The organism is Burkholderia sp. AU45274 (assembly GCF_030482505.1).
In the GTDB taxonomy this organism is placed as follows: Bacteria; Pseudomonadota; Gammaproteobacteria; order Burkholderiales; family Burkholderiaceae; genus Burkholderia.
Map to the genome: position 1 here is coordinate 795,144 of NZ_JAUJQE010000001.1, position 56,226 is coordinate 851,369.

A 56,226-nucleotide genomic window follows, 5' to 3' on the forward strand; every position below is an offset into this window, starting at 1 on the left:
CCACCGACGCATCGATGCCCTTCGACGCGAGCGCGGCGAGCGAGCTCGCGGCGTCGAGATTGATCACGCGCAGGTCGCGTTCGCCGAGGCCGTTCTTCGCGAGCGCGTTGTCGGCTACGAGCTGCAGGTTCGTGCCGCGGAAGATCGACACGCGGCGATCCTTCAGGTCCTTGATCGAGCGGATGGGGGAGTCGGGCGGCACCGCGATCTTGACGCCCGAGCGCACGCTCGCGGCGAGCAGCAGGCGCGTCTTGATCCCGTTCGCCCGCGCGAGCACGGCGGGCAGGTCGCCCTGGTACGCGAAGTCGAGCGCCTTGTTGGCGATCGCCTCGTTGACGGCCGGCCCCGCGCCCTTGAAGAACAGCCATTCGACCTTGATGCCGTCGGCCGCGAACTCCTTTTCGACCAGCTGCTGCAACTGCGCGGTGGCCGCACTCGAGCCGCCGAACGTCGGCGGATCGCCGGCGCCTTGCTGGGCGACACCGATGCGGATGGTGGCGGGCTTGTCGGCGTGCGCGGCGGCGGCCGGCAACGCAATGAGGGACGCGATCAGCAGCGAGCGAAGCAGGCGCAGTGGAAGCATGAATCGATGGGTCCGGAACGTTGGGAGGAGCGACACCGGGCCTCAGCCCGTCGGCGCATTCTCGATGACGGCCCGGGGCCGGACAAGAAACGATTTGAACTATGCTTATCGCCGTTTTCCGGGTTGGTGCGCCGGGCGATTCATTCCATCCGGATGAGAACGGCATTCACATGCATCTGACATTCAATCAGGATTCCAATCAAGTCGATTGAAGCCGGAAGCGGCATCATGAAATTGCCGATTGGAAAGTCGCATTGAACACGCGGGTGGATTCGCGCGACGATCACTTGCCGAATCCGGGCCTAAAAACGGGGGCAGGTAGTCAGCGACATGCGATGCGAGTCCGTCATGCACGCCGGGACGGCAAGGCGGGCGTGGCCAGACGCGCGCATGCGGTGCGGCCCGGCATGCCGATAAATCGAATGGAAACCGGGGCGGAAATTCACGCGCTGAAATAGTCGGCATGCGCGTTCCGATCGACGAACCATTCGCTGTCATGCGAGAAAAAATGACCGTAAATGGATGGTATGGAATTCATCGTTGCACGATGAAATCCATAAATGCATCCGACGCCAAATAATTTGAATTCGCCTGAAAAATTGTCTATACCCTAGACGAATCAGCGCGGTTGCATCGTGCGGGAAGACCGCACAACGGATGCAGGCACGCAACGATCGAAGATGTCGTTGCACGCCGCGTGTTGCAGTCGTCGAGAGGATTCCGGGGGATGCGGGCGACCTCGTGCCAGGGTCGCGCGCATGCATCGCAACGGGCGAAGGCCCTGCGCAACCGCCGGAGCAACGGAGCATCTTTGCGTTCAACGGTCGGTCACCGACCCCGTTACACGGAGGTTGCCATGCTGCAATACGTCAAGTCCCTGCTGCGTGACGAACGTGGCGTCAGCTCGCTCGAATACGCCGTGCTGGCCGGCATCGTCGTGGTCGCGCTCGCGGCGGTCGGCGTGATCCTCAGCAGCACCAGCGGCGGCCTGCCGAGCTTGTTCACGACACTGATCAACAAGGTGACGAGCCTGATCTGATCCCCTGAACCCGCGCGCCACCGACGAACACCGGGATCCGCAGCGGTAGAACGTGTCCGGCCGGGGCGTGTCGACGGACGGCTCTCCCATGCTCACGCTCGTGCAGTCGGTGGCCACGGTGTTGCTGGCCTCGCTCGCCGCGCAGGATCTGCGCGACCGGCGCCTGTCCAATCGCGCGGTGCTCGCGTTCGCGACGCTGTATTTCGTCGCGGCCGTGTTCGCGCGCGACGGGCTCGCGCCGCTGGCCGGCCATGTCGCGACCGGGGCGGCGATGCTGCTGCTGTTCGGCGGCATGCGCCACGCGGGCTGGATCGGCGGAGGCGACGTCAAGCTGGCGGCGGCGGTATTCCTGTGGGCCGGCCCGGCACTGGCGTTTCCGGTGCTGATGGCCGTCGGGGCGGGCGGTGCGCTGTGCGGCGTCGCGTTGCTGGCGGCGCGGCCGTGGCGCGCAGCGCCGGTTCGCGCGGTCGCCGCGCGCGGCGTGCCGTACGGCGTCGCGCTCGCGCTCGGCGGCACGCTGGCCGTCTGGGCGTCGTTTCCATACACGGTTTCGCTTACCTAGCCGGGGGGACGCACGCCGCCATGCCCAAACCGCTGAGACTGGCCGTGCTCGTCGTTGCCGCCGGCATCGGTGCGTTCATCCTGCGCGAGCTGTACGTCGCCGCGTCGACGCCGTCGGTGCCCGCCGAAACGGATCAGGCGCGCGTGCGGGTCGCCGCCGCCGATTTGCCGGAAGGGCTGCTGCTGCGCGACAACGATCTCGCGTGGAAGCGCATGCCGCGCGCGCAGGTGCCGGCCGGCGCATTCGTCGAGTCGCAGCCGGGCGCGGACCTGAAGGGCGCGCTGCTGCGCAACCACGTCGGCGCGGGCGCACCGATTCGTGTCGAGAACGTGATACCGGCCGGCGCACCGGATTTTCTCGCGGCCGCGCTGCAGCCCGGCATGCGCGCGATCTCGGTGCCGGTCGACGACGTGTCCGGCAACGCGGGGCTGATCCAGCCGGGCGACTTCGTCGACGTGTTGCTGACGCAGCAGATCGGCGGCTCGGCGACGTCGCCCGGCACGTTCGAAGCGGAGACCGTGGTGCGGCGTGCGCGCGTGCTCGCGGTCGGCTCCGAATTCCAGCGCGCGAAGGCGCCCGCGAGCGCACCGGATGCGACCGCCCGCGCCCGCACGGTCACGCTCGAGGTCGCGCCGCGCACCGCGCAGGTCGTGCTGGTGGCGACCCGCCTCGGCTCGCTGTCGCTCGCGCTGCGCAGTTTCGCGACGAGCGACCGGCGGCAGCCGGCAGGCGGCGACGCGCAGGAGCCCGATACGCAGCCCGTGTGGGCCGGCGACGTGTCGCGCGCGGCCCGCGAGGCCGCACGCGAACCGTCCGCCAGGCCGGAGTCGGGCGCGCGGCCGGCGTGGCGGAGCAACGCGGTCGTGATCTATCGCGGTTCGTCGGTCGACGACGGATCGCGTGGCGGCGGCACCGGCACGCCGGGCCTGCCGCCGCTGCCGGCCGGGCTGCCGGCGTGGCCGGCGATGCCTGCAGTGCCTGCAATGCCTGCAATGCCCACGACGACGGGCGGCGCGAATGTCGCGGCGGAGACGACTGCGCAACCGCCGGCAATGGCGGCGCAGTGACGGATTGACGATTCGGGCCGGCCGCCCGGCGGCCGGCATTTGACGGGAACACGCATGGTGCGCATGGTTCGTTGGATCGCTATCGGGGGCCTGGCCTGCATCGTCGCGTCCGGGAGCGCGTTGGCGCAGGTCGCACGCGCGCCGGACGCGGGCGCGGCGCTGTCGATTGCGACCGGCAAGGGGGAACTGCTGTCGCTGCCTGAACCCGCGGCCGCGATGTTCGTCGCCGATCCGTCGATCGCGGACATCCAGGTGCCGTCCCCGCGCACCGTGTTCGTGTTCGGCAAGAAGGCGGGCACCACCACGCTGATCGCGCTCGGCGCGAACCATCGCCCGATCCTGCGCAAGACGGTGATCGTGCAGGTCGACACGGCGTCGCTGCAGGGCGTGCTCGACAGCCGCTTTCCGCAGCTGAAGCTGTCGGTGTCCGGCGCGCCGGGCTCGCTGATGGTGTCGGGCAAGGTGCCGAGCGCGGCCGACGCGGACGCCGTGATGCAGTCGCTCACGCCGTACCTGCACGACAAGGAAAAGATCGTGAACCGGCTCACGCTGTCGCGCCCGATCCAGGTGAACCTGCGCGTGCGGGTGACCGAGGTGAGCCGCAACATCACGCAGCAGCTCGGCATCAACTGGAGCTCGCTGGGCGGCGCCGGCAACTTCGTCGGCGGGCTGCTCAACGGGCGCACGCTGTTCGATCCGACGAACGGCCTGTTCAACCTGTCGCCGACGGGCGCCTTCTCGGTGCTCGGCGGGTTCCGCGCGGGGCGCTGGTCGATCGACGTGGTGCTCGACGCACTCGACCAGGAGGGCTTGATCACGATGCTCGCCGAACCGAACCTCACCGCGATGTCCGGCGAGACCGCGAGCTTTCTCGCGGGCGGCGAGATTCCCGTTCCGGTCGCGCAGACCGGCAACACCGGCGTGATCACGGTCGAGTACAAGCCGTTCGGCGTGTCGCTCGACTTCACGCCGACCGTGCTCGCCGACAACCGCATCAGCCTCAAGGTGCGCCCGGAAGTCAGTGAGGTCGATCCGAGCAACAGCGTGACGACGGGCAGCATCAAGGTGCCGGCGCTCACGGTGCGGCGCGTCGACACGACGGTCGAGCTGTCGAGCGGGCAGAGCTTCGCGATCGGCGGGCTGCTGCAGAGCCAGACGGCCGACACCGTGTCGCAGATTCCGGGGCTCGGCCGGCTGCCGATCATCGGCCGGCTGTTTTCGTCGAAGAACTTCCAGGACAACAAGACCGAGGTGGTCGTGATCGTCACGCCGTACGTCGTGCAGCCGACCGGGCCCGGCCAGCTCGAGCAGGCGATCGACACCGTCGCGCGGCCGAGCAGCGACCTGGAGTTCGCGGTGCAGCGCAACCTCGGGCTCGACCTGCTGTCGGGCGACACGCCGCGCCTCGTCGGCGCCGCGGGCTTCGTGTACTGAACCGGAGGCGCACATGCGAACCCGATCGATCGTTGCCGCACTCTTGCCGCTGGTGTGTGCGGGCTGCCTGTCGGCGCCGCCGCCGGTCAACCTGCCCGATGCGCGGTCGATCGGCTTCGACGGCGCGCACGCGGTGGCGCCCGATTGCGCGAAGCTGATGCAGCCGTCGCATCTCGTCGACGCGGGGTACGCGCGGCCCGGCGTGCCGTTCGGCTGCGCGACCTATTCGAACCTCGCGGCGATGCTCGCGCGGCCGGAGGATCTCGTCGCGCCCGTGCCGTACGGCGGCGCGGATGCGCAGACGGCCGCCGACGCGGTGCGCCGCTACGTCGAGGATCGCGTGAAGCAGCCGACGCCCGGCAAGACGCAGACGACCGGCTCGCCCAGCCATTGACCGCCCGGATGCCATCACGATGCCGCCCATGAACCTCCTCGACCGTCAGCACACCCGGCGCGCCGCGTCCGCGGGCGCGGCCGATCTCGTCGCGGTCGTCGCCGATTCGGGCAGCGAGGACGTGATACGCCGCGTCACGCAGGAGCTGGCGATCACGCGCACCCAGCTGCAGCTTGGCACCTGCGACGATGCGATCCGGCTACTGCAGCAGTACGAGCGTTCGCCGCGCCAGCTCGTCATCGACGTGTCCGATTCGGTGCTGCCGGTGTCGGACCTGATGCGGCTCGCCGACGTGTGCGACCCGTCGGTGCGCGTCATCGCGATCGGCACGCAGAACGACGTCGGGCTGTTTCGCAACCTGCTCGGCATCGGCGTGCAGGACTACATCGTCAAGCCGCTGACCGTCGAGTTGATGCGGCGTGCGCTGACCGCGACGGAATCGGTCGTGCAGGCGCGCACCGGCAAGGTCGTGAGCTTTGTCGGCGCGCGCGGCGGCGTCGGCGCGACCACGATCACGGTGAGCCTCGCGCGCTTCCTGGCGAGCGAGAAGCGCCGCCGGGTGGCCTACGTCGACCTGAACCTGCATGGCGGCGGCGCGAACTCGATGTTCGGGCTGTCCAGCAACAACGGGCTGATCGAGTTGCTGAACATGGGGCAGCGTCCCGACGACGCGTTGTTCGAGCGCATGTTCGTGACGAAGGGCGACCGGCTGCACGTGCTGTCCGCCGAGCTGGCCTACGGCGCCGACGTCACGCTGGGCGACCAGGCCGTCGCGCGCCTGGTCGACATGCTGAAGGACCGTTTCCACTACGTGCTGTTCGACGTCGGCAGCGGCGCCGGCAAGCTGCTCGAGGACGCGCTCGTGGCGTCCGATCTCGTCCACGTCGTGGTCGACCGTTCGGTGCACGCCGCGTACGAAGCCGCGCGGCTCGTGCGCTTCGTGCGGGAACTGCCCGGCGAGCGGCTGCTGTCGATGGTGCTGAACAACCCGCTCGCCCCGGTCGCGGGCCGCGTCGAGCCGGTCGATTTCGAGGCGGCGTTCGGCGGCGCGACGCTGCACGAGCTGCCGCACGAGCCGCAGACGCTCGCCGTTGCCGAGAACCTCGGCGAGCCGATCGAAGGCGCGAAGCGCAACGGCTTCCTGGACCAGATCCGGCAGCTCGCGAACGGCATCACCGGCGAGCCGATGGTCGTCGCCGAGCCATGGTATGCGCGGCTCGTCAAGTGGAGGAAGGGAACGTGACGTTCGGCACCCGCAACCGGCCGCCGGCGGATCCTGTGCCGGCCGAGCCACCGGCCGCGACGCCCGCCGTGGCGCGCGAGGCCGCGCCATCGGCCCCGGCTCCGACCGCGGCGGACACGCCTGCACCGACACCGGCCCGTACACCCGTGGCGGCCGACACCCACGAGGCGCTGATCCGGTCGAGCAAGTTCGACGCGATCCGCAGCGCGGTGTTCGCGTCGATGAACATGTCGGCGGCGCTGATGAAGACGCGCGACGAAGTGCGCGCGGGCATCGAGCAGGTGGCCGCGCACACGGTCGAGCGCGAGCGCCTGAAGATCACGGCCGGCGAGCAGGTGCTGATCGTCGATGCGATCCTGAACGACATGTTCGGCGTCGGGCCGATCGAGCCGCTGCTCGCCGACGATTCGGTCACCGACATCCTCGTCAACGGGCCCGACCAGGTCTACGTCGAGCGCGCGGGCCGGCTCGAGCTCACGTCGCTGAAGTTCCGCGACGACGCGCATGTGGCGAGCGTCGCGCAGCGGATCGCGGCGGCGGTGGGGCGCCGCGTCGACGAGAGCAGCCCGATGGTCGATGCGCGGCTCGCCGACGGCAGCCGCGTGAACGTCGTGCTGCCGCCGATCGCGATGCGCGGCCCGTCGATCTCGATCCGCAAGTTCGCGAAGCGCGACATCACGCTCGCGCGGATGGCGCAGCAGGGCAACATTTCACATCCGATGCTGCAGGTGCTCAAGGTCGCGTGCGCGTGCCGGCTGAACATCGTGATCTCGGGCGGCACCGGCTCGGGCAAGACGACGTTGCTCAACGCGCTGTCGCAGCACATCGAGCAGCACGAACGGATCGTGACGATCGAGGATGCGGCCGAGCTGCAGTTGCTGCAGCCGCACGTCGTGAGCCTCGAGACACGGCCGGAGAATACCGAGGGGCTCGGCGGGATCTCGCAGCGCGATCTCGTGCGCAACGCGCTGCGGATGCGGCCCGACCGCATCATCCTCGGCGAGATTCGTGGCCCCGAGGCGTTCGACGTGCTGCAGGCGATGAACACGGGGCACGACGGCTCGATGACGACGATCCACGCGAATTCGCCGCGCGATGCGATCAGCCGGCTCGAGAGCATGGTCATGATGGCGAACGCGAACCTGCAGCTGCTGTCGATCCGGCGCCAGATCGCGAGCGCCGTGCACCTGTTCGTGCAGATCGAGCGGATGCGCGACGGCGTGCGGCGCGTCACGCGGATCACCGAGATCGTCGGGATGGAAGGCGAGGTGGTGATCACGCAGGATCTGTTCGCGTTCCGCCAGGAAGGCGACACGACGCGCGACGCGGTGAAGGGCGTGTTCGAGGCGTCGCCGTTGCGGCCGTCATTCGCGGCGCGCGCCGCGTACTACGGCGTCGAGGATGCGCTCACCGAGGTGTTCCGGCAATGAGGGCCGCCGACCTGTTCGCGGTGGGCGCGTTCGTGATGATCCTCGCGATCGGGCTCGTGCTGTCGTCGTGGTTCGATCGCGCGAGCCGCACGCCGGCCCAGCGCATCCGCGCGCGGATGCGCCGGCTGTCGCCGTCGCTCGCCGGGCGCGACGGGCTCGCCTCCGCCACGCCCGGGGTCGCGCTGTTCAACCTCGAGCGCCGCCAGGGCCGCCTGCGCGCGTGGCTGCAGCGCCGCGTGACGCGCGTGCGCGCGGTCGGCGGCAAGGGCGGCGTGCGGATCGTCGTCGCGAGCACGATCGCCGGCGCGATCGTTGCGATCGTCGCGGTGAAGCTGATCGGGCCGCCGGGCATCCTGCGTCCGCTGATCTACGTCGGGTTGCCGTTGGTCACGATGCGCGCCAGCTACCGTGCGCTGGTCGAGCGCTTCCGGATTCGTTTTCTCGAAGCGTTCCCCGACGCGATCGACGTGATCGTGCGGGCCGTGCGCGCGGGCATTCCGGTCACGCAGGCGATCAGCATGGTCGGCGACGGCGCGGCCGAGCCGGTGCGCGCGACGTTCCGCTCGATGGGCGACAGCCTGCGCGTCGGCGCGGATCTCAAGGACGTGCTGACGCAGGCGGCCGACCGGCTGATGATCGCGGACTTCTCGTTCTTCACCGTCTACCTGCTGCTGCAACGCGAGACCGGCGGCAGCCTCGGCGAAACGCTCGACGAGCTGTCGAGCATCATCCGCACGCGTCGCGACATCCGCCTGAAGACGCGCGCGCTGACCGCCGAAGGGCGCATCACGACGAACATTATTTCGGCGGTGCCGTTCGTGATGATCGGCGCGCTGTTCCTCGTGAACCGCGATTACGTGATGCTGCTGTTCACGACGCACCCGGGACACACGATGCTGACGATCGCGGCCGGGTTGCTGACGGTCGGCCTGCTGGTGATCCGCAAGATCTCGAAACTGGATACCGCGCGATGACGATGTCGATACTGGCTGCCCGTGGCCTCGAGTTGCTGTTGTTGCTCGGCTGTGTCGCGGTGGCGCTCGCCACGCCCGGCGGCGGCACCCGCCAACGGATCGCCGCGCGCGTGCGGCAGGCTGCCGGCCAGCATCCGCCGGCATCGATGGCGGGGTGGCTGCAGCCGGGTGGCGTCCGGCTGGATCTCACGCGCCGGCTCGCGCAGCTGGGCGAACGGTTGCCGGTGCTCGACCCGATGCAGCGCGTGAAGCTCGGCCTGCAGCTGACGCGCGCGGGCTTTCGCGAGCGCCGCGCGGCGTCGGTGATGATCGGGATCAAGCTGAGCTGCGGCGTGCTGTTCGCGTGCGGCGCGATCGTGTTCAGCCCGCTGATTCCGCGCTTCGGCGAATACTTCGTGATCCGCGCGCTGGCGATGATCGCCGCCTTCGTGATCGGCGTGATCGTGCCTGAATACGTGCTCGGCGTGATGATCCGGCGGCGGCGGCGGATCATCGCCGCGTGCTTTCCCGATGCGCTGGACCTGCTGGTGATCTGCACGATGGCCGGCAACAGTCTCGCGTCGGGCATCCGGCGCGTCGCGCACGAACTGGCGCGCATCTGCCCGCCGCTCGCCGACGAGCTGACCGTATGCGCGGACGAGCTGACGCTGAGCGGCGACGTGTCCGCGACGCTCGCGCATTTCGCGATGCGTGTCGATTTCACGTCGGCGCGCTCGCTCGCGACGACGCTGACGCAGTCGCAGCGGTTCGGCACGCCGATCACGCAGGCGCTGCGCACGCTGTCGCGCACCGAGCGCACCGAGCAGATCGTCGCGCTCGAGGAACGCGCCGCGAAGCTTGCGCCGAAGATCACGCTGCCGATGATGCTGTTCATCCTGCCGACGGTCTGCCTGATCGCGGCGGGCCCGGCGGCGATTCGCCTGCTCGAGGTGTTCAGATGACACGATCCGTCATACGCGCGTTCGCGCTCGCGGCCGTGCTGCCGGTGCTGGCCGGCGGCTGCGGCGCGCCGGGCGTCCAGACGCGGCCGGTGCTGTCGCACAAGAGCGACGACCCGCAGGCCGAACTGCGCATCGCCGACAGTGCACTGGCCGGCGGCAACGTCGATCTCGCGTCGACGCTGTACGAGAAGGTGCTCGCGAAGCATCCCGATTCGCTCGCGGCGCGCCTCGGGCTCGGCGACGTCAACTACCGCGCGGGCGACCTGGAGCGCGCGCGGATTCTCTATGACGAGGCGCAGCGGCAGGCACCCGCGGAACTCGGCCCGCAGCTCGGGCTCGCGCGCGTCGCGTTGCGGCAGCGGCGCCTCGATGAAGCCGCGCAGCGCTACCGCGACCTGCTCGCCGCGCAGCCGAACCATCCGCTCGCGGCGGAGGGGCTCGGCACCGTGCTCGACCTGCAGGGGCGTCATGCGGATGCGCAGGTCGTGTATCGCGACGCACTGCGCGCGCACCCTGACGCGCAGGGGCTGCGCGTCGACCTCGGGCTGTCGCTCGTGCTGAGCAACCGGCCGCGCGAAGGCGTGAACGTGCTGCTCGACGTCGCCGGGTTGCCGTCCGCGCCGTGGCAGGCGCGCCAGAACCTCGCGTTCGCGTACGGCGTGCTCGGCAACACCGATTCGGCGAAGAAGCTGCTGTCCGCGGAGTTGCCCGCGTCGGCGGTGGCCGACAACCTGCGCTTCTACCAGGCGGTGCGCGCGCGGCTGGCGTCGCGCGGGGGTGCCGGGGTGGTCGGCGGGGCCGGTAGCCCGCCGCCGCTGTCCGGCGCGGCGCTGGAGCCGGGTGTCGTACCACCGGGTGCGGGGGCCGCAAAATGACACGCGGGGCGATGGGCGCCCGCCACGCGCGCGGCGTCGTGTCCCTCGAGTTCGTGCTGATGCTGCCGTTCCTGCTGATGGTGCTGATCGGCATCATCGACACGAGCCTGCTCCTGTGCGACAAGGCCGTCATCACGAACGCGAGCCGCGAGGCGGCGCGCGCCGGCGTCATGCTGCGCGTGCCGATGCTGACCACGACGCAGATCGCGAACATCGCGCAGACCGCGATGCAGAACAGCCTGATCACCGGCGGCGCGGCGACGACACCGGCGGTGACCGTGACGCAGGCGAACGGCACGACGTCGGGCACCGCGCTGACGGTGACGGTGACCTACACGTATTCGGGGCTCGTGCTGGGCTCCGCGTTCAGCGCGCTCACCGGCCCGGTGACGGTCTCGGCGACGTCGGTGATGCTCTATGAATGACGTGACCGCCACGCCACCCGTCGGCGCCGAACGGCAGCGCGGTTCGGTCGCGCTGTTCTTCCTGCTGTTCCTGATTCCGCTGCTGTCGTTCGGCGCGCTGGCGATCGACATCGCGTGGGTCATCACGGTGAACAACCAGTTGCAGAACGCGGCCGACGCGGCCGCGCTCGCGGGGGCCGATGCGATGATGTCGCCGAGCGGCGGCGCGGTGAACTGGTCGCAGGCCGCGCCGGCGGCGAATGGGGTGATCGCGCAGCACTCGGCGGCCGGCGCGGCGCTGTCGACCGGCACGGTGACCACCGGATACTGGAACGTGACGCGCAACCCCGCCTCCATGCAGCCGACGACCATCACGCCGGGCCAGTACGACGTGCCGGCGGTGCAGGTCACCGTGTCGCGCGCGCCCGGCGTGAACGGCGGCTCGATTCCGCTGCTGCTCGGCGGGCTGCTGGGGATCCCCGGCGCATCCGACAGCGCGACCGCCGTGGCGGTGCTGGCGGCGCCGGGCGGGGTCGGGGCCGGCGGGCTGTTTCCGGTCGCGATCGACCAGTGCGTGTACAACCTGTACTGGAACGCGTCGACCAACCAGCCGCTGATCAATCCGCTGACGGGCCAGCCGTTCGAATTCTCGATCACGAACGGCCAGGTCTACGGCCTGCTGTGCATGGGTGGGCAGTGGACGTCGTTCCAGTCGAGCGCGACCGACACGACGACGATGGGCGGCCTGATGACAACCGGCAATCCGACGACGCTCAACATCGGCGACACCATCAATCTCGCGACCGGCGTGAAGGCGACGCTCTATACGTCGGTGCCGGTCGGCGCGACGGTGGTGCTGCCGGTCGTCACGCAGACGGCGACCAGCACCTCCGTGCCGATCGTCGCGTTCGCGCCGTTCCATATCGACGTGTCGCTGGGCGGCACATACAAGTACATCCAGGGCCATTTCGTCGCCGGCGTGAAGATGACCGGCGTCGCGACCGGCGTCGGGCCGTACTACGGCATCTACGTGCCGCCGCGGCTCGCGTTCTGAGCCTCCGGGCCGGCGCGGCGCAGCAGCACGAGGAGCGCGAACAGCGTCACGACCGGGCCGATCTGCGGCCCTTGCAGCCACGGGTTCAGGTATTCGACGGCCGGCAGCAGCCACATGAGCGCGATCGCGGTCTGCTCGCCGCGCAGCCAGCCGTCCTGCCAGCCGATCGCCAGCAGGCACGCGATCGCGATGCCGAGCCAGGCGAGCTCGTAGTGCCACACGTACGGGTTCGCCGCGAGCGTGGCGACGGCCAGCACCGCCGCACGCAAGCGGACGTCGCGTGAGCGTGTCCACACGATGCAGGCGGCGGCGATCGCCAGCGCCGCGATGCACGCTTGCCCTGCATACGCGGCGCCAGGCGGCAGGCCCGCGAGGCGGAGCGCGGCGAACGGCGCCGGCGACGCGAGCCAGAACACGATGCCTTGCTCGAGGAGGAGCGTGCGCGCGAGCGCCGTGCCGGCGACGAACAGGCGAAGCGATTCGACGCCGCAGATCAGGATGCTCAATGCGGTGAACGCGGCGGTGGCGAGCGCGGCCCACGCGATCGTGCGCCAGGCGCGCGTGGCGACCAGCACGAACGGGAACAGCAGCGCCATCTGCGGCTTCGCCGACAGCAGGCCGATGCAAAGGCCGGCCCACATCGGCCGACGGTCGGCCCAGCAGACGGCCAGCGCCGCGCACGACGCGGTGAGGAACGCGTTCTGCCCGAACATCCCGGTGACGAACACGCACGGGGCGGCGAGCAGCGCGAACGCGCCGACGCGCCGCAACCCGGGGAGCGCGCCGAGCCCCGATACGCGCGCTGCGGCGAATCCGAACACGACGATGCCGAACGCGACGAACAGCGGATAGCCGATCGCATAGGGCAGCAGCGCCAGCGGCGTTACGAGCAGCAGGTTGGTGGGCGGGTACAGCCACGCGACGAGGTCTTCGCGGCGGAACTGCGGGAACAGCTCGGCCGCCAGCCGCGAGAAGGTCGGCAGATCGTACGCTTGCCACGGCGAGCCGTGCAGCATCACGTACGACGCCGACCAGAACACCGCGTAGTCGGGGCCCGGGCGCGACGGCGCGGTGGCGGGCGCGTGACGGACGACGGCGATCCAGATCGCGACGAACAGCGCGTAGCACGCGAGCGCGACCGCGCTGTACGCGACGACGCGCCGGGGTGTCAGCCATGCGCGGACGGGAGGGACCGCCGATCGTATCGCTTGTCGGGGGAGATCCATGCGTCGTGCGCGCGGTTACTTGATGGACGCTTTCCGCGCGGCGCCGTGGCCGGTCGCGGCGGGCTGCGACGTTCGGCGGCGGGCCGCGTGCGTGCGCTTGAGCGGAAACTGCAGCAGCTGTGACGCCGGATGCGCGGCGGCGTCCCGCTGCGCGTGATAGCGCCGCCGCACGAGATAGACCGGTCGCTGCTTGGATTCGTGATAGATACGGCCGAGGTATTCGCCGATCACGCCGATGCCGATCAGCTGGATGCCGCCGATGAACAGCATCACGGAGATCAGCGACGCGTAGCCGTGCACGGGGTTGCCGAACAGCAGCGTGCGCATGACGATGAAGGCGCCGTAGACGAACGACAGCGCGGCGAACGCAAGGCCGATGTAGGTCCACACGCGCAGCGGCACGGTGCTGAAGCTGGTGATGCCTTCGAGCGCGAAGTTCCAGCGGCGCCATCCGGAGAATTTGGAGCGGCCGCCGCTGCGCGGCGCGCGCGTGTATTCGATGAGCTCGATGCGATAGCCGACCCACGCGAACAGGCCTTTCATGAAGCGCCGCCGCTCGGGCAGCGCGCGCAGCGCGTCGACGACCTGGCGATCCATCAGGCGGAAATCGCCGACGTTTTCGGGCATCTCGACTTCGGAAAGGTGGTTGTGCACGCGGTAGTAGAGCGCGGCGGCCACGCGCTGCATCAGCGGATCGCACCTGCGGTCGGTGCGCTTCGCGGCGACGACCTCGGCGCCGGCGAGCCAGCGCTCGACCATCGCGGGGATCAGCGCGGGCGGGTCCTGCAGGTCGGCGTCGATCAGGATCACGGCGGTGCCGGCGGCTTCGTCGATGCCGGCGGTGAGCGCGGCTTCCTTGCCGAAGCGCCGGGTGAGATCGACGATGCGCACGCGCGGGTCGCCGGCGGCGACGTCGATCAGCCGGCCGAGCGTGTCGTCGCGGCTGCCGTCGTTGATGCAGACGATCTCGAAACGGACCGACTCGACCGATTCGAGGATCGGCAGCGTCGTGGCAAAGAACGCGTCGATGGCTTCTTCCTCGTCATGGAACGGCACGACGAGCGAGACCAGTGGTTTTCTGGCATGCGCGGACATACGTCCCCCGAGAGATCCGGCCTGCGCTGCGCCGTATGGATCCGGTCGTCGCCGGCGACAGGCCGGACGACTGGCGTTCTGAACATTGTAGGCAGGAATCGGGGATTCGTAACACGAATCGATGCCGGCGCGGCAATGCGCGCGCGGACGCCAGGTCGACTGGCCGGACGTTGAGGCCGGCGGCGTTGTGCCGCGCGAGCGCGACTTGGTGCGTGATTGCCCGGCGCGACGCGCGGCGACCGGCTTACTGGGTCGCGGTCGCGGAAGGCCACGACGCCCCGCGCGCCGATGCATCCGGTTGTACGTCGATTCGCACGGCGGGCGATGTGCCGACGCCGTTCGCGCCGTCGACGTCGTGGACGGACGGCGGCCCGATCGTCGAGCGCTTGCCGTTCGCCGGATTCGAGCGCGACGGCGGGCGCGGCCCGTGGCGGGCCGTGCTGCACCGGGCCGTGCCGGCCGCGGGCGAGCGTTGCACGTTCAACCAGTCCGGCCCGGCGCTGCTGGTCGCCGCGATGCGCACGCTCGTCGCGTCGACGGTCGGTGACCTCGATATGGCGCGCCCACGTTGAACGCGGCCACGCGCGTCATCGTTCAGGCCGATACGCTCCGGATCGCGATCGATGCGACATCGACGCGCCGCGGCAGGATCGCGTCGGCCGCCGCGCGGTCGGCGACACGCTGCAGCACGTCGATGTCCGCGCCGCTGAGGCTGCGCTGCGCGAGCGCGGCCCGTCGCGCGATGTCGGTGGCCGCGTCGGGCGGCAGGCGCGTGAGCGACGCATAGACGCTCGCATAGTGGGCCGGATGCGCGAGCGCCCATTGGCCCGCGCGGGCGAGCCGCGCCAGCACGTCGGCGAGCGCCGCGCGCTTCGCGCGATCGTCGAGCGTCTCGACCGGCGACGTCAGGAACGCCAGCCCGGAATTGATGCCGCTGCCGTCGCGGACGATGCGTGCGCCGCGCCGGACCGCATGCCCGTAGTACGGATCGAACGTCGCCCAGATGCCGATCCGCTTCGCCTCGAACGCGGCGAACGCATCGACGGGCAGCACGAAGCGCACGTCGACATCGCGCGGCGCGAGGCCGTGTTCGCGCAGCGCGCCGTACAACTGGTACTGCGAGATGCTGCCGCGCGCGGACGACACGACGACGGTTTGCCCTTTCAGGTCGGCGACGGTGCGGACCGGCGAATCGGGCTGCACGACGATGCCGAGCGACGTCGGCGAGCCGACGCGCGTCGCGACGATCCGCAACGACGGGTCACCGAGCGCGGCGGTCAGCACGGGCAGGTCGCCGGCCGGCGCGAGATCGATCGCCCCTGCGCGCTGCGCCTCGAACAGCGGCGCGGCACCCTGGAAATTGGCCCAGCGGAACCGGTACGGCGTGCCGTCGAGCACGTGCGCGGCTTCCGCGAGCGCGCGCAGGCCGCCGGCCTGGTCGCCGAGCACGAGCGTCACGCCCGACAGGTCGGCGCCGGCCGCCTGGGCGGGCCGTGCGATGGCGCCGGCGAGCGGCGCGGCGGCGAGGGCGGCAAGACGCTGCAGCACGCGGCGGCGCGGCGGGGCGGAGGCGGGATTCATCGGCGGGGTGTCCTCGGTGATCCGCGCGCAGGCGGCGCGGCTGCCGGGCAGGTTACGGAATCGGTTTCCGGCCGACAAACATCGAATCGTGCAATGCATATTCGCGCGGCGATGGCCGACATCGCCGTCCTCGCCGCCCGCGCCGCACGCGGGTGTCAGGCGGGGCTTACGCGGCCGACGGAACCGTCCGCAGGAACGCGCGCACCGCCGGCGCCTTTTCGAAGCGCCGGTGCGCAAGCGCCAGTTCCGACGTGATCGGCTTGCCGGCGATCGGCCGGTACACGACGCCCGGCAGCGACACGCAGCCGGCGAGCGCATCGGGAATCACCGCCACCCAGCCGTTCACGGACACGCACGCGAGCACCGCGAGCAGGCCGCCCGGGCGGGCGGCGATCAGCGGTGCGAAGCGGCCGCGGCGCGCGACGTCGAGCGTGCCGCGCTCCTGTTCGGGCACCGCGAAGCGCGCGTCGGCGAGGTCGGCCGCGCGAATGGCCGACATCGACGCGTAGCGCGACCCGGCCGGCACGGCGGCGACGAACACGTCGCGCTGCAGCGTGACGACCCGCAGGCCGCCGGGCAGCGGCAGCGGCGGGCGCACGTACGCGAGGTCGAGCCGGCCCGTGTCGAGCTGGTTCGCGACGTCGTCCATCGGCACTTCGCGCAGGTTCAGCTCGATGCGCGGGTGCGCGTCACGAAACGCGCCGACGGTGCGCTGCAGCGTGCCCGAATAGACGGCGGACGACACGTAGCCGATCTCGATCCGGCCAAGCTCGCCGCGCTCGGCCAACGCAGCGAGTTCGCGGCCGCGCTGCAGGTGTTCGACCGCGGCGCGTGCCTCGGCGAGATAGGCCTCGCCGGCCGCGCTCAGCGTGACCGCGCGGCGCGACCGGTGAAAGAGGCGCACGCCGAGCACGCGTTCGGCCTCCTGGATCTGCCGCGTGAGCGCGGGCGGCGCCATGTCGAGCGCTTCGGCCGCGCGCGCGAAGTGCAGGTGCTGCGCGACGCTGAGGAACGCGCGTACGTGGCGGAATTCGAGCCGGTCCATGATTGCAATTTTCGTCAATAAAACAGCGTCGGCGTGTCAATGACAGGCAATACGGGCCAAGCCTAGCATACGGCTCGTCGATCCTGTTCCGGAGTAGCCGATGTCCCAGCCTTCCCCGGCGTCGCGCGCAGGCGCGGCTGCCGCCCCGCGCACGGGCGCCCGCCTGCCCGCCGCCGCGACGCTCGCCGTCGCGTCCGCCACCTGCTCACTGATCGTGCTCGACACGAACGTCGTCGCCGTGTCGCTGCCGAGCATCGCGCGCGGTTTCCATGCGAGCTTCGCCGAGATCGAATGGGTCGTGAGCGCGTACATGACCGCGTTCGCCGCTTGCCTGCTGCCGGCCGGCGGGCTCGCCGACCGCTTCGGGCGCAAGCGGATGCTCTTCACGGGGCTCGCGCTGTTCTTTTTCGCGTCGCTCGGCTGCGGCGTCGCGCCGACGGCCGGCTGGCTGATCGCCGCGCGGGCGGTGAAGGGCGGCGGCGCCGCGCTGCTGCTGACGGCCGCCCTCGCCGTGATCGCGAACTGTTTTCCGGACGGGCGCGAACGGGCGCGCGCGTGGGCGATCTGGGGCATGTGCATGGGGATCGCGACGGCCATCGCGCCGCTCGTCGGCGGCGCGATCACGCAATGGATCGGCTGGCGCTGGGTGTTCCTGCTGAACCTGCCCGTCTGCCTGCTGCTGGCGGCCGGTGCGCGTGTCGCGATCGACGAGTCGCGCGATCCGCACGCGAAGCGCGTGGACGCGGCCGGCAGCCTGCTGTTCGGCGCGGCGCTCGCGTGCGCGATCGCGGCCTTGATCGGCGCGCCGTCGCACGGCTGGCTGTCGGCCGCGACGCTCGGCCGGCTCGCGCTGGCCGCCGCGCTCGTCGCGGCGTTCATCGGCGCGGAGCGCTGGCAGGCGCGGCCGATGATCGATCTCGCGCTGTTCCGCCAGCCGCGCTTCGTCGGCGCCGTGCTGGCGATGTTCGGCTATGCGGCGTGCGCGCAGGTGATGATGACGTTCCTGCCGCTGTACCTGCAGAACGCATTCGGGATGTCGGCGATCGACGCGGGGCTCGGGATGCTGCCGTTTGCATTCGCGATGATCGCCGGGCCGTCGCTCGGCGCGGCGCTGGCCGCGCGCGTGTCGTCCGGCGGCGTGCTGGCGGGCGGGCTCGCGCTGATCGGCGCGGGCAACCTCGCGACCGCGGCGCTGACGGCCAGCGGCGACTACCGGCTCGTCGCGCTCGGCATGTTCGTGACGGGCTGCGGCGCGGGCATCATGAACGGCGACACGCAGAAGGCGATCATGGCGTGCGTGCCGCCGAACCGCACCGGCATGGCATCGGGCATCAGCACGACGACGCGCTTCTCGGCGATCGTGACGGCCGTCGGCGTGCTCGGCGCGGTGCTGGCGGCGAGCACGCAGGCGCGGCTCGACCGGTTGCTGTCCGCCGCGCCCGGCCTGCGCGCATTCGCCGATGCACAGTTCATGTCGAGCCTGCTGGCCGGCGACCTGGCGCGGGCGCTCGAGCGTGTGCCGCCGTCGGCCGCCGGTGTGCTCGCGCAGGCGGCGCCGGTCGCGTTCGCGAGCGGGTTCGCCGATGCGCTGACGGTGAGCGGCGGGCTCGCGCTCGCCGCCGCCGTCGTGGCCTACAAGTTGCTTGTGCAACCGATGCGCGACGGCGCGTGACGCCCGGGGCGGCTCGCGCCTCGCATTGGACGCGACCCGGCGGAACCATTAAGCTGGCGCGTTCCGGTTTCACGCAGCGTGTTCAAGATGTCAGCGACGATCGAGATTCTGTTGCCCGTGTTCGGGCTGATCGCGGCAGGGTTCCTGTGCCGCCGGCGCGGGGTGCTTGGGCCGGCCGCGGCCTCGGAACTCAACCGCTTCGTCGTGTGGCTCGCGCTGCCCGCGCTGCTGTTCCAGATCATGGCGCATGCATCGTGGCACCAGCTGTATCAGCCGGCTTTCGTTGCCACGTTCGCGCTGACCTGCGCGCTCGTATTCGTCGGCGTGCTCGCGTGGCGCCTGTTCGCGGGGCGCGGGCTCGCCGATGCGAGCATCGATGCAATCGCCGCGTCGTATCCGAATACCGGCTATCTCGGCTTCCCGCTGTGCCTGCTCGCATTCGGCACCGACAGCCTCACACCGACCACGATCGCGACCATCCTCGTGGCGTGCGTGCTGTTCGCCGGCGCGATCGTGCTGATCGAGGTCGGGCTGCAGCGCGATCGCGCACCGTTGCGGCTGATGTGGAAAGTGGTCGGCGCGCTGCTGCGCAACCCGCTGATCGTCGCGCCGCTGGCCGGCGTTTGCGTGTCGGCCGCGCAGGTGCCGCTCGGTGCGCCGGTCGATACCTTCCTGAAGCTGCTCGGTGCGGCCGCGAGCCCGTGTGCGCTCGTCAGCCTCGGGCTGTTTCTCGCGGAGAAGCGCGAAGTGTCCGGCGCCGCACCGCGGGGCAGCCTCGCACTGACGGCGGTGAAGCTGTTCGTGCAGCCCGCGCTCGCGTGGTGGCTTGGCGTGCGCGTGTTCGCGCTGCCGCCGGTGCTCGCGCAGATCGCGGTCGTGCTCGCCGCGTTGCCCACGGGTACCGGGCCGTACATGCTGGCCGAGTTCTACGGGCGTGAAGCGCAGGTGACGTCGCGCACGATCCTGTTGTCGACGCTCGGGTCGATCGCGTCGCTGTCGGTGTTGCTCGCGCTGGCGCGGCACGTCTGACGCGGCCCGTCCTTTCAACGCATCACGTCGGCCCTTCAGCCCTTCAGCGCATCGCGATCGATCTGCGCATCGTGCAGGTCGCGTGTTGCGTTGCGCAGCTTGGCCTGCTTGTCGTCGAGCTTGCGCTGCGCCTTGCCCAGCTTCTTCGCATCGCCGAGCGCTTCGGCTTCATGGACGCGTGCCTGCGCTTCGTGCACCTCGTCCTGCGCGCGCTGGAGATCCCGCTGCTTGTCGGCGACCTTGCGTTCGGCGCGCGCGAGCTGGCCGGCGTCCGTGCAGTGGGCCTTGACCTGGTCGAGCGCGGCTTGCTGGCGCATCGCCTGTGGCGCGTTGCCGAACCGCTTCGCGTTGTCGATCTGCGTGTGCAACGCCCGGATGCGCGTCGCGCAGTCTTGCGTATCGGCGAATGCGCCGGTACTTGCGAGCAGCGCGACCGGAACGGCCAGCGCAACGAGTGTCTTCTTCATGCGGTTTTCCTCGATAGGGGGCGACGGCGGGCGTCCGCGATGCAGATCGCCATCCGCCAAGGTTTGAGGCGTCATTCTGACGATTCGGTGCGGACCGGGTAAATAGGACGGGTCTGACTTGCCGCGACTGCGAGGATCGCTCCGGCTTGCGTATGACGCGCGTCAATGCGACTTCGTCGCGAGGCGGTGGATGCGTGCCGCATGGGGGACACGCCGAGGGTGCGATGCATGGCAATGCGTCGCCTGCCTGCGGCGCGTGCGTCGCGCGGGTTCGGGGGTATCGGCCGAGACCGGTGTGCTATTTCGTGCGTTCACGTCCACGACTGCACCGGCGGCCACCGCCGCCACCGCCGGTTGCATCGCCTCGGCATCGAGCCACGCACGCGTCGCTTCCGCGATCAGCCCGCGCAACCAGCGCACGCCCTCGACGCACTCGCCCGATTCGTTCCAGGTCATCCGGTACACGATGTCCGGCGGTTCGGCCGGCAGCGCGACGGCGGCGAGCGGCAGCAGCTTCGCGTAGTGCCGCGCGAGCCGGTACGTGGTGGTCAGCAGCATGTCGGTGCGCACGAGCGCATGCGCGGCGAGTTCGAAGTGCGGCAGCGTGACGACGATCCGCCGCTGCAGGCCCACGCGTTCGAGCTGCCTGTCGATCGCGCCGGACGCCTCGAGCCACGACGGTGTCGGGCACAGCTGCGGCGCGTCGGCAAACTCGGCCGACGTCATCGCGCCGCGCCGCGCGAGCGGATGGGTCGCGCGCATCAGGCACACGACGCGATCGTCGAACAGGTCGTCCTGCCGGAACCGCGACGCGCGCGCCGGGCGATTGTCGATCACGATGTCGAGCTCGCCGTCGGCCAGCGCGCGCTCGTCGTCGAAGCCGTCGCCGAGCGGATGGAACACGAGTTGCGCGTCCGGCGCGCGTTCGCGGAACAGCGCGACGAGCTTCGGCACGAACAGCACGTTCAGGTAGTCGGGGCAGCCGATCCGGTAGGTGCGCACCGACGTGCGCGCGTCGAACCTCGGCTGCTGGATGCGGATGAAGTCGATCACACGCAGCGCGTTGCGCAACGGTTCGATCAGCCGCGCGCCGAATTCGGTCGGCACCATCCCGTAGCGGCTGCGCACCAGCAGCGGATCGCCGAGCAGCGTGCGCAGGCGCTTGAGCGCGGCGCTGGTGGCCGGCTGCGACATGTTCAGGCGCACGGCCGCACGCGACACGGTGCGCTCGGTCAGCAGCACGAGCAGGATGCGCATCAGCCGCGCATCGAGCACGTCGAGCGCGCCCGCGGCGTCGGACGCGTCGCGGGGCAGGGCGTTAGGGTCTAGCGGGTCCCGCATGCCGATTCGCCTCCCGGCGCCCCGACGCCCGAGTGCGACGCAGCAGCGGGCCGGCGCCGCGTCATTGTGCGAAGGTGCCCGGCCAGCCGACGATCCGCTTCGGGCGCGGCGGCGCGTACGTGCGGACTTTCGACGTCTTCAGCTTCAGGCGCACCAGCGACTCGGCGAGCGCCACCGCGGCCGAGACGCCGTCGACGACCGGCACGCCCGTGCATTCCTCGATCTGCCGGTCGAGGCCGGCCATTCCGCCGCAGCCGAGGCAGATCACTTCCGCGTGATCGTCCTGCACCGCGCGCTGCGCCTGGCCGACGATCGACTCGATCGCGCGGGCCGGATTCTCCTCGAGCTCGAGCACCGCGAGGCCGCTTGCACGCACCGACGCACAGCGTGCGTCGAGCCCGGCGAGCTTCAGGCGATCCTCGATCAGCGGCACCGTGCGGTCGAGCGTCGTGACGACCGAGTAGCGATGGCCGAGCAGCATCGCGACGCTCGCGGCCGCTTCGGTGATGTCGACGACCGGCACCGTCAGCAGTTCCTGCAGGCCTTCGCGGCCATGTTCGCCGTAGCCGGCCTGAATCACCGCGTCGTACGGCTCGTCGTAGCGCATCACGCGATCCATCACGGCGATCGCCGCGAGGTAGCTCTCGAAGTTGCCTTCGATCGACTCCGCGCCGAAGTGGGGCGTCAGCCCGACGATCTCCGTGCCCGGCGACGCGGCGGCCTGCGCCTGCGCGGCGATCGCGTCGGTGATCGACTCGGTCGTGTTGACGTTGACTACCAGGATCCTCATTGCGACTCCGTATGCAGGTGTGTCAGTGTTGGGTGCAGGCGACCGCGATGGATTCGCCCGAACGCGCTTCGTAGTGCCGGTTGCGATCGGCCAGCAGCCAGTACACGCTGCCCGCGATGGCCGCGCCGAGCAGCCACGAGAACGGCGTCATCGCGCTGAAGGCCGGCACGACGGCGAGCGTGATCGAGATCAGCGCGGACGGCACCAGCGCCGCGAGCGCCTTGCGGTTCACGCCGCGCGTGTAGAAGTAGGCGCCGGTCGGCGCCTCGGTATAGAGGTCGGGCACGTTCACGCGCTGCTTGCGCACGAGCCAGTAGTCGACCGTGATGATCCCGTACAGCGGGCCGAGCAGCGCGCCGAGGCCGGACAGGAAGTAGACGATCACGATCGGGCTGTTGTACAGGTTCCACGGCAGGATCAGCACGGCGATCGTCGCGCTGATCAGGCCCGCGCGGCGGAACGACAGGCGATGCGGCGCGAGGCTCGTCAGCACGAAGGCCGGCGCGACGAAGTTCGCCATGATGTTCACCGCGACCGTCACGATCAGGAACGCGAGGCAGCCGAGCACGAGGAACAGCTTGTTCGGCACCGTCGCGATGATCTCCGTCGGGCTGTGGATGATGTGGCCGTTCAGCTTGAACTGCGCGCCGGCGAGCACGAAGCTGATCGTCGCGAACACGAGGATGTTGACCGGCAGGCCCCAGAAGTTGCCCACGCGCACCGTCTTCGCGCTCGGCGACGAGCGCGCGAAATCGCAGAAGTTGAGCACCAGCGTGCCGTAGATCGCGAGCCACAGCGAGCCGCCCGCGAAGATCTCCGTCCACATCCTGAAGCCGGTCAGCGGCTTGCCGATCGACATCGCGAGATGGCCGCCGGTGCGGCTGACCATCCATGCGGCGAGCGACAGCGTCGTGACGAGGATCACCGGGCCGGCGAGCCCCTCGTACTTGCGGACCATTTCCATCCCGTACGTGAGGATGCCGATCTGCACGAGCCAGATCGCGACGAACGTGACCCAGCCGAGCGTCGACAGCCCGAAGATCGCGTTCTGGTCGAAGGCGGCGAGGCCCGGCCAGATCGCGGCGAGCAGCACGCGCAGCACGACCGATGCGAGATAGGTCTGGATCCCGAACCATGCGATCGCGATCACCGCGCGGATCATCGCGGGCAGCAGCGCGCCGTAGATGCCGAAGCTCATCCGGCTGATCACCGGGAACGGCACGCCGGTCTTCTGGCCCATGTAGCCGGTGAGGTTCATGAAGCAGTAGACGAGCACCGCGCCGATCGCGAGCGATGCGAGCATCTGCCAGCCCGACAGGCCGAGCGCGAACAGCCCGATCGCGAACGAGTAGTTCGCGATGTTGTGCACGTCGTTGGTCCACAGCGCAAAGATGCTGTAGCGGCCCCACGTCCGGCCCTCGGCCTTGGTCGGCGCGAGGTCGGCGTTGTGCAGCCGCGGGCTCAGCGCGGGGTCGCGCGCGGCCGAATCGGTTCGATGCGATGCGTCGTCCGCGCCGAGCACGATGCCCGGGCGGTGGGTGGCTTCCAGTTGCACGCCGTTGTCTCCTTCCATGTGCGGGGCGCGAAACCGGCTGCGTGGGAACGCTGCGCCGGCACGGCCGCCGTGGACGTTATGTCTCGGATTTGTTCGCGAGTATGGAAGGCCCGCAAGGCGATGGGAAATTAAATATTCGGCTGGGCGTCATTTGGAAAATGAATGGAAGCGCGCGGCTGCGGCGGCCCGGCGCGGCACGCGAATTGCGCGCCTGCGGGTTCCATCCACATCGACATCAGCGGAGGTGTCATGCAGCGATATTCACTTCGACATGTATCGCGAGCCGTCTTCGCCGGCATCCTGATTGCGGGCCTGGCGGCAGGTGCGGGCTGCCAGAAGAAGAGCGAGAACGGTGGTGCAAGCTCGGAATCGAGCGCCACGGGCGGCATGTCGGCCGCACCGTCCACCGCGCCGTCGGGTACGCCGAGTAGCGGGGCGGCCGGCAGCAGCGGCGACAGCGGCGCGAGCACGCCGGGCGCGGCTTCCGCGCCGGGCGGCGCGAGCGGCGGCTGACGCGCGGCTGACGCGTGTCTGACGCGTGGGGCGGACGTCGTGCCGGCTGCGCGCGGGCGCGCCGTCCGGATGAAGGGTGCCGTGCCGGTCTGGCACGTGCGCCTGGAGACGTGCGCGTCGGGCCAAGCCCATGAAAGATTTGCAAGGACCGTTGTAGCGATTCCCGGACCGGCGGCGGCAGCCCTGATGCCGGCGCGCGCCGGCCGGACAAGGAGGTGCAATGCAGAACGCGGAATCGAACCCGACCCCGGAACAGCAGCGGGAACAGATCGAGAAGAGCCCGGTGAAGACGCCGGCGGCCGGCGACATGCCTGATGCGGCAACCCAGGCGGCGCAGGTCGCGCAGCGTCCGCTGACCCCCGAGAAGATTGCCGGGAAAATGCCGACCGGCCTGCCGCCGATCGAGCGCGGCACGCAGGCGCCCGACAGCGACGACCCCGTGCGGCGAGCGGCCGCGCGGATCCCGACGCTCGACAACGCGAACATGGCGATGACCGACAACACGGTCGACGTCGACGGCAAGGGCATGGAAGCCGCCGCGGGCGCGTCGAAGTGGCACGACAACGTGATTTATTCGAACGCGTCGCTCGACGAAGCGGTCGAGACGCCCGACGAAGGGCTCGGCGGGATCGAGAGCCGTCCGTCCGGCAACATGCCGCAGATCGCGACGCGGCCGGGCTGGCGCGTACGCCATGTCGGCGATGTCGACGTCGAGCACGGCGACAGCACGCGCGCCGAGCATGTGATCGTCCTGGAGCGGAACGACTGACCACGTGACGGGACGAGGCGGCGGGCGGCACGATCGCGCCGGCCGCCGCCATCATGCGCGGTCCTTATTGCGGGCCGAGTTCCTGCGCGGACGCATCGGCGTCGTTGCCCTGCGCAACCAGCACGTGGATATCGTTCGGCGTCACGTCGCCGACCCCGCCCGACGGGATCGTCAGCAGCAGCCAGTCGGCGTTGTTGTTGATGGTGACCGGCGCGGTCTTGAGGATCGGCGTCTTGCTGCCGGCCGTCGTGACGATCACCTGGTAGCTGCCGCCGTTCAGGTAGATCGAATCCTGCGTCGATGCCGGCACCGCGTTCTGGTAAGCCGTACCCGCGAGCGTCGGGCTTTGCGTCGTGATGTCGGTGCCGGGCGGGACGACGTACACGTCGACGTTCTGCGCGTTCGGCGACGCGTTGAAGCTGCGCACGCGCGCCTTGTCGGACAGCAGGCCCTTGGCGTACGGATCGTCGATCACGGAGATCAGCGACGTCGTGCTCGGCAGCGCGATCGTCGTGTAGTGATGGCCGTTTGCCGCGCTGAACGATTGCGCGGCGATGGTCGTCGTCGTGCCGGAGACGTCGTAGCTCGCGTTCTGCGTGCCCGAGTCGACGTCGTGATAGCGCGTCACGCCCTTGTACGCGATACCGCCCTGGTCGAGCTTCGCGTTCAGGTAGTAGTCGAGGTTCGGGCCGGCCGGCACCGCGTTGATGAAGCGCGCCTGCGGCTTCGAGATGCCGAGTTCGGTCCCGGCGTCGTCGCCGCCGCCGCACGCTGCGAGCACGGAAACGACCGAGCAAAGGGCGACCAGCGTTCGTATTGATTTCATGTTGTCCTCTCGTTCAGGGAACCTGCTTGCGATGCGGGATCGCCGCGCGAAGGGTCGCGCGGTGCGCAGCGCCGATTGAAGGAAGGATGCCGTCCGCCGGAGCGGCGGGCGCGTGGATGACGCAAGCGATGTGCCTGTGCGGCGAACGGCGTCGGGAAGGGGGCGGAAGCGACGGCGGGCAGCGCGCACGCGCCGGCGTGGCGGCGTGCGCGGGGTGGGAGGGGCGTGAGGCGAACCGCGCGCTCGGCGCGGTTGCCGGTTGTAAAAATGACCGCGTCGCGCGCGCGACGCGCTGCGTCAGCGGTTCACGAGCCGGGCCGGATAGGCGAGCGCGAGGGCGCAGCCGACCACCATGCACGCGGCGAAACCGTACAGCCCCGCGCTTTGCGAATGGAACGTGTCGCGCAGCCAGCCGATGAAGTAGGTGCTGCCGAACCCGCCGAGGTTGGCGATCGAGCACGCGAACGCGATCCCGCCGGCGGCGGCCGAACCCTTCAGGAACGTCGACGGCAAGGCCCAGACGACCGGCATCGCGGCAGCCGCGCCCGCGTTGATCAGCGAGAACAGCAATACCGTGCCGAACGTGCCGTGCGACGACGAGGCCGCGATCGCCAGCGCGACGGCCGACACCATGAACGGCACGACGATATGCCAGCGGCGTTCGCGCGCCCGGTCGGAACTGGCGCCGCAGTACAGCGTGGCGAGCACGGCCGCGGCATTCGGGATCACCATCAGCCAGCCGATGTGATACGCATCCTTGACGCCCGTGTCGCGCAGGATCGTCGGCAGCCAGAAGCTCACCGCATAGAGGCCGAGCAGCACGCACAGGTCGATCAGGCCGAGCGCCCATACCTTCGGATCGGAGAACGCCTTGCCGAGCGCATGGTTCTTGTTGCCGGACGGATCGGCGTCGAGGTTCGCGCGCAACGCGTGCTTCTCGTCGGCGTTCAGCCACGGCGCGGATTCGATGTTGTTCGGCAGCCAGCGCAGCACCGCGAAGCCGAGCAGCACCGACGGCAGCGCTTCGAGCAGGAACAGCCACTGCCAGCCGCCGAGCCCGTGCGTGCCGTCGAACGCGCGCATGATCCACCCGGAGATCGGGCTGCCGATCATGCTCGACAGCGGCAGCCCGACCATGAACAGCGCGACGATCCGCGCGCGGCGCGCATCGGGATACCACTGCGTCAGGTACAGCAGCACGCCGGGCAGGAAGCCGGCCTCGGCCGCGCCGAGCAGGAAGCGCACGACGTAGAACTGCATCGGCGTGTGCACGAACATCGTCGCACCCGACAGCAGGCCCCACGTGATCATGATCCGCGCGATCCACAGCTTCGCGCCGACGCGTTGCAGCACCAGGTTGCTCGGGACTTCGAACAGGATGTAGCCGGCGAAGAACAGGCCGGCGCCGAGCCCGTACACCGTATCGCTGAACTTCAGCGCGTCGAGCATCTGGAGTTTCGCGAGCCCGATGTTGATGCGGTCGAGATAGGCCGCGAAGTAGCACAGGCAGAAGAGGGTAATCAGGCGCAGCGTGACCTTGCGATAGAGATTGCCGTGCAGCGCGCCGTCGGGGGAAACGGCGGCGCTCGGGTGTGCGGTAGACATGGGATTGCCCCTGTTCGAATGTGACGGATGAATGGGTGGCCGATCGACGCGAGCGGACGCTCCGCTGCGCTCTGGAGTCTGTATATCACGGCAATTAAATAGCGTACACACTAGAAAATACCGAAGCGCACAGGCATGATTCCGGCCGCGCAAAGGCAAGCGTTTGCGTGAGAAAAGCCGCGTGTTTGATGAGGTTTTTTGGGGAAATGAACGCGTTTTTAAAGAGGGCGACAACGCGCAAGGTCATGCACAAAATTCGTGCGTATGCGCTTAAAAATACAGTGTGTGCACGAAAGTCTGCCGATGCACGCAAGCACGTGCGCGGCAGCGGGTTCGAACGCGCATTGCCTGCCGTCGCTGCGCGGTACTCTGCGGACAACGCGCAGCGGTCAGGCGATCGCCAGGCACGCGGCGCGCCGGGTGCCGCGAATCCTGATGCACCGCAATGAAGCGGCCCCCGGCTGCCGGTCGTGCCAAATTGAGGGTGTACACTGCTTGTCTTTCCCTTACATGCGGCGCGGGCCTGCACTTTCATGGCGTCTTCGAAGGATTCCTACGACTTTCACGATCAGGTCGGCCACCTGCTGCGCCGCGCGTATCAGCGGCATGTGTCGATCTTCCAGGAAGCGATCCCCGATTCGGATCTCACGGCCGCGCAGTTCGTCACGCTGTGCGCGGTCAAGGAGCGCCAGGGGTGCTCGCTGAACGACATCGTCAAGGCGACCGCGATCGACCAGGCGACGATTCGCGGCGTGGTCGACCGGCTGAAGGCGCGTGCGCTGATCGAGGTGCTGCCCGATCCGAACGACGGCCGCAAGCTGATCGTGCGCGCCACCGCGACCGGCCTCGCGCTGATCGACCGCACGGTGCCGTTCGCGCGGCAGGTGACGGAGCGCACGTATGGCGCGCTCAATCCGGGCGAGCGGGTCGCGTTGCAGTTCCTGCTGCGCAAGATGATGGAAGAAGACGGCGACGCGTGATGCGTGTCGCGCGCGGGACGGCAGTCATGCCCTTCTGTCGGCGGGCTCGATTCAGCGATGAAGTCTGTAGCCTCTAAGCCGTGCCGGTGGTTGCCACTTGCGCGCCAGCCGCGTCGGCCGTCATCAACCGCCCCGCGTCGCGTAACGCCGCCCGGACCGTCTCCGGCGTAAACGGCGGCGCGTAGAACCGCACGCCGGTCGCATCGAACAACGCGTTCGCGACGGCGGCCGGGCCCGGCACCGACGCCGATTCTCCCGCGCCGAGCGGCGGCTCGCCTTGCCTCGGCATCAGCACCACATCGACGTCCGGCACTTCCGCGAAGGTCAGGATCGGATAGCTCGCCCATTCGCGCGACGCGACCTTGCCGTCGGCGAAGCGCACGCGCTCCTTCAGCGTGCGGCTCAATACCTGGATCACGTTGCCGTGGATCTGGTGGCGCACGCCGTCGGGGTTGATCATCGTGCCCGTGTCCTGGCCGACCGTGACGCGTTCGATGCGGATCTCGCCCGACACGCGATCGACGCTCAGGTCGACGACCCATGCCGACCACGCCGCGCCGAAGCCGGGGAAGCGGCTGTGCACGTAGCGCGCGTAGGCGATCCCGCGGCCGCGCACCAGCCGCGACGGCTCGGGTTCATCATGCGGCGTGCGCCGCACGCGTGGCGTCCAGCCCGCGCGATCGGCCACGGCCTGCAGCAGTTCGGTCGCGCGCGTGTCCTGCAGGTGGCGCAGCCGGAACGCAAGCGGGTCGACGCCGGTCAGCGCCGCGCATTCGTCGACGAACGCATCGTGCGCGAACGAGTTCGGCAATGCCGACACGCCGCGCAGCCACGACGCACGCACGAGCGGGGCAAGGTCCTCGCAGACGAAGCGGCGATGCGGGCTCGCGTAAGGCGACACGGCCGTGCGGTCGCCCATCTCGAACACGCGCGGCGCGGGCGCGATCGCGCCGGTCAGCAGCGCCGCGAGCAGCGGCGCGTCGTTCGACGGATAGCGCGTCGTGAAGTCGTAGCCGAGCAGGCGGCCGTCGCGCGTGACGGTGCCTGTCACCTGCATCAGCTGGCCCGCGCCTTTCGGTTCCCACAGATGTTCGTCCGCGCGCGACAGTTGCACACGCACAGGGCGGCCGACCGCGCGCGACAGCAGCAGCGCGTCGCCGCACACGTCGTCCGCGCCGTTGCGGCCGTAGCAGCCGGCCGCTTCCATCCGCACCACGTCGAAATCGGCTTCGTCGCGCGCGACGAGTGTCGCGAGGTCGTAACGCAGCGAAACGGGATTCTGCGTGCCGGACCACACGGTGATCCGGCCGTTGCCCGGCTCGCGATAGTCGGCGAGCGCGCAGGACGGGCCGATCGAGCCGTGCATCTGGAACGGCCATGCGTAGGTGCGCGACAGCGTGATCGTGTCGGGCTGCGCTCGCGCCGCGTCGACGTCGCCTTCGTCGAGCAGCACGCGGCGTTTGGCCGGCGCGGCGGCGATCGCGGCAGACGGTTCGTCGAGCGGCGGCAGCGCGGGGAGCGGACGCCATGTCACGCGCAACTGGCGCGCCGCGCGGATCGCGTGTTCTTCACGCTCGGCCACCACGCCGACGAAATCGCCGATCGCGACGACGGCCACGAGCCCCGGCACGTCGGCCACCGATGCGCGATCGACGTCGATCAGCGACCCCCCGACGAACGAACCGCTGTCATGCCCCGCATAGGGCGGCCGCACGACGCGGCCGTGCAGCATGCCCGGCACGCGCATGTCGTGCACGAACGTGAGCTGGCCGGTTGCCTTCGCGGGCAGGTCGACGCGCGGCGACGACTTGCCGACGATCCGGTACAGGGCGGGATCTTTCGTGCGGGTGTTCAGGTCCAGCGTCAGCGCGATCCGGTGCGCGGCGACGAGCGTGGCGAACGTGATCGCCTGTCCATCGGACGAAATCGTTCCATCGTCGACGGCCAGCCGTTCCGCATCGACGCCGAAGCGTTCGGCCGCGAGCGCCAGCAGTGCATGCCGCGCCTGCGCGGCCGCACAGCGCAGCGGCGTCGCGGAAATCTGGATCGTCGCGCTCGCGATGGTCGGGCCCTGGTTCGGTGTCGCGGCCGTGTCGCCGAGCACCATCGTCACGCGCGCGGCCGGCACATCGAGCTCCTCGGCGACGATCTGCGCGAGCGACGTGCGGATGCCGGTGCCGAGATCGACGTGGCCGTTGAACGCGAGGATGCGGCCGTCGTCGAGGATCGCGACGAATACTTCCGGCAGCGCCGGCACGTAGGACGACAGGCTGCCCGGCTGGCCGGGTGCCGGCTTGACGGGCGGCGCGGGCGGCCGGATCACGGTGAGGCAGCCGTTGCGCGCGAGCAGTTCGGAGCGGTTCACGGATGAAGGATCCTGTCGAGGGAGAGGCGGCGCGCGGCCGGATGCAGCGTACGCGGCGCGAGGCCGCCGGCGGTCCGGGCGTCCTGTTCGCGGTGTGCGTCGAGAGTCATGACGGTGACCGTCGCGAGTGCGCGCGCCCCCAATCTAGGTCGCCAAAAGCGCAGCGTCAATCGCGCGGGCGGGCGTCGGCTGTTCAAGCCGCCGGCCCGCCGTGACGATTCAGCGTGCGCGTGCCTGCACCGCATCGATCGCCGCGATCGCATCGTCGAGCGGCATCACCGCCGCGTATTTCTGCTGCATGTCGAACAGGTTCGCGTCGTGCGGCGCGATCGCGCGATCGCCGACACAGTCGGCCAGCACGAGCGGGCGGAACCCGTGCGACATCGCGTCGACGACGCTTGCGCGCACGCAGCCGCTCGTCACGGCGCCCGCGACGAGCAGCGTCTGCACCGCGCGCTGCGCGAGCCACGGCGCCAGTTGCGTGCCGAAGAATGCCGACGGCACCGTCTTGCGCACGACGAGCTCGCCGGGCGCGGGCGTGAGCTCCGGCACGATCGCGCTGTTCGGGTGGTGCTCGGTCAGCGTCGCCATGCCGGGCACCTTCAGCGAGAACACGTTGTCGTCGCTGCCGTCGTCCGCGTACACGATGCGGCTGTGCGCGACCGGCCAGCCGCGTTCGCGCGCGAGCGCGAGCGCACGCGTCGTGCGCGCGATCGCCGGCGCGATGTTGCCGCCGCCGAACGTCGCGGGATCGGCGAAGCCGACCACGAAGTCGACGATCAGCAGGCCGAGGTTGCCGTGCGGCGGCAGCGGCGTGCCGAAGCCCTGCTGGCGATAGACGTTCGCTTCGGCGTGACGGGAAAGATCGTTCATGGTGTCGGGGGCTCGTCGGTCAGGCGGGTTGGTCGGTCACGCGGCCGTCGCGCACGACGGTCGCGCCGTCGAGTTCTACGGTGCAGCGGCGCAGCGGGATGTCGATATGGCAGGTGGTCGTGCGGTTGCCGCCGCCTTCGTTGTTCGGGCCGAGCGAGAACAGGAAGTTGCCCTCGAACGCGCGCGCGTCCATCCCGATCGTCGCCTCGCGGTCGTATAGCCCGAGCGTCGACCAGCGCGCACGCGGCTGCAGCCCCCAGCCGATATGCGAGATCGCATAGCCTTCGGGGTCGGCGAAGGTCTCCATGTAGTCGCGCAGCAGGTCGGCGTCGACGCCGCCTTCGATGCGCGTCGCATAGCCGCCTTCGACGGTCAGCGCGATCGGTTCGCGCACGTAGTGCTTCTGCGGCAGCAGGATGTCGCCGCGGTCGATCACGATCGTGCCGCGCGCGGTGCGGTCGTTCGGGTAGGTCAGCGCGAAGCCGCTCGGCCAGTGGTCCCAGCGGCCCGGCGCGTCGACGAAGCCATATTCGGCCGTCGGCGGGAACTCGCCGAGCGGGCACACGAGCGCGGTGCCGGCCGCCGACGTCACGCGCATCTCGTGGGCGGCGGCGATCCGTTTCGCCGCGGCGAGCACGCGCGTGCGGTCGGCCAGCGTCGGCACCATCCGCACGAGCACTTCGGGCGGCTCGACCGCGAGCAGGATTTTCGTGCCGGATTTGAGGATCTCGTGCTGCTCGTGCGAGAACAGCAGCGTCATCAGGTCGAGCACGAGGTCGCTCTCGCGCAGCGCGGCGATCGCGGCCTTGTTGCCGGTCAGCGGCGTCGTGCCGAGATAGGCGAGCGGGTCGCGGCTGAACGCCTTGTCGCCGTTCACCGGCGGCAGGTCGAGGCGGTTGACGATCGCGCCCATCGTTTGCGTCGCGATCAGCGCGCACGACAGCGTCTGCGGATGGGTGGCCGCGCTCGTCAGGATCGTGACGGTCTGGCCCGGTTCGAGGCGCGACAGCGTGAGCACCTGCTTCCACGCGTCGATCAGTTGGGAATCGCTGACTGGCATCGTCGGCTCCGGTAAAGGCGTGAGGGGAAGTGAGGTCAGGGTCAGGCCGCGAGCGGCGCGCCGAGGAAGTCGCCGAACGCCGCGTAGAAGCCCGCTGCGTTGTCCCACGGAATCATGTGGCCGGCGTCGGGCACGCGCACGTGCCGCATCGACGGCGTCGCGCGCTGCAGTTCGGCGACATCGTCGTCGCGCACCACGTCGCCGCGCTCGGCCGTGATCAGCAGCGACGGCACGGCCAGTTGCGCGGCGTCCGCGTGGAAATCGTCGGTATGAAAGCCTTCGTACGACGCGCGCACCGCGCGCTCGTCGCAGGTATGCAGCCATTCGGCGCGCAACTGCAGCTCGGCGTCGGTCCAGGTCGGGCAGAACGCGCGCATGCCTTCGGCGTCGGTGCCGGCGCGCGCGAGCGCCATCGAGTCGATGTACCACGGCAGCTTGCCCGGATAGTCGCGGCGGTTCGGGCCCGACACGGGCGGATCGACGAGCACGACCGATTCGAGCCCGTGGATGCCGCGCCGCGCGGCGCGCGCGGCGATCCGCGCGCCCATCGAATGGCCGACGAGGCTGGTGCGCGGCAGGCCGAGCGCGGCGACGAGCGCCGCGACGTCGTCGGCCTGTGCGTCGAGGCTGTAGTCGAGCGACGGCGACGCGTCGGACAGCCCGCGGCCGCGCACGTCGAGCACGTAGGTATCGAACGCCGCGCCGAATACTTCGCCGACGAAACCCCACGTGATCGCGGGGCTCGTGATGCCGGGAATCAGCACGATCGCCGGTCGCGAAGCGCGCGCGCCGGTCGCGCCGCCGTAGCGCAGGTAGTGCTGGCGGATGCCGTTCGCGCTGATGTTCGCGCCATACAGGAAAGTCGAGGGCATGAAGGGACTCCGTCGAAAGGGGCGCGCTCAGTACGCGCCGGACAGCAGCGCGCCGGCGCCGGGCACGATCGGCTCGAGGTCGAGCTCGCGCAGCATCGCGTAGGTCGTCGCGATCGCGGCCGTGATCACGGGCTTGCCCGTCATCGCCTCGACCTTCGCGACGGCCGGCAGCGACGGCATCTGCACGCACGCGGACAGCACGATCGCATCGGCGTCCTGGTACGGCAGCGTCTTCACGATGTCGGGCAGGCGCGCCGGGTCGTGGCGGCCGACGTCGAGGTTGTCGGGGATCTCCAGCGCGCGGTACGCAAGCACGTCAAAGCCTTCGTTGCGGATGTAGTCGACCACGAGTTCGGTCAGCGGCAGCATGTACGGCGCGACGACGACGATCCGCTTCGCGCCGATCACCTTCAGCGCGTCGACGAGCGCGCCCGCACTCGTCAGCACCGGTGCCTGCGCGCCGTTGTCCGCCGTGTGCTTCGTCAGGCGCGCCTGCGACACGCGGTGATAGCCGTGCCCCATCGCCATGATCGCGACCAGGCACGCGTAGCCGAGCACGTCGACGCGCGCGTCGCTCAGTTCCACCGCGCAGCGGTCGGATTCGGCGTCCATCGCCGCGAGTTCTTCCTTGGCGACCTTCTTCATCCGCATCCGGCTCGAGTGATACGTGAAGCGCTCGGGGCGGATCGCTTCGCGCAGCCGCAGCATCGCGGGAATCTCGGTTTCCATCGTCGTGTTGGAACTCGGCACGATCTGGCCGATGCGGTAGGTCTTGCTCATGACGGAAGGCTCCGTGTCGGTAAGGGTGGGGCGACACGCGGGTGCGGGATCGCCGGATGTCGAGCAAAGTCTAGTGTGTACATTTGAAAATGGCAATGGATCAAAATGACGTCGATCTTGCGTGTATCGCTTTGTGGTGCGGATATTCATGGAGTTATTGGTGTTTTCCCGAATGCCGTTGTCGTTGAAGACAATCCGCTTGTCCTGAATAAATTGAGTGTGTACGCTACATAAACGCCATTCAATCCGCCCGTTCTCGCGCCGCGTTCGGCCACGGGCCCACGATCAGGAGATCCGCATGAGCACACCCCGTATCGCAATCATCGGCGCCGGTCTCGGCGGCACGGCCGCCGCGGCGCTGCTGCAGCGCGGCGGCTACGACGTCGCGCTGTACGAGCAGGCGCCGGCGTTCTCGCGCCTCGGCGCGGGCATCCACCTCGGCCCGAACGTGATGAAGATCATGCGGCGCATCGGCTGCGAGGACGCGCTGGAGACGATGGGTTCGCATCCGGATTACTGGTACAGCCGCGACTGGCAGACGGCCGACGTGCTCGCGCAGATCCCGCTCGGCGACTACGCGCGCAAGGCCTACGGCGCGCGCTACCTGACCGTGCATCGCGGCGATTTCCATGCGTTGATGACGCAGGCGGTGACGCCCGGCACGATCCGCTTCGGCAAGCGGCTCGCGGCGGTGGAGGACACCGGCGACGCGGTGCGCCTGACGTTCACCGACGGCAGCGTCGAGACGGCCGACATCGTGATCGGCGCGGACGGCGTGAATTCGCGGATCCGCGAGCACCTGCTCGGCGCGGAACCGCCGCGCTATACGGGCTACGTCGCGCACCGCGCGGTGTTCCCGGCGTCGCTGCTCGGCAACAAGCCGTACGACATGTGCGTGAAGTGGTGGTCGGAGGATCGCCACATGATGGTCTACTACGTGACCGAGAAGCGTGACGAGTATTACTACGTGACCGGCGTGCCGCAGGCCGAATGGCCCGAAGGCGTGTCGATGGTCGACAGCAGCCGTGACGAAATGCGCGAGGCGTTCGCGGGTTTCCATGCCGACATCCAGCACCTGATCGACGTGTCGCCGTCGATCACCAAGTGGCCGCTGCTCGAGCGCGATCCGTTGCCGTTGTGGAGCCGCGGCCGCCTCGTGCTGCTCGGCGACGCGTGCCATCCGATGAAACCGCACATGGCGCAGGGCGCCGCGATGGCGATCGAGGATGCGGCGATGCTCGCGCGCTGCCTCGATGAAGTCGGCGTCAGCGACTACGCGGGTGCGTTCGCGCTGTACGAGGCGAATCGCGCGGCGCGTGCGTCGAAGGTGCAGCTCGTGTCGCACAACAACACGTGGCTGCGCACGAACGAGGATCCGTCGTGGGTGTTCGGCTACGACGTGTTCGACGTGCCGCTCGTCTCGCCGTCGCGCAACAGCGTCGCGGCCGTGGCCTGACGCGTACGCGATGCCCGCGCCGGCCGGCGCTGCGCCGTCGGCGTCGCGAGCGCCGATGCGCCGGGCCGTGTGTTTTTCGGCGTGTTATATGTCAGGCGCGCGCCGGCGGCAGTGCCCGCTGCCGGTTGCCCGCCGCATTCCGGATCCCTTCATGTCCCATCCCGCTTCTCCGTCGCGGCCGCTGGCGTTTCGCGTGAACGGCACGCCGCACACCTTCGTCGAGGCCGCGCCCGACGCGCCGCTGCTGCTGGTCCTGCGCAACGACTGCGCGCTCAACGGCCCGAAGTACGGCTGCGGGCTCGGGCAGTGCGGCGCATGCACGGTGCTGGTCGACGGGCAGGCCACGCGTTCGTGCGTCGTGCCGGCCGCCGCCGCGCACGGGCGCGACGTCACGACGCTGGAAGGGCTCGGGTCGCACGACGCGCCGCATCCGATCCAGCGCGCGTTCATCGACGAGCAGGCCGCGCAGTGCGGCTATTGCCTGAACGGGATGATCATGAGCACGAAGGCGCTGCTCGACCGCCATCCCGCGCCGGACGATGCGGCGATCCGCGATGCGTTGCGCTTCAATCTTTGCCGCTGCGGCACGCACCTGGAAATCATCCGGGCCGTGCATCGCGCGGCACGCTACCTGCGAGGCGGCGATGAAGCCTGACGCGGGCTTGCCCGTCGCACCGGAGCGCGTGACGGGCCCCGAGCCGCGCGATGAAGTGGGCGCCGATACCTCGCGCGCACACCACGCGCGCTACACCTGGCCGATCGGCGATACACACGCAGACGCGCAGGTATCGCTCGACGTCGAAACGCGGACCGCGGCCGACGGGCGGATGACGACCTGGCGCTATCGCGCGCAGGCGGCCCCGGACGATCGTCACGCGCCGCATGGTGCGCAGACCGAACGCGCGGATACCGGCCCGACCGAGCCGTTCGTCTACCGGCACGCGCAGACGTCGATCGAACTCGCCGATGCCGGTCACGCGATTCCCGGGCACGCCCACGTGTTCGCGCGCGAATCCTTCATCGACGAACTCGCGGGCGCGTTGCGGCGCGACCCGGTCGCGTTGCGCCTGCAGCATCTCGATGCGGCGCGGGACGCCGGGCCGCGCGAGATCATCCGGATGGTCAGCGAGCGTGCGGCATGGGGCGCACCGGCCGCGGTCGCCCCGGATGCCCATGCGCGCCTGAGCGGGCGCGGCTTCGCTTTCGATGGCGCCGCAGCGCCTTCCGGCAACCCACCGGCGGCCGTCGACGCGACGGGCGACGGCGATGTGCGCTGGTCCGCATGGGTCGTGGATCTCGAGGTCGACCGCGCGACGGGCGACGTCGCGGTGCGGCGCGTCGTGGCCGGGCAGGGTGCCGGCGCACCGGGCGACGCGTCGATGGCCGGCTTGCCCGCATGGCAGATCGAGGCGGCGATTTCGCGCGTGATGGGCGCGCGCCTGTCCGCGCGGCCCGCGCACGACGAAACCGGCATGGGTGCGCAGCCGGATGCGATCGCTCATGAACTGATTGCGTTCGGCGACACGGACACGGCCGATCGCGCGCACGGCGAGCTGTCCGTGTACGACGCGCGCCGGATCGAGCAGGCGGCGGCGCCCGCGGCGGCGGCGATCGCGAACGCACTGTACGACGCGACGGGCGTGCGGTTTCGCGCACCGCCGTTCGACGCCGAGCGCATTCGCGCGGCGCTTGCGCGACCGGTGCCGGCCGATTCCGCGGAAGCGGGGCGCCGCGACCCGCGTCGCGCATCGCGCTGGCGCCGCTGGCTGGCCGGCGGCGGCGTGGGCGGGGTGGTCGGCGGGCTGATCGGCCTGGCCTGCGCGATCCTGCCGGGCCCCACGTCGATCGCACCCGTTGCGCCCGGCGGCGCGGACGGCGCGATGTGGAGCGCGGCGACGCTCGAGCGCGGCCGCCTGGTCGCGCTCGCCGGCGATTGCGCGGTGTGCCACACGGCGCCCGGCGGCGCGACCAACGCGGGCGGCCTTGCACTCGATACGCCGTTCGGCACGATCTACACGACGAACCTCACGCCCGATCCGGACACCGGCATCGGCACGTGGTCGTATCCGGCGTTCGCGCGCGCGATGCGCGAAGGCATTTCGCGCGACGGTACGCACCTGTACCCGGCGTTCCCGTACACGGCGTTCGCGAAGCTGAGCGAGCCCGACCTGCTCGCGCTCTATGCGTTCCTGATGTCGCAGCCGCCGGTGAAGCACGTGCCGCCGACGACGAAGCTGCCGTTTCCGCTCGACCAGCGGCGCCTCGTCGCCGGCTGGAACTGGCTGTTTCACGATGCGCGGCCGTTCGCGCCGGACCCGGCACGCTCCGCGACGTGGAATCGCGGCAAGTATCTGGTCGATGGCGCCGGGCACTGCGGCGCGTGTCATACGCCGCGCAACGCGCTGGGTGCGGAGAAGGGCGGTGTTGCGTACCTGTCGGGCGGCGAGGCCGAGGGTTGGGTCGCGCCGTCGCTCGTCGCGTCGCCGGCTTCGCCGGTGCCGTGGACCGAAGGTGCGCTGTTCGACTACCTGCGTACGGGCTTCTCCGCGCAGCATGGCGTCGCGGCCGGGCCGATGGCGCCCGTCGTCGCGGGGCTCGCGGCGCTGCCGGAGGCCGACGTCCAGGCGATCGCGCACTATCTCGCGTCGCTGTCGCCGCCCGTCGACGCAGCGGCCGCCGCCGACGCGGCCGCCCGGCAGGCGCGCGGCGCGGAAGCCGTCGCGACGCTCGGCCTCGAGAACGGTCGCCGGGCGTTCGACGCCGCGTGTGCGGTGTGTCATGCGGAATCGGGCGGCGTCGGGCATTTCGGCGTACGCCCGCTGATGGGGCTCAACACGAGCGTCAGCCAGGCCGCGCCGGACAACCTGCTGCGCGTGCTGCATCACGGGATCGACCAGCCGGCCACCGGCGAACTCGGCTACATGCCGGGCTTCGGCGATGCATTCGACGACCGGCAGATGGCCGAGCTGGCCGCGTATATCCGCGCGCGCTACGCGCCGGGGCAGCCGGCGTGGCGGAACCTGGCGGAGGCGTCGGCACGAATCCGGCAGGAAGTTGCACACTGATCGGCCGCCAGGCAACGGGCAACGGGGCTGCGGCAGGCGGGCAACCGGGCAAAACTACCCGCTGACGCGATCTGGCCCGGAACGGGTGCGGAAATATTGCCCCATTTTCATCATCGTTTAACCATTCGAAACAATGTGTTCACTGAAAGGGGCATGATCTCCGGCGATCGAGCAGGCATACTGTCGCCTATGTTGCTCAATGCGCGTCGAACGGCGCGCGCCTGCCCCCCATGTCCATTCCAGTATCCTTTCGAACCTTGCGATGGTTGACCGTCGCGGCTGCCGTATGCTTGCTCGCCGCGTGTTCGACCGCTTCCGACGTGACCGCGACGTCGAACCCGAACGTCTATACCGTGACGACGCGCACGGTCGGCGTGTCGACGACGTGGGCCGATGCCCATACGAAGGCCGTCGACGAAGCCACCAACTATTGCACGCAGCGCGGCATGCGCGCGAGCATGAAGCAGGAATCGCTGACCAGCGGCAGCCGTGTCGGCGCGCGCTCCGAACTCGCGTTCGAGTGCCATCCGACCTTCGAGACGGCGTCGAACCCGCGCGGTTGAGCGACCGGCGGCGTTGACGCCGCGTCCGTGCCGCACGTTTTCCTTCCCCCGCATGCAAAACGACCCGCGATGCCGTTCAGGCACATCGCGGGTCGACGCACGTCCGGTGCGGGCGGCGGCGGTTACGCCGGCTGCGCCTCGTACAGCTTCACGCACGCGGAGAAGTCGAGCGTGCCGAGCCCCTGCTGGCTCATCGACTGATAGAGCTGCTGCGCGAGCGCGCCCATCCACACCGGCTGGTGGGCGCTGCGCGCCGCTTCGGTCGCGAGCCCGAGATCCTTCAGCATCAGGTTCGCCGCGAACCCGCCCGCGTAGCCGCGCGCGGCCGGCGCGGTGTCGCTCACGCCCGGATACGGGTTGTACGCGTCCGAGCTCCAGCAGCGGCCGGTCGACGTATTGATGATGCCGGCCAGCACGGCCGGATCGATCCCGAGCGCCGCGCCGAGCGCCATCGCTTCCGACACGCCCATCATCGAGATCCCGAGCAGCAGGTTGTTGCAGATCTTCGCGATCTGCCCGGTGCCCGTGCCGCCGCACTGCACGACGTTCCTGCCCATGTCGAGCAGCACGGGGCGGATGCGCTCGAACAGCGCGGCGTCCGCGCCGACCATGAAGGTCAGCGTGCCGGCCAGCGCGCCGCCCGTGCCGCCCGACACGGGCGCGTCGGCGAGCGGGAAGCCGCGCTGCGCGGCGGCCTCGGCCACCGCGCGCACGGTGCCCGGATCGATCGTGCTGCAGTCGATCAGCGCAGCGTCGGCGCGTGCGCCGGCCAGCACGCCGTCGTCGCCGAGGTAGACCGCACGCACGTGCTGCGCGGCCGGCAGCATCGTGATCACGATGGCGCCGCGCGCGGCCGCTTCGCGCGGCGAGCCGGCGGCCGTCGCGCCGGCGCGCACCGCGACGTCGACCGCGTGCGCGTCGAGGTCGAACACCGTCAGCGCGTGGCCGGCTTTCAGCAGGTTGGCGGCCATCGGGCCGCCCATGTTGCCGAGTCCGATGAATGCAATTTCCATGTGCAGGCTCCCGGGGTCAGCGCAGCGCGATCGTCGTGTTCACGCCGCCGGCCGTCGCGTCGTCGTCGAACCAGCGCGCGGTGACCGTCTTCGTCTGCGTATAGAACTGCACGACCTGCTTGCCGTACGGGCCGAGATCGCCGAGCTTCGAGCCGCGCGAGCCCGTGAAGCTGAAGTAGGGCACCGGCACCGGGATCGGGATGTTGATGCCGACCTGGCCGATGTCGATCTCGCTCTGGAACTTGCGTGCGGCCGCGCCGCTCTGCGTGAACAGGCCCACGCCGTTGCCCATCGGGTTGCGGTTGACGAGCGCGATCGCTTCATCGAGCGTGTCGGCTTCGAGCACGACCACCACCGGCCCGAAGATTTCTTCCGTGTAGATCGACATGTCGGTCGTTACGCCCGAGAAGATCGTCGGGCCGACGAAGTTGCCCTGCTCGTAGCCGGGCACCTTCACGTTGCGGCCGTCGAGTTCAAGTTTCGCGCCGGCCTTCACGCCTTCGTCGATCAGCGACAGGATGCGTTCCTTCGCGGCCTTCGACACGACCGGGCCGACGTCCGTGCCGGCTTCCGCGCCCGCATTGACCTTCAGCGCCTTCGCCTTTTCGACGAGCTCCGGCAGCCAGTCGCGTGCCTTGCCGACCAGCACGACGACCGACGTCGCCATGCAGCGCTGGCCGGCCGCGCCGAAGCCCGCGCCGACGAGCGCGTTGATCGACTGCTCGCGGTGCGCATCGGGCAGCACGACCGCGTGGTTCTTCGCGCCCATCATCGACTGCACGCGCTTGCCGTGCTGGCTGCCGAGGTTGTACACGTGCGTGCCGACCCGCGTCGAGCCGACGAACGAGATCGCCTTGATGTCCGGATGCGTGCAGAGGCGGTCGACCACCGTCTTGCCGCCGTGCACGACGTTCAGCACACCTTGCGGCACGCCGGCCTCGATCGCGAGTTCGACGAGCTGCATCGTCGACAGCGGGTCCTGCTCCGACGGCTTCAGCACGAACGTGTTGCCGCACACGATCGCCATCGGGAACATCCACAGCGGGATCATGCCGGGGAAGTTGAACGGCGTGATGCCCGCGCACACGCCGATCGGCTGGCGCAGCGTGTAGGTGTCGACGCCGCCCGCGACGTTCTCCGCGAATTCGCCCTGCTGCAGCGTGCCGATCGAGCACGCGTGCTCGACCACTTCGAGGCCGCGGAAGATGTCGCCCTGCGCGTCGGGCAGCGTCTTGCCTTGCTCGGCCGTCAGCGTGTGCGCGATCCGTTCGAGATTGCGGCGCACGAGATCCTGGAACTTCAGCATGATGCGCAGCCGCGCGCCGATCGGCGTCGTCTTCCAGGTCTGGAACGCGCGCTGCGCGGACGCGATCGCGGCATCGACCTCGTCGAGCGTCGCAAACGGCACGCGGCCGATCACGTCCTGCGTCGCCGGGTTGACGATGTCGCCCCATTCGGCGCTTTGCGATTCGACGAATGCGCCGTCGATCAGCAGCTTGGCGGTGGGCAGGGCGAGGGTGGTCTGGGGAACTGCGGCGTTCATGGATGTCTCCGTAAAGCGGTGTGACGATGAAAAGGGTGTCTGCTTGCGCCGCGCGTGGAGGCGCGGCGGGCAGCAGGCTGAACTGAAATCGATCGAATGCCGGCCGGCGTGCTCACGCGCGTGCCGGTCGCATCAACGCGGTACACATGAGCGCGAACACGCCGAAGCCGACGAGGTACGCGATCACGTAATGCGGCTGGCCGCCGCCGGCCTTGAGCAGCGACGTCGCGATCATCGGCGCGAAGCCGCCGCCGATCACGCCGGCGAGCTGCACCGACAGCGAGATGCCGCTGTAGCGGATTTCCGCGGGGAACTGCTGCGCGAACAGCAGCGATTCCGGCGCATAGAGGATCGGGAACACGACGCCGAGGCCGAGCACGATCGCCCACCACGCGTACGACACCTGCTGCGTGCCGAGCATCATGAAGAACGGCGCGGCGAATGCGCACATCAGCACGAGGCCGATCGCGAACATCCGGCGCTGGCCGATGCGGTCGCTCAGGTGGCCGCACAGCGGCATCGTGACGAGCGACAGCGCCGCGCCGGCCGTGATCGCGTGCAGCATCTCGGCCTTCGGCAGGTGCAGCTGCTGCGTCGCGTAAGCGAGCGCGAACGTGACGACCATGTAGAACCAGGTGTTCTCGGCGGCGCGCGCGCCGACGATCGTCAGCACCTCGCGCGGATGGCGGCGCAGCGCGGCCGTCACCGGCGACTTCTCGGCCTTGCCCTGGCGCTGCATCTTCTCGAAGTCGGGCGATTCGGGCACCTTCGCGCGGATGAACCAGCCGAGGCCGACGAGCGCGATGCTCGCGAGGAACGGCACGCGCCAGCCCCACGACAGCATGTCGGCTTCCGGCAGCGCGGCCACCGCGGCCATCGCGACCGACGACAGGATCAGGCCGAGCCCGACGCCCGTCTGCGGCAGGCTGCCGAACAGCCCCTTGCGGCCCTTCGGCGCGTGCTCGACGGCCATCAGCACCGCGCCGCCCCATTCGCCGCCGACGGCCATCCCCTGCAGGAAGCGCATCGCGATCAGCAGCGCGGCGGCCCAGTAGCCGATGCGGTCGTACGACGGGATCAGCCCGATGATCATGCTCGGCACGCCCATCAGCAGCAGCGTGATCATCAGCATCGACTTGCGGCCGATGCGGTCGCCGAAGTGGCCGAACACGATGCCGCCCATCGGCCGGCCGATGAAGCCGACCGCGAACGTGCCGAACGCGGCGAGCGTGCCGACGACCGGGTCCAGCGACGGGAAGAAGATGCGGTTGAAGACGAGGGCGGCGGCCGTGCCGTAGAGGAAGAAGTCGTACCACTCGATCGTGGTGCCGGCCATGCTGGCCCAGCCGGCCAGCAGGTAGTGCTTCGCGGTGCGCGCGGGCGCCGGCGCCGCGACTGTCGCATGCTCATCGAGGGTGGATCGGGTCTGCATGGTGTCTCCGTGGTGGTGCCGCGGCTCGTGGTCCGCAGGTCACGGTCGAGTATAGTTATGCGCAGATTCATCATGTACCGATAAAGAAACCGGTTGGATGTGCATTTATGCATATCGACGGCCGGCCCGGAGACTCCAGCCCCTTTTCCCCCGCTAATGCGACACGCCACCGAGCCGGTTTCCGGCAACCTGAACTGGGACGACCTGCGCTTTTTCCTCGAAGTCGCGCGCACGCAGCGCGCGAGCGGCGCCGCGAAGCGGCTGGGCGTCGACTACACGACCGTCGCGCGGCGCATCCGCGCGCTCGAGGCCGCGATGGGCACGCTGCTGTTCGACAAGTCGCGCTCCGGCGGCTTCACGCTGACGGCCGAAGGGCAGCGGCTCGTCGCGTATGCGGACGCGATGGAGACGACCGTGCAGTCCGCGTGCGACCAGGTCGCGAACACGGGCGAGGCGCTGTCGGGCCATGTGCGGATCGGGTCGACGGAAGGGTTCGGCTGCTTTTTTCTCGCGCCGCAGCTCGCGCAGTTTCGCGCCGAGCATCCGCACGTGACGGTCGACCTGCTGCCGGTGCCGCATTTCGTCAACCTGCCCAAGCGCGAGGCCGACCTCGCGATCACGCTCGAGCGGCCCGAGCGCGGGCCTTACGTGGTCACCAAGCTGTGCGACTACCAGCTGCGGCTCTATGCGACGCGCGACTATCTCGCGAACCATGATCCGATCACCTGCACGGACGATCTCGCGCGGCACGCGTTCATCAGCTACGTCGACGATCTCGCGTTCAGCAACGAGCTGCTGTACCTGGACCGCGCGGTGCCGGGCGCGACGGCCGGGCTGCGCACGACGAGCGTGATCGCGCAGTATTTCGCGGCGCTGCAGGGCGGCGGGCTCGCGATCCTGCCGTGTTTCATGGCGGCCACGCAGCCGGCGCTGGTGCCGGTGCTGCCGGACGACGTGGTCGTCACGCGGTGCTTCTGGCTGACCTGCCGCGAGGATCTGCGCAAGCTGCGGCGCGTGACCGCGCTGTGGGATTACCTGCGCGCGGCGGCGGACGCGAATCGCGCGCTGCTGTCGGGGGAGTCGGGGAAGCTGAGGTTCGTCGGCGAGCCGGAATAGCGGCGCGGGCGGGCGTGGCGGTCGCGGTGGCCGTGGCACCAGCGACGATGCAATCGATCCGTATCAAGAAACGGCTGACCAAGATCCGCCGGTTATCGGGGAAGTTCAGATGGCTTTGACGCATGCCGGCAAGGTTTTCGTGGTGTGTGTGGCCGGGTGCGGCGTGGCTGCGTAATGGCTTGCGTCGCGCATGGTGCGGCGCCAGAACGGCGGCACGCGCGGATCGGGCGGCGCGGTTGTGCCATCATGGCCGCACCGACAGCCGCCAGGAGACGGTCGTGGAAATTCATTCGCAGTGGACGTTCGATTGCCGGCCCGAGCATGTCTGGCCGCATTTTCTCCATGCCCGGATGGACGACACGCGGCCGTTGCTGTTCCGCCTCGGCGTGCCGAAGCCGGTCAGTTGCCGCGTGCTCGAGGGCGTGCCGGCCGTCGGCAACACGCGGCAGTGCACGACCGATCGCGGCACCATCGACCAGCGGATTCTCGTGCTCGACGAGCCTCGCCGGCTGCGTTACCGGATGGTGGCGTCGACGGTGTGGTGCCGCGACTGGGTCGGCCTGCTCGAGGACGAATTCACGCTGACGCCGATCGAGGGCGGCAGGACCCGCGTCGAGCGGCGCACCGTGTTCAGCGCACGCGGCCTTTTCAAGCCGGTTCGGCAGATCGGGTTGTGGTTCGCGTTGCAGCAGGCGCACCGGTATGCGGCCCGCAACTGGCGGCGCCTCGCGATGGCGGCGCAGGGGCAGGCGGCCGAGATGGCGCCGGCGCGCTAGGCCCTGGGAGCCGGCGCTCGACGAGTTGCCAGCCACCCCGCGATCGCGCACCGGCACCCGGTTTTCAACCCGGGCACTCGAGCCGGTCCGCGAGTTCGATCAGATCCCTGACGTCGAAGTCCCACGCATCATCGGCTTTCAGGTCGGTCGTCTGGCCCGGGCCGTGTTCGGTCGGCCGCAGCACGAACGCGGTCGACAGCCCCTGCCGGCGCGCGGCCGCGAGATCGCCGTTGTGCGCGGCGACCAGGCACAGCTCGGGCGGCTCGACGCCGAGAATCTCGACGGTGTCGCTGTAGACCTGCGGCGACGGCTTGTACGCGCGAACGACCTCCGCACCGAGAATCGCATCCCACGGCAGCCCCGCGCGTTTCGCGACGTCGACCATCAACCGGATGTTGCCGTTCGACAGCGGCGCGATGATGAAGCGTCGCTTCAGCCGTTGCAGCGCCGCGACGGCGTCGGGCCACGGGTCGAGGCTGTGCCACGCGAGGTTGAGCGCGTCGATGTCGGCGTCGGGCACGTCGTCGATCCCGTAGCGGTCGAGCGTGCGGACCAGGTTCTCGCGGTGCAGGACGTCGAGCCGCACGTAGCGGCGGCGTCCGCTGCGGATTTCTTCCATCGACGGCGAATATTCGGCCCGCCATGCATCGGCGAATTCGAGCGGGTCGAGCGCGGGGGCATAGCGGTCGAGGAACGCGGCGGCGCCGCGTGCGACGCCGCTTCTCCAGTCGACGATCGTTCCGAAGACATCGAAAACGAGCGCCTTGATTTCGGCAGGGTTCGTCATGGTGATCCAGTGAGGGTCGATCGATGAGGTGGCGAATCGCCGTGCCGCCCGACTGCGCGACGCCGGTTCGATCGTCATTGAATCACGGATACGGAAAGGCGGTTTGGCCGGGCCGTGCGGGCAGCCAGGCGACGCGGAACGGATGAGGCCGGCAGCGCGCGGATGCGCGCCGCCGGCCTGAAACGTCCGCGGCCGCGCAGCCCGGTCAGCTCTTGTCGTACGAGAACTGGATGCCTGCCGTGCCGCCGGTTTCGATGAACAGGTCGATGAAGGCCGGCACGGTGGCGCTGCGCGCCCAGTCGCGCTGCAACTCGCAGAACAGCTGCGCGACGCTGATCATCCGGCCGCCGGCCTGCTCGATGCGGCGCAGCGCCGCGTCGTGCGCGGCAACCGACGTGCCGCCCACCGCGTCGACGACCACATACACCTCGTAGCCGGCCTTCAGCGCGTCGAGCGCCGGGAACGTCAGGCACGCTTCGGTCCACAGCGCGGTCATGATCAGCTTCTTGCGGCCGGTCGCCTCGACGGCCTGGCGGAACTCGACGTCTTCCCACGAATTGATGCTCGTGCGGTCGTAGGTCGGATGGCCTTCCAGCGCCGCGCGCAGTTGCGGGATCGGCGGCTTGTTCAGGCCGGTCTTCACGTTGACGGTCGAGTGGACGATCGGCAGGCCGTACGCGACGGCCGCCTTCGACGCGCCGACGATGTTGTTGATCAGCAGCTGGCGATCCATCGACGCGATGGAGTTCACCTGGACCGGCTGGTAATCGATGACGATGAACGCCGCATTCTGCGGGGTGAGCAGGTGGTCGTTCGCGGGGTCGCGAATCGGTTCGCTTGCCATGGTTGCCTCCAGAGACAGTGCAGGAAGTGAAGGGGAGTGCCGACGGGCCGGGGCGGCAGAGGGACCGGACGGAAACCGTCCGGGCCACTGCGACGACCGCGATACACGTCGAATCAAGATGCTATTCGTGCAACAAACGGCGTTCCAGTCCCTTAAAATGCCGTCAGTGTTCTATGAGTGGAACAATCATGGATGACCTGAACGACCTCTACTACTTCGTGAAGGTGGTCGAACACGGCGGGTTCACGCAGGCGGGGCGCGCGCTGGACGTGCCGAAATCGACGCTGAGCCGGCGCATCGCGGCGCTGGAGGCGCAATACGACGTGCGGCTGCTGCAGCGCACGACGCGCCGGTTCACGGTGACGGAAACCGGGCGCGAATTCTACGAGCGGTGCCTCGCCGTGCTGGTCGAAGCCGAGGCGGCGCGCGAGGTGATCGAGCGCCGGCACGCGGAGCCGCGAGGCATCGTCCGCGTGAGCTGCCCGACCGCGCTGCTCGAATACCGGGTGAGCGAACTGATCGCACGCTTCATGGCGATTCATCCGCAGGTGCAGGTCCATCTCGAGGCGACGAATCGGCGCGTCGACCTGTTGAGCGAAGGCATCGACCTTGCGTTGCGCGTGCGCTTTCCGCCGCTGGAGGACAGCGATCTCGTGATGCGCATCCTCGGCGACAGCCCGCAGCGGCTGGTGGCTGCGCCGCACTGGCTGGGCGGGCGCGCCGCGCCGTTGGATCCCGCCGAACTCGCTGGCGTGCCGAGCCTCGACTGGGGGCCGGCGCGGCATCACGTGTGGCAACTGGTCGGGCCGAACGGCGAGCAGGTGCCATTGCGCCATCACCCGCGCTTCATTACCGACGATCTGCATGCGCTGCGCGATGCGGCGATTCACGGCGTCGGCATCGTGCAACTGCCGTGCATGGTCGTCGAGGACGACCTGCGCAACGGCACGCTGGTCGACGTGCTGCCCGGATGGGCGCCGAAGGGCGGCGTGATCCACGCGGTGTTTCCGTCGCGGCGCGGGTTGCTGCCGCGCGTGCGTCTGTTGATCGACTTCCTGGCCGAACACATCCGCAGGGATTGACGTGCGGCTGCCGCGTTCGGCGTGTTGCCGCCGGGCGCGCCGAGGCGGCCGGTGCATCCCGTCGCGCTTTTATCGCATCGAGGCCGTCGCCCCGGTTGGGGCGTGCGATCGAACCGCCCGGCATCGACGCGCGCGAATCGCCCGTCGTGCGTCCTCGGCTCGCGAGATTCCCGTGTGGCGATTCCCGAATCCGGCGCGCAACCTTGCCCGGCCGCCCCGGCTCGGGTTACTCCCGACGCAATTTTCCGACAACCCGCAATAAGCAGATATCGCTGCACCGGACCGCTCTCTACCATTCGTCGAACGGCTGAGCGCCGCGACGATACGGCGCGGCACGCCTGCCGACGAAACGGAGCGTCGCCATGGAGGAGAGGAATCCGCGACCGCGGCATCGACTCGTCGCGTTGATCGCGACCGTGTCGGCGCTGGTGTTCGCCTACGGTGTGGCACGACATCTGTCGCACGCGTCGACACGCCCCCCGGATCAACAGTTTTTTTCCGTCGACGTCGATCGGGACAGGGCGCCGTGGGCGCGATCGGTGATCGCGATTCGCGAAGGCGTGCCGGCGCATATCCGCGTGCGTTCGCGCGAGGCGGGCGTGCTGATGGCGCATGAAATCCCGGGTGCGCTTGCGGCCTGCACATCCGGAACCGATCAGTCGATGGACATTCTCCCGGTCGGGATCACCGGGCGCTTTTCGCTGCACTTTCACAGCCGGACCGGCGAACAGATCGAAGTGGCCGTCATCGAGATCTATCCGGATAACTAACGATAAAGACGGAACGGAACGAAATTCGAAACGAAGTTCGAAACAGGAGGAGGCAAAGATGCACGCACTGAATCGCCTGGCGATCGCGTTATCGCTCGGCACACTCATGCTCGCCGGCTGCGGCGGAGACGACAACGTCACGACGAGCGCGACGCCCGCCGTATCGGTGGCCGACTACGTCGTGCCGCGCGTGCCCGGCTGCAGCCCCGGCGATACGCCCGAGACGGCGCTGCAAGGGCAGGTGCCCGCCGCGCTGCGCCAGTCCGGGTTCGGCGGCTTCAACTGCAACCTGAAGCGCGTCAGCCAGGTGCAGGGCGAAGGCGCGTCGTGGTCGGCGGCGACCTACACCGACCGGCAGGGCAAGACCTGCTTCTACCATGCGACGATGGGCGCCACACCGGCCTTCAACAACCCCGATGCACCGCCGCGCGTGAACCCTGGGGTGCCGGTGATCGACATCACCGATCCGGCCAAGCCGGTGCGGATGAGTTCGCTGACGTCCACGGCGATGATCGATCCGTGGGAATCGCTGCGCGTGAACGTCGCGCGCGGGATTCTCGCCGCCGACAACGGGCTCGGCGGCGGCGCCGGCCCCGAAGTCGACCTGTACGACGTGGCGACCGACTGCACGCGCCCGCAACTGCTCGCAAGCGTACCGATCGGCACGGGCGCCGACGGCGGCATTCTCCCGAGTGCCAGGCCAATGGGCCATGAAGGCGGTTTTTCCCCGGATGGCTTCACGTATTACATCGGCGGCGCCTATTCGAAGTCCTACTACGCGGTCGACGTGACGATCCCGACGCGGCCCAAGCTGATTTCTGCGATCACGATGGCCGACCTGGGCTTCGGGGCGGTTCCGCACGGGTTGTCGGTGAGCCAGGACGGCAACCGCGCATACTTCATCGGCCTCGGCAACACGGGCGCGGCGGCCGGGGCGGGTGCACCGCCGCTGGACAACGCGAACTCGAACGGCGACAACGGGTTCTTCGTCATCGACACCAGCGAAGTGCAGAGCCGGCGCCCGAATGCGCAGATGCACCGGATCGCGACGGTGCCGGTGCGCGACGGCAGTGCGGGCCAGCATACGATTCCGTTCATGGTGGGCGGCAAGCCCTATCTCGTCGAAGTGGATGAAGGCGGCTCGGGCGGAATCCAGGATCCGGGTGCGGCAGGCGTGAAGGCCGCGTGCAATGCGGGGATGACGCCATTCCCGCTGGGCCATATCTACGACATGTCGAACGAGGCGGCGCCCAAGCTCGTGTCCGAGCTGCGGCTCGAAACGCATGCGGTGCAGAACTGCAGCAAGGTGATGCCCGACATTCTCGGTCTTTCCACGTTCACGTACGGGTCGCACTACTGCAGCGTCGACAACCGGCAGAACGCCACGGCGCTCGCGTGCAGCTACTTCAACTCCGGCGTGCGTGTGTTCGACATTCGCGATCCGGCGAAGCCCAAGGAAATTGCGTACTACAACCCGCCTTCGGCAAAGTCGCCCGGCGCCGGTTCCGCGCACCTGATGTTCGGCCAGTACCGCCCAGGCGGCCCGGACTGGTGTGCGTCGCGTCTCGATTTCGACTTCGACCGCCACCTGCTGACCACGGCGTGCCAGGACAACGGCCTGCTCGTGCTGTCGTTCGAGAACGGCGCGTGGCCGTTCCCCGAAAGCACCAAAGCAACGGAGATCGGCAATTGATGCGTAGCACACGGGTTGCGCGCGGACAGTCGCGCGAGGGGGGCGCTACCGGCAGGGCAGGCGTGCGAGGCCGCGCCCGGAGCAATCCGGGCGTGGCCGGGCTGGCCCTGCTGGCGGCGCTCGCGATGCCGCTGACGTGCTCGGGGTTCGAAGCGGACGTGCACTTCGGCCTCACGTTCTGGCTCGCGCGGCAGGCGGGGTTCGCGCCCGGCGAGGCCGATGCGATTGCGCTCGCCGACCAGCGGCTGGATGCCGGCTCGATCGAATACATGACGTCGCCGCTGCAGTTCGCGTGCCTGTCGCGCTTCGCGCCCGATGCTCAGGATGCCCAGGCGGCCCACTATCCGGGCGAGACGCGGGTGCCGGCCGCTGCCACAGCCCGTCGCGTGGTGCCGGACGGCCCCGCGTCGCGGTCGTTGGTCGAAACCGCGCTACGGCGTGCGGAAGGGCGCAACGCGGGAATCATGTTGGGTGAGTTCGGCCGGGCGCTGCATGCGCTGCAGGATGCGTGGGCGCACCAGGGTACGCCGTCCGCACCCGACTGGCGCCGCTATGGGATCGAATGCGACGCCGGTCTGGCGACGGCCGCGCCAGTCGAGCGCGGTGGTCCGGCCGGCCACGCCGCCGAGATGACCTGGCGTTGGCCCGTCGATACGGAGGCGATGGCGAAGTCGACGTATCTGCAGATGATTCGTTATCCGAAGATCAACGGCGCGTCGAGAAATGCGCTGCCGTGGGAGCAGGTCCGGCCGATGCTTGCCGGTTTCATCGACGCGCGGACCAAGCACGCGAAAGCGGGCTGGTTCGTCGCGAATGGCGTGAAGGACACATCGTTTCTCGACGGCACGAGCCTGCCTGACGGGCCCGCCTGGCAGGCGGTCCGCTGGCACGGCCGGCGCGACGTGCCGAAGCCGCCCTCGCCGGGCGCGCAACCCGGCGTCGACGAGGGGCTCGCCGATTTCTACGCGCGCTTCTTCTGCGACTGGGTCACGACGTCGCCGGTGGACAGGCGCTGGCTGCCCGCACTGGCTGCCGGCCGCGCCGGCAAGCCCGACGGCGCACTGGTCGAGCAATTGACCGGCTGGCGCTTGCGGGATCACGGTGCCTATCTCGCCATCGGAGCCCCGACGCAGCCGACGGCAAGCGCCAGCGCGATCTTGCGCAACCGCGCGTCGTTCGCGGTCTTCAAATCGTTGAACGATGCGGTGTTGCCGCTCATCGTGGAGGGCGACAAGCCGTCGCCGATCCTGCCGTTCCTGGTGTTTCCGCTGCCCGATTCGGCGGACGGCAACAAGCGCGCCGTCGCGTTGATCAAGCTGCTCGATGCGCCGTACGACACGATCGGCGTGGTGTCGGAGCAGGGAAGCGGGGCCGGCTGGAAGGTCACGGGACTGATTGCGTCATCCGATTACTGACATGCACGACGACTTCGAATCTCATGCGACTCACCCGGCCAGCCGCCACGTACCACGCCGTAACGCGTGGCGGGTCGCGGGGGCTGCGGCGCTGCTAGCCTGCGCGCCGACCGGTGCCGATGCGCATGCGTGGAATATTCCCTACTACCTGCCGGTGCCGTTGTGGCTCTATGCGTATGCGGCCACCGGCACGCTCGTGGTGTCCTTCATGATTCTGGCGTTCGCATCGGGCTCGGGCACGCGCGCGCCGATGACCCGATCGCGGCGGGCATGGCGGATACCGGCCATGGCGCTCGCTGCGGGGCAGGCCGTCAGCCTGGGCTTCGTCGTCCTGCTGATCGTGTCGGGCCTCTTCGGCACCCAGAACCCGTTCGTCAATCTCGGCATGTCGGGATTCTGGCTCTGGTTCTACCTGGGGTCGATCTATGTCAGTGCGGTGTTCGGCGACCTCTATGCGTTCACGAATCCATTCGCATTGATGTTGCGGATCGCGGCGCGCTGCGTCCCGGCAATCGACCGGGGCCGGTATCGCTATCCGCGTGGCCTCGCGTCGTACCCCGCGCTGTTCGTGTATGTCGCGCTGATCGCGCTGGAGCTGTTCGGCGCGGCACGGCCGCGAGACGCCAGCCTGTTTCTTGCCGGCTATGCAATCTACGCACTGGCCGGTTCATTCTGCTTCGGCCGCGACGTGTGGCTCAGACATTTCGATGCATTCGGCATCCTGTGCGGATTGTGCGCGCGACTGTCGCCAATCGAATGGCGTCGCGGGTCGGCGCGCGAAATCGGCATCAGGCTGAGGAATCCGGTCGCCGCGATGGCAGCGGAGCCGCCGTTCGACACCAGCGTCGTGATCTTCCTATCGTTCATGTTGTCGTCGACGGCCTACGACGGCCTGCGCGATACGGCCGTCTGGAACACCTTCTTCTGGCGCGGCATCTATCCGCTGATCGTCGCGGCGTTGCCGGCGCTCAAGAACAACTACGCGATAGCGGGAGACCTCGTGCTCGCCGGGCAGTGGGCGACCTTTGCCGCGGTCGGGCTGGCCTACCATGGGCTGTTCCGGGGCTTCTGCACGCTCGGCGCGGCGGGGGCGCGTTCGGGGCTGGATGGCAGCACGTTTGCGCGGCAGTTCTGCCTGTTGCTGTTGCCGATCGCGCTGTTCTACAACGTGTGCCACTACTTCACGCTGTTCATCGATCAGGGGCGGCAGGTCGTTTCACTGCTGTCCGATCCGCTCGGCATCGGCTGGAACCTGCTGTCGATCGAACCGGCGCAGGTCGCGCCGACCGCGCTCCTGATCAACGTCGGCACCATCTGGCACGCGCAGGTCCTGCTGATTCTCGCCGGCCATGTGCTGAGCGTGGTCGTCACGCACGCGATCGCCGTCCGTCATCGCGTGCTGGCCGGCACCGTGGTGCTCAACCAGTTGCCGTTGCTGGTGCTGACGATCGCGCTGACGATCAGCGGCCTGTGGATCCTGTCGCTGCCGCTCGCGTGACGTTCGCCGCGCGCGGCTTGAGCCCGGACGGCGAGCATCCCCAGCGTTTGCGGAAGGTTGCGGAGAAGTGGCTGGTGGTCGAAAAGCCGCACGCGAGCGCGGCCTCGGTCACATCGCATCGTCCGCGTTCGATCAGGTCGCGGGCGGCTTGCAGCCGGGTTTCGACGATGTACTGATGCGGCGTCATCCCGTTGGCCTTCTTGAAGTTCCGGATGAACGAATACAGGTCGCCGGGGTAGTCGACCGCTTCGGCCAGCGTCACGAGCGTCAGCGGATCGCGGAAGTTGTCGCGGATGTACTCGACGGCCCGTCGCATGCCCTGCGCATGCGTGTACTCACGCGCCTTGCGCGTCGACTCGAGATACGACATGCGGCCGAGCGCGGCCGCGCCGAGGGTTTCGACGTAGGTCGGCCCCGACGGCATCCCCGCGACCGCATCTTCATGGATGCTCCGGATGATCTGCACGAGCAGATCGTCGCTTACGTCGAAGCGGGGCACGGCCGGCACGGTCGGCGTGCTGGCCAGCAGGCCGGAGCGCGACAGCCAGGCCACGTCGAAGTGAACGGCGAGCCACTCGATGTCGTTCGACCAGCGGCTGGAGCATGCGAAGCCGGGCGGCACGTAGGTCAACGGCGTGCGCATCACGTGTGCGGCCCAGCCGTTGCCGTCGGTGCGCATCTCCAGTCCCGTCGGTGCGCGCAAGTGCAGCGTGAAGACGGGCTCGGTCGTCTCGAGATCGATCACCTCCGACGCATTCGCGATGTAGTGATCGATCGCGACGACGCCGCGCGACGGCGTCGCAAGCTGCCGTTTCCAGCTCGCGGGCGGTTGCCAGTTCGACCGGCGTCCGTCGGGATGTTTCGCACATACATAGCTCAACGCTGGCCGGTTCTGCATGCCGTTTCCCTTCATGTTGCCTGGACCCGGGCGAAGCGTGCGCTCGCCGCGATGATCCGTCCTGGAGAATCAGCACACTGTAGGGCGTCATGCTTACTCGATGCTTACCTGTCTTGAGCGATGACGAAAAGAGACGCCCCGCGTACGGCGCGCATGGCGCGACCGTACGGCAGGGGATCACGGGACGCGGAATCGTCCGATGATTGCCCGGTTCGGAAGAAAGCCGGCCGCCTTCAATGCCACTTGCGGATCTGCACCTGCACCTTGCCGTCGCGGATCGGCATGACGTCGGGACTGTCGTCGCCTACCTCGCTCTCGATCAGGTCGTTCAGGCGGGCGTTCATCGCGAGCAGCAGCTCGCCGTGCTTTTTCCGGTCCATCGCGAGATTGCGCATCTCGCCCGGATCGCTCGCGATATCGAACAGCTCGACGTCGTTGCGCGCGAACAAGCCCTCCATCGTCGTCGGCCGGTTGAATTCGAGCGGCGAGAAATAGCGCGTGAACCGGTAGCGGCCGTCGAACACGCTGCGGATCGTGCCGCGCAACCGGAAATCGGGCTGCTGCGCGAGCGCGCGGCGCAGCAGCTCGTCCTCGGGCACGCCTTTCTGGCGCATCGCGCCCAGTTCCTTCAGCATCCATTCGCTGTCGTAGTAGAGCAGCATCGCGTAGTTGAACAGCGTGGCATCGCGCGCCGCGTGCAGCTTCGCGTCGGCCGGCTTCGCGAGCCAGCGCGTGAGGTCGTGCCCCTTCAGCGCGCTGCCGCGAATCGACGCGAGCCGCGCATCGTCGAGACCGGTGAGCCCGAGCAGCGTCGGCGCGATGTCGATGTGCGACGTCAGCGCATCGCACTGCATGCCGCCCGGATACGCGGGATGGCGGATCACGAGCGGCACGTGGTTCTGCGGCTGGTACGCGGTCGCGCCCTTGCCGACGAGCTGGTGCGCGCCGATGTGATCGCCGTGGTCGGCCGTCATCACGACGATCGTGCGTTCGTCGAGGCCGAGCGACTGCAGCGATTGCAGCAGGCGCACGACATGCGTGTCGCAGTCGCGTACGCAGTTGAAGTAGTTGTCCTGATAGATGCGCAGGCGTTCGTCGGTGAACGGATAGCGTCCGACCAGGTTCGCATGCGCGGCGTTGAACATTCCGTGCGCCGGCGGCCGCCCCGGCTCGTCGTAGGGCTGCCGCCGCGAAGCCGCGAGCGGCACGTCGTGCCATGACGTGCGATACAGCGCGTCGTTCGGCGGCGGCGCGTTGCCGAGCATCGGGTGGTTCGCGTCCTGCACTGTCGAGCCGTTCGTGTCGGTGTTCACGAACATCGCGTCGTGCGGGTTCACCAGGTTCACCGCGAGGAACCACGGCTTGCCTTCCTTCGCGAGACGCGGCGCGTGGTTGCGCATCCAGCTCACCGCCGCCTCGGCCGTGATCCCGTCGTACTGGTAGCCGCCGCGCACCATCCCGATCAGATCGCCCATGCCGAAATAGTCGTCGAAGCCGTACGACCGGATCGTGCGGTTGTAGTCGGCCACGGGTGCCGTATACGGGCTCGCGGTTTCGTGCATCGACGCGCTCAGGTGCCACTTGCCGAGATACGCGGCGTAGTAGCCGGCATCGCGCAGCATGTGACCAACGGTGCGCACGTCCGGCGACATGTCCTTCTGCCAGGGCACGCCCGTGTTGTCGAGCACGCCGGTGTGCTGGATGTGCTGCCCGGTGTAGACCGTCGAGCGCGACGGCGAGCACACGCAGGCGGCGATCTGGTGGTGCATGAACGTGATGCCGTCTCGCCGCAGCGCTTCGCGGCCCGGCACCGGGAACGGCCAGCGATCGA

Annotated in this window: 52 protein-coding genes (2 of these 52 running past the window's edge); 29 read left to right on the forward strand and 23 right to left on the reverse strand. The window is 69.3% G+C overall.

The features are described 5' to 3' along the window. A protein-coding gene (locus tag QZM35_RS03640; protein ID WP_089427887.1) for an ABC transporter substrate-binding protein crosses the window boundary here: on the reverse strand, positions 1-583 show its 5' portion. The gene continues 485 nt to the left of window position 1, outside the view; 583 of the gene's 1,068 nt are visible here — the first part of the coding sequence; it begins with the start codon at positions 581-583; its stop codon lies off the left edge, out of view. Positions 584-1,439: 856 nt separating this feature from the next. Here QZM35_RS03640 and QZM35_RS03645 point away from each other — a divergent pair. From QZM35_RS03645 to QZM35_RS03700, 12 genes are all read left to right on the forward strand, one after another. Next, entirely contained in the window at positions 1,440-1,622 is a 183-nt protein-coding gene (locus tag QZM35_RS03645; RefSeq protein ID WP_301775407.1) for a Flp family type IVb pilin, read from the forward strand. Positions 1,623-1,710: 88 nt separating this feature from the next. After that, positions 1,711-2,184 (forward strand): prepilin peptidase, encoded by a 474-nt coding sequence (locus QZM35_RS03650; protein WP_089432431.1) that lies wholly within the window; start codon positions 1,711-1,713, stop codon positions 2,182-2,184. A 20-nt stretch (positions 2,185-2,204) separates the two neighbouring features. Then, positions 2,205-3,251, forward strand: coding sequence for a Flp pilus assembly protein CpaB (gene cpaB, locus QZM35_RS03655; RefSeq protein ID WP_301775408.1), 1,047 nt, complete (start codon positions 2,205-2,207; stop codon positions 3,249-3,251). A gap of 54 nt (positions 3,252-3,305) precedes the next feature. Then, entirely contained in the window at positions 3,306-4,685 is a 1,380-nt protein-coding gene (locus QZM35_RS03660) for a type II and III secretion system protein family protein (protein WP_089427884.1), read from the forward strand. A gap of 13 nt (positions 4,686-4,698) precedes the next feature. Further along, positions 4,699-5,079, forward strand: a complete 381-nt coding sequence (locus QZM35_RS03665) for a CpaD family pilus assembly lipoprotein (RefSeq protein WP_089427883.1) — start codon at positions 4,699-4,701, stop codon at positions 5,077-5,079. A gap of 19 nt (positions 5,080-5,098) precedes the next feature. Then, positions 5,099-6,322, forward strand: coding sequence for an AAA family ATPase (locus QZM35_RS03670; RefSeq protein WP_089427882.1), 1,224 nt, complete (start codon positions 5,099-5,101; stop codon positions 6,320-6,322). Further along, positions 6,319-7,752: a CpaF family protein gene (locus QZM35_RS03675; protein ID WP_089429140.1), complete on the forward strand. Its 1,434-nt coding sequence runs from the start codon at positions 6,319-6,321 to the stop codon at positions 7,750-7,752. The genes QZM35_RS03670 and QZM35_RS03675 overlap by 4 nt, the downstream gene beginning before the upstream one ends. Next, on the forward strand, positions 7,749-8,726 hold the full coding sequence (locus QZM35_RS03680) for a type II secretion system F family protein (RefSeq protein ID WP_089427881.1): 978 nt from the start codon (positions 7,749-7,751) through the stop codon (positions 8,724-8,726). The genes QZM35_RS03675 and QZM35_RS03680 overlap by 4 nt, the downstream gene beginning before the upstream one ends. Beyond that, a complete protein-coding gene (locus tag QZM35_RS03685) occupies positions 8,723-9,667 on the forward strand; it encodes a type II secretion system F family protein (protein WP_089427880.1) in 945 nt (314 codons plus the stop codon). Before QZM35_RS03680 ends, QZM35_RS03685 begins: the two co-directional genes overlap by 4 nt. Continuing rightward, positions 9,664-10,542, forward strand: a complete 879-nt coding sequence (locus QZM35_RS03690; RefSeq protein ID WP_089427879.1) for a lipopolysaccharide assembly protein LapB — start codon at positions 9,664-9,666, stop codon at positions 10,540-10,542. Before QZM35_RS03685 ends, QZM35_RS03690 begins: the two co-directional genes overlap by 4 nt. Further along, entirely contained in the window at positions 10,539-10,967 is a 429-nt protein-coding gene (locus QZM35_RS03695) for a TadE/TadG family type IV pilus assembly protein (protein WP_089427878.1), read from the forward strand. Before QZM35_RS03690 ends, QZM35_RS03695 begins: the two co-directional genes overlap by 4 nt. Further along, a complete protein-coding gene (locus QZM35_RS03700) occupies positions 10,960-12,000 on the forward strand; it encodes a TadG family pilus assembly protein (RefSeq protein ID WP_089432434.1) in 1,041 nt (346 codons plus the stop codon). The genes QZM35_RS03695 and QZM35_RS03700 overlap by 8 nt, the downstream gene beginning before the upstream one ends. Here QZM35_RS03700 and QZM35_RS03705 read toward each other — a convergent pair. Continuing rightward, complete coding sequence (locus tag QZM35_RS03705; protein WP_089432435.1) at positions 11,973-13,226, reverse strand: glycosyltransferase family 87 protein; 1,254 nt, start codon at positions 13,224-13,226, stop codon at positions 11,973-11,975. The genes QZM35_RS03700 and QZM35_RS03705 overlap by 28 nt on opposite strands. A gap of 15 nt (positions 13,227-13,241) precedes the next feature. Further along, a complete protein-coding gene (locus QZM35_RS03710) occupies positions 13,242-14,321 on the reverse strand; it encodes a glycosyltransferase family 2 protein (RefSeq protein WP_089432436.1) in 1,080 nt (359 codons plus the stop codon). Between the two features lie 212 nt (positions 14,322-14,533). Between QZM35_RS03710 and QZM35_RS03715 the strand changes: the two genes are divergently transcribed. Beyond that, positions 14,534-14,893: a phage protein NinX family protein gene (locus QZM35_RS03715; protein ID WP_089432437.1), complete on the forward strand. Its 360-nt coding sequence runs from the start codon at positions 14,534-14,536 to the stop codon at positions 14,891-14,893. 22 nt (positions 14,894-14,915) lie between these two features. Here the strand turns inward: QZM35_RS03715 and QZM35_RS03720 are convergent, their stop codons facing one another. Together QZM35_RS03720 and QZM35_RS03725 are read right to left on the reverse strand one after the other, a co-directional pair. Beyond that, positions 14,916-15,902: an ABC transporter substrate-binding protein gene (locus QZM35_RS03720; RefSeq protein ID WP_301775409.1), complete on the reverse strand. Its 987-nt coding sequence runs from the start codon at positions 15,900-15,902 to the stop codon at positions 14,916-14,918. A 166-nt stretch (positions 15,903-16,068) separates the two neighbouring features. Continuing rightward, positions 16,069-16,947, reverse strand: coding sequence for a LysR family transcriptional regulator (locus QZM35_RS03725; RefSeq protein WP_089427872.1), 879 nt, complete (start codon positions 16,945-16,947; stop codon positions 16,069-16,071). 100 nt (positions 16,948-17,047) lie between these two features. On the opposite strand from QZM35_RS03725, the gene QZM35_RS03730 reads away from it, so the two are divergent. Both QZM35_RS03730 and QZM35_RS03735 read left to right on the forward strand, forming a co-directional pair. After that, positions 17,048-18,619: an MFS transporter gene (locus QZM35_RS03730; RefSeq protein ID WP_301775410.1), complete on the forward strand. Its 1,572-nt coding sequence runs from the start codon at positions 17,048-17,050 to the stop codon at positions 18,617-18,619. Positions 18,620-18,706: 87 nt separating this feature from the next. After that, positions 18,707-19,648 (forward strand): AEC family transporter, encoded by a 942-nt coding sequence (locus QZM35_RS03735; protein ID WP_089433282.1) that lies wholly within the window; start codon positions 18,707-18,709, stop codon positions 19,646-19,648. Positions 19,649-19,683: 35 nt separating this feature from the next. Here the strand turns inward: QZM35_RS03735 and QZM35_RS03740 are convergent, their stop codons facing one another. From QZM35_RS03740 to QZM35_RS03755, 4 genes are all read right to left on the reverse strand, one after another. Further along, positions 19,684-20,115, reverse strand: coding sequence for a DUF1090 family protein (locus QZM35_RS03740; RefSeq protein WP_089429138.1), 432 nt, complete (start codon positions 20,113-20,115; stop codon positions 19,684-19,686). Between the two features lie 162 nt (positions 20,116-20,277). Further along, entirely contained in the window at positions 20,278-21,456 is a 1,179-nt protein-coding gene (locus tag QZM35_RS03745; RefSeq protein ID WP_174971871.1) for a LysR family transcriptional regulator, read from the reverse strand. Positions 21,457-21,517: 61 nt separating this feature from the next. After that, positions 21,518-22,246, reverse strand: coding sequence for an aspartate/glutamate racemase family protein (locus QZM35_RS03750; protein WP_089432441.1), 729 nt, complete (start codon positions 22,244-22,246; stop codon positions 21,518-21,520). 22 nt (positions 22,247-22,268) lie between these two features. Next, positions 22,269-23,819, reverse strand: a complete 1,551-nt coding sequence (locus QZM35_RS03755) for an NCS1 family nucleobase:cation symporter-1 (RefSeq protein WP_301775411.1) — start codon at positions 23,817-23,819, stop codon at positions 22,269-22,271. 231 nt (positions 23,820-24,050) lie between these two features. On the opposite strand from QZM35_RS03755, the gene QZM35_RS03760 reads away from it, so the two are divergent. Together QZM35_RS03760 and QZM35_RS03765 are read left to right on the forward strand one after the other, a co-directional pair. Further along, positions 24,051-24,314 (forward strand): hypothetical protein, encoded by a 264-nt coding sequence (locus tag QZM35_RS03760; protein ID WP_174971865.1) that lies wholly within the window; start codon positions 24,051-24,053, stop codon positions 24,312-24,314. A gap of 220 nt (positions 24,315-24,534) precedes the next feature. Further along, positions 24,535-25,083: a DUF3005 domain-containing protein gene (locus tag QZM35_RS03765; protein ID WP_089427867.1), complete on the forward strand. Its 549-nt coding sequence runs from the start codon at positions 24,535-24,537 to the stop codon at positions 25,081-25,083. 64 nt (positions 25,084-25,147) lie between these two features. Here the strand turns inward: QZM35_RS03765 and QZM35_RS03770 are convergent, their stop codons facing one another. Both QZM35_RS03770 and QZM35_RS03775 read right to left on the reverse strand, forming a co-directional pair. Next, on the reverse strand, positions 25,148-25,909 hold the full coding sequence (locus QZM35_RS03770; RefSeq protein WP_089427866.1) for a DUF4397 domain-containing protein: 762 nt from the start codon (positions 25,907-25,909) through the stop codon (positions 25,148-25,150). A 297-nt stretch (positions 25,910-26,206) separates the two neighbouring features. Further along, positions 26,207-27,514, reverse strand: coding sequence for an MFS transporter (locus tag QZM35_RS03775; protein ID WP_301775412.1), 1,308 nt, complete (start codon positions 27,512-27,514; stop codon positions 26,207-26,209). A 533-nt stretch (positions 27,515-28,047) separates the two neighbouring features. Here QZM35_RS03775 and QZM35_RS03780 point away from each other — a divergent pair. After that, positions 28,048-28,494: a MarR family winged helix-turn-helix transcriptional regulator gene (locus QZM35_RS03780; RefSeq protein WP_046549825.1), complete on the forward strand. Its 447-nt coding sequence runs from the start codon at positions 28,048-28,050 to the stop codon at positions 28,492-28,494. A 73-nt stretch (positions 28,495-28,567) separates the two neighbouring features. Here the strand turns inward: QZM35_RS03780 and QZM35_RS03785 are convergent, their stop codons facing one another. The 5 genes from QZM35_RS03785 to QZM35_RS03805 form a co-directional block, all read right to left on the reverse strand. Next, positions 28,568-30,859, reverse strand: a complete 2,292-nt coding sequence (locus tag QZM35_RS03785; RefSeq protein WP_301775413.1) for a xanthine dehydrogenase family protein molybdopterin-binding subunit — start codon at positions 30,857-30,859, stop codon at positions 28,568-28,570. A 219-nt stretch (positions 30,860-31,078) separates the two neighbouring features. Next, on the reverse strand, positions 31,079-31,732 hold the full coding sequence (locus QZM35_RS03790) for an isochorismatase family protein (protein WP_059792094.1): 654 nt from the start codon (positions 31,730-31,732) through the stop codon (positions 31,079-31,081). A gap of 19 nt (positions 31,733-31,751) precedes the next feature. Beyond that, a complete protein-coding gene (locus tag QZM35_RS03795; protein ID WP_089432444.1) occupies positions 31,752-32,792 on the reverse strand; it encodes a 2,5-dihydroxypyridine 5,6-dioxygenase in 1,041 nt (346 codons plus the stop codon). 41 nt (positions 32,793-32,833) lie between these two features. Continuing rightward, positions 32,834-33,664, reverse strand: a complete 831-nt coding sequence (locus QZM35_RS03800) for an alpha/beta fold hydrolase (RefSeq protein ID WP_301775414.1) — start codon at positions 33,662-33,664, stop codon at positions 32,834-32,836. Between the two features lie 27 nt (positions 33,665-33,691). Then, positions 33,692-34,444, reverse strand: coding sequence for an Asp/Glu racemase (locus QZM35_RS03805; RefSeq protein ID WP_301775415.1), 753 nt, complete (start codon positions 34,442-34,444; stop codon positions 33,692-33,694). Positions 34,445-34,742: 298 nt separating this feature from the next. Here QZM35_RS03805 and QZM35_RS03810 point away from each other — a divergent pair, with 298 nt between their 5' ends. From QZM35_RS03810 to QZM35_RS03825, 4 genes are all read left to right on the forward strand, one after another. After that, positions 34,743-35,900, forward strand: a complete 1,158-nt coding sequence (locus QZM35_RS03810) for an FAD-dependent monooxygenase (RefSeq protein ID WP_089427860.1) — start codon at positions 34,743-34,745, stop codon at positions 35,898-35,900. 151 nt (positions 35,901-36,051) lie between these two features. Next, positions 36,052-36,555 carry a (2Fe-2S)-binding protein gene (locus QZM35_RS03815; protein WP_175239450.1) on the forward strand — a complete coding sequence of 168 codons (504 nt, stop codon included), beginning with the start codon at positions 36,052-36,054 and terminating at the stop codon, positions 36,553-36,555. After that, entirely contained in the window at positions 36,545-38,965 is a 2,421-nt protein-coding gene (locus QZM35_RS03820) for a c-type cytochrome (RefSeq protein ID WP_301775416.1), read from the forward strand. The genes QZM35_RS03815 and QZM35_RS03820 overlap by 11 nt, the downstream gene beginning before the upstream one ends. A gap of 230 nt (positions 38,966-39,195) precedes the next feature. Continuing rightward, positions 39,196-39,528, forward strand: coding sequence for a hypothetical protein (locus QZM35_RS03825; RefSeq protein ID WP_089427857.1), 333 nt, complete (start codon positions 39,196-39,198; stop codon positions 39,526-39,528). Between the two features lie 122 nt (positions 39,529-39,650). On the opposite strand, the gene mmsB is transcribed toward QZM35_RS03825, so the two are convergent. From mmsB to QZM35_RS03840, 3 genes are all read right to left on the reverse strand, one after another. Then, on the reverse strand, positions 39,651-40,541 hold the full coding sequence (gene mmsB, locus QZM35_RS03830; protein WP_089432448.1) for a 3-hydroxyisobutyrate dehydrogenase: 891 nt from the start codon (positions 40,539-40,541) through the stop codon (positions 39,651-39,653). A 16-nt stretch (positions 40,542-40,557) separates the two neighbouring features. Further along, the gene (locus QZM35_RS03835) at positions 40,558-42,084 is read right to left on the reverse strand and encodes a CoA-acylating methylmalonate-semialdehyde dehydrogenase (protein ID WP_301775417.1); all 1,527 of its coding nucleotides are present in this window, start codon (positions 42,082-42,084) and stop codon (positions 40,558-40,560) included. Between the two features lie 112 nt (positions 42,085-42,196). Then, the gene (locus QZM35_RS03840; protein ID WP_089474560.1) at positions 42,197-43,516 is read right to left on the reverse strand and encodes an MFS transporter; all 1,320 of its coding nucleotides are present in this window, start codon (positions 43,514-43,516) and stop codon (positions 42,197-42,199) included. A gap of 156 nt (positions 43,517-43,672) precedes the next feature. On the opposite strand from QZM35_RS03840, the gene QZM35_RS03845 reads away from it, so the two are divergent. Together QZM35_RS03845 and QZM35_RS03850 are read left to right on the forward strand one after the other, a co-directional pair. Beyond that, positions 43,673-44,632 (forward strand): LysR family transcriptional regulator, encoded by a 960-nt coding sequence (locus QZM35_RS03845; protein ID WP_301775418.1) that lies wholly within the window; start codon positions 43,673-43,675, stop codon positions 44,630-44,632. Positions 44,633-44,910: 278 nt separating this feature from the next. Further along, positions 44,911-45,408 carry an SRPBCC family protein gene (locus QZM35_RS03850; RefSeq protein WP_089427851.1) on the forward strand — a complete coding sequence of 166 codons (498 nt, stop codon included), beginning with the start codon at positions 44,911-44,913 and terminating at the stop codon, positions 45,406-45,408. 64 nt (positions 45,409-45,472) lie between these two features. On the opposite strand, the gene QZM35_RS03855 is transcribed toward QZM35_RS03850, so the two are convergent. Then, positions 45,473-46,195 carry a haloacid dehalogenase type II gene (locus tag QZM35_RS03855; protein ID WP_301775419.1) on the reverse strand — a complete coding sequence of 241 codons (723 nt, stop codon included), beginning with the start codon at positions 46,193-46,195 and terminating at the stop codon, positions 45,473-45,475. A 205-nt stretch (positions 46,196-46,400) separates the two neighbouring features. Next, positions 46,401-47,039: a hydrolase gene (locus tag QZM35_RS03860; RefSeq protein ID WP_089427850.1), complete on the reverse strand. Its 639-nt coding sequence runs from the start codon at positions 47,037-47,039 to the stop codon at positions 46,401-46,403. 188 nt (positions 47,040-47,227) lie between these two features. Here QZM35_RS03860 and QZM35_RS03865 point away from each other — a divergent pair, with 188 nt between their 5' ends. The 5 genes from QZM35_RS03865 (at position 47,228) to QZM35_RS03885 (ending at position 53,497) form a co-directional block, all read left to right on the forward strand. Next, positions 47,228-48,121 (forward strand): LysR substrate-binding domain-containing protein, encoded by an 894-nt coding sequence (locus QZM35_RS03865; protein WP_089427849.1) that lies wholly within the window; start codon positions 47,228-47,230, stop codon positions 48,119-48,121. A 404-nt stretch (positions 48,122-48,525) separates the two neighbouring features. Then, positions 48,526-48,891 carry a hypothetical protein gene (locus tag QZM35_RS03870; RefSeq protein ID WP_301775420.1) on the forward strand — a complete coding sequence of 122 codons (366 nt, stop codon included), beginning with the start codon at positions 48,526-48,528 and terminating at the stop codon, positions 48,889-48,891. A gap of 58 nt (positions 48,892-48,949) precedes the next feature. Further along, the gene (locus QZM35_RS03875; RefSeq protein WP_301775421.1) at positions 48,950-50,584 is read left to right on the forward strand and encodes an LVIVD repeat-containing protein; all 1,635 of its coding nucleotides are present in this window, start codon (positions 48,950-48,952) and stop codon (positions 50,582-50,584) included. 92 nt (positions 50,585-50,676) lie between these two features. Continuing rightward, positions 50,677-51,999, forward strand: coding sequence for a DUF6765 family protein (locus QZM35_RS03880; protein WP_301775422.1), 1,323 nt, complete (start codon positions 50,677-50,679; stop codon positions 51,997-51,999). Position 52,000: 1 nt separating this feature from the next. After that, positions 52,001-53,497: a hypothetical protein gene (locus QZM35_RS03885; protein WP_301775423.1), complete on the forward strand. Its 1,497-nt coding sequence runs from the start codon at positions 52,001-52,003 to the stop codon at positions 53,495-53,497. Here QZM35_RS03885 and QZM35_RS03890 read toward each other — a convergent pair. After that, on the reverse strand, positions 53,460-54,395 hold the full coding sequence (locus QZM35_RS03890; protein WP_089427846.1) for an AraC family transcriptional regulator: 936 nt from the start codon (positions 54,393-54,395) through the stop codon (positions 53,460-53,462). The genes QZM35_RS03885 and QZM35_RS03890 overlap by 38 nt on opposite strands. A gap of 233 nt (positions 54,396-54,628) precedes the next feature. After that, a protein-coding gene (locus QZM35_RS03895) for a sulfatase-like hydrolase/transferase (protein WP_301775424.1) crosses the window boundary here: on the reverse strand, positions 54,629-56,226 show its 3' portion. The gene runs 280 nt beyond the window's last position; the window shows 1,598 of its 1,878 coding nt (coding positions 281-1,878); the start codon falls outside the window, past its right edge — the gene reads right to left on this strand; it ends in the stop codon at positions 54,629-54,631.

Bases quoted from the DNA above. Each gene is read 5' to 3' on its own strand.
- QZM35_RS03645 (WP_301775407.1), top strand. From the start codon at position 1,440: ATGCTGCAATACGTCAAGTCCCTGCTGCGTGACGAACGTGGCGTCAGC.
- QZM35_RS03650 (WP_089432431.1), top strand. From the start codon at position 1,711: ATGCTCACGCTCGTGCAGTCGGTGGCCACGGTGTTGCTGGCCTCGCTC.
- cpaB (WP_301775408.1), top strand. From the start codon at position 2,205: ATGCCCAAACCGCTGAGACTGGCCGTGCTCGTCGTTGCCGCCGGCATC.
- QZM35_RS03660 (WP_089427884.1), top strand. From the start codon at position 3,306: ATGGTGCGCATGGTTCGTTGGATCGCTATCGGGGGCCTGGCCTGCATC.
- QZM35_RS03665 (WP_089427883.1), top strand. From the start codon at position 4,699: ATGCGAACCCGATCGATCGTTGCCGCACTCTTGCCGCTGGTGTGTGCG.
- QZM35_RS03670 (WP_089427882.1), top strand. From the start codon at position 5,099: ATGCCGCCCATGAACCTCCTCGACCGTCAGCACACCCGGCGCGCCGCG.
- QZM35_RS03680 (WP_089427881.1), top strand. From the start codon at position 7,749: ATGAGGGCCGCCGACCTGTTCGCGGTGGGCGCGTTCGTGATGATCCTC.
- QZM35_RS03685 (WP_089427880.1), top strand. From the start codon at position 8,723: ATGACGATGTCGATACTGGCTGCCCGTGGCCTCGAGTTGCTGTTGTTG.
- QZM35_RS03690 (WP_089427879.1), top strand. From the start codon at position 9,664: ATGACACGATCCGTCATACGCGCGTTCGCGCTCGCGGCCGTGCTGCCG.
- QZM35_RS03695 (WP_089427878.1), top strand. From the start codon at position 10,539: ATGACACGCGGGGCGATGGGCGCCCGCCACGCGCGCGGCGTCGTGTCC.
- QZM35_RS03700 (WP_089432434.1), top strand. From the start codon at position 10,960: ATGAATGACGTGACCGCCACGCCACCCGTCGGCGCCGAACGGCAGCGC.
- QZM35_RS03705 (WP_089432435.1), bottom strand. From the start codon at position 13,226: ATGGATCTCCCCCGACAAGCGATACGATCGGCGGTCCCTCCCGTCCGC.
- QZM35_RS03710 (WP_089432436.1), bottom strand. From the start codon at position 14,321: ATGTCCGCGCATGCCAGAAAACCACTGGTCTCGCTCGTCGTGCCGTTC.
- QZM35_RS03720 (WP_301775409.1), bottom strand. From the start codon at position 15,902: ATGAATCCCGCCTCCGCCCCGCCGCGCCGCCGCGTGCTGCAGCGTCTT.
- QZM35_RS03725 (WP_089427872.1), bottom strand. From the start codon at position 16,947: ATGGACCGGCTCGAATTCCGCCACGTACGCGCGTTCCTCAGCGTCGCG.
- QZM35_RS03730 (WP_301775410.1), top strand. From the start codon at position 17,048: ATGTCCCAGCCTTCCCCGGCGTCGCGCGCAGGCGCGGCTGCCGCCCCG.
- QZM35_RS03735 (WP_089433282.1), top strand. From the start codon at position 18,707: ATGTCAGCGACGATCGAGATTCTGTTGCCCGTGTTCGGGCTGATCGCG.
- QZM35_RS03740 (WP_089429138.1), bottom strand. From the start codon at position 20,115: ATGAAGAAGACACTCGTTGCGCTGGCCGTTCCGGTCGCGCTGCTCGCA.
- QZM35_RS03745 (WP_174971871.1), bottom strand. From the start codon at position 21,456: ATGCGGGACCCGCTAGACCCTAACGCCCTGCCCCGCGACGCGTCCGAC.
- QZM35_RS03750 (WP_089432441.1), bottom strand. From the start codon at position 22,246: ATGAGGATCCTGGTAGTCAACGTCAACACGACCGAGTCGATCACCGAC.
- QZM35_RS03755 (WP_301775411.1), bottom strand. From the start codon at position 23,819: ATGGAAGGAGACAACGGCGTGCAACTGGAAGCCACCCACCGCCCGGGC.
- QZM35_RS03760 (WP_174971865.1), top strand. From the start codon at position 24,051: ATGCAGCGATATTCACTTCGACATGTATCGCGAGCCGTCTTCGCCGGC.
- QZM35_RS03765 (WP_089427867.1), top strand. From the start codon at position 24,535: ATGCAGAACGCGGAATCGAACCCGACCCCGGAACAGCAGCGGGAACAG.
- QZM35_RS03770 (WP_089427866.1), bottom strand. From the start codon at position 25,909: ATGAAATCAATACGAACGCTGGTCGCCCTTTGCTCGGTCGTTTCCGTG.
- QZM35_RS03775 (WP_301775412.1), bottom strand. From the start codon at position 27,514: ATGTCTACCGCACACCCGAGCGCCGCCGTTTCCCCCGACGGCGCGCTG.
- QZM35_RS03780 (WP_046549825.1), top strand. From the start codon at position 28,048: ATGGCGTCTTCGAAGGATTCCTACGACTTTCACGATCAGGTCGGCCAC.
- QZM35_RS03790 (WP_059792094.1), bottom strand. From the start codon at position 31,732: ATGAACGATCTTTCCCGTCACGCCGAAGCGAACGTCTATCGCCAGCAG.
- QZM35_RS03795 (WP_089432444.1), bottom strand. From the start codon at position 32,792: ATGCCAGTCAGCGATTCCCAACTGATCGACGCGTGGAAGCAGGTGCTC.
- QZM35_RS03800 (WP_301775414.1), bottom strand. From the start codon at position 33,664: ATGCCCTCGACTTTCCTGTATGGCGCGAACATCAGCGCGAACGGCATC.
- QZM35_RS03805 (WP_301775415.1), bottom strand. From the start codon at position 34,444: ATGAGCAAGACCTACCGCATCGGCCAGATCGTGCCGAGTTCCAACACG.
- QZM35_RS03810 (WP_089427860.1), top strand. From the start codon at position 34,743: ATGAGCACACCCCGTATCGCAATCATCGGCGCCGGTCTCGGCGGCACG.
- QZM35_RS03815 (WP_175239450.1), top strand. From the start codon at position 36,052: ATGTCCCATCCCGCTTCTCCGTCGCGGCCGCTGGCGTTTCGCGTGAAC.
- QZM35_RS03820 (WP_301775416.1), top strand. From the start codon at position 36,545: ATGAAGCCTGACGCGGGCTTGCCCGTCGCACCGGAGCGCGTGACGGGC.
- QZM35_RS03825 (WP_089427857.1), top strand. From the start codon at position 39,196: ATGTCCATTCCAGTATCCTTTCGAACCTTGCGATGGTTGACCGTCGCG.
- mmsB (WP_089432448.1), bottom strand. From the start codon at position 40,541: ATGGAAATTGCATTCATCGGACTCGGCAACATGGGCGGCCCGATGGCC.
- QZM35_RS03835 (WP_301775417.1), bottom strand. From the start codon at position 42,084: ATGAACGCCGCAGTTCCCCAGACCACCCTCGCCCTGCCCACCGCCAAG.
- QZM35_RS03840 (WP_089474560.1), bottom strand. From the start codon at position 43,516: ATGCAGACCCGATCCACCCTCGATGAGCATGCGACAGTCGCGGCGCCG.
- QZM35_RS03845 (WP_301775418.1), top strand. From the start codon at position 43,673: ATGCGACACGCCACCGAGCCGGTTTCCGGCAACCTGAACTGGGACGAC.
- QZM35_RS03855 (WP_301775419.1), bottom strand. From the start codon at position 46,195: ATGACGAACCCTGCCGAAATCAAGGCGCTCGTTTTCGATGTCTTCGGA.
- QZM35_RS03860 (WP_089427850.1), bottom strand. From the start codon at position 47,039: ATGGCAAGCGAACCGATTCGCGACCCCGCGAACGACCACCTGCTCACC.
- QZM35_RS03865 (WP_089427849.1), top strand. From the start codon at position 47,228: ATGGATGACCTGAACGACCTCTACTACTTCGTGAAGGTGGTCGAACAC.
- QZM35_RS03875 (WP_301775421.1), top strand. From the start codon at position 48,950: ATGCACGCACTGAATCGCCTGGCGATCGCGTTATCGCTCGGCACACTC.
- QZM35_RS03885 (WP_301775423.1), top strand. From the start codon at position 52,001: ATGCACGACGACTTCGAATCTCATGCGACTCACCCGGCCAGCCGCCAC.
- QZM35_RS03890 (WP_089427846.1), bottom strand. From the start codon at position 54,395: ATGCAGAACCGGCCAGCGTTGAGCTATGTATGTGCGAAACATCCCGAC.